Origin of the sequence: Limosilactobacillus agrestis (assembly GCF_014145585.1) — a bacterium.
GTDB classification, from domain to species: Bacteria; Bacillota; Bacilli; order Lactobacillales; family Lactobacillaceae; genus Limosilactobacillus; species Limosilactobacillus agrestis.
In genome coordinates, this window is record NZ_JACIVF010000018.1 from 1 (window position 1) to 56,413 (window position 56,413).

The 56,413-nt window shown below is 38.4% G+C and carries 66 protein-coding genes, 1 tRNA gene and 1 pseudogene (1 of these 68 cut by a window edge); 10 read left to right on the forward strand and 58 right to left on the reverse strand.

The window, feature by feature from the left end; all coding sequences use genetic code 11:
- Positions 1-106 precede the first annotated feature (106 nt).
- From wecB to H5R88_RS01075, 4 genes are all read right to left on the reverse strand, one after another.
- Positions 107-1,228 (reverse strand): non-hydrolyzing UDP-N-acetylglucosamine 2-epimerase, encoded by a 1,122-nt coding sequence (wecB, locus tag H5R88_RS01060; protein ID WP_182578402.1) that lies wholly within the window; start codon positions 1,226-1,228, stop codon positions 107-109.
- A gap of 82 nt (positions 1,229-1,310) precedes the next feature.
- Positions 1,311-1,383, reverse strand: a tRNA-Arg gene (locus tag H5R88_RS01065).
- A 59-nt stretch (positions 1,384-1,442) separates the two neighbouring features.
- A complete protein-coding gene (locus tag H5R88_RS01070) occupies positions 1,443-2,744 on the reverse strand; it encodes a DEAD/DEAH box helicase (RefSeq protein WP_182600060.1) in 1,302 nt (433 codons plus the stop codon).
- 11 nt (positions 2,745-2,755) lie between these two features.
- Complete coding sequence (locus H5R88_RS01075; RefSeq protein WP_182578404.1) at positions 2,756-3,775, reverse strand: Gfo/Idh/MocA family protein; 1,020 nt, start codon at positions 3,773-3,775, stop codon at positions 2,756-2,758.
- Between the two features lie 159 nt (positions 3,776-3,934).
- Here H5R88_RS01075 and H5R88_RS01080 point away from each other — a divergent pair, with 159 nt between their 5' ends.
- The gene (locus H5R88_RS01080; RefSeq protein WP_182578405.1) at positions 3,935-4,297 is read left to right on the forward strand and encodes a DUF4828 domain-containing protein; all 363 of its coding nucleotides are present in this window, start codon (positions 3,935-3,937) and stop codon (positions 4,295-4,297) included.
- Positions 4,298-4,334: 37 nt separating this feature from the next.
- Here the strand turns inward: H5R88_RS01080 and H5R88_RS01085 are convergent, their stop codons facing one another.
- The 6 genes from H5R88_RS01085 to H5R88_RS01110 all read right to left on the reverse strand — a co-directional run bounded on the left by H5R88_RS01085 (position 4,335) and on the right by H5R88_RS01110 (position 9,496).
- Positions 4,335-4,907, reverse strand: coding sequence for an LOG family protein (locus tag H5R88_RS01085; RefSeq protein ID WP_182578406.1), 573 nt, complete (start codon positions 4,905-4,907; stop codon positions 4,335-4,337).
- A gap of 7 nt (positions 4,908-4,914) precedes the next feature.
- Complete coding sequence (locus H5R88_RS01090) at positions 4,915-5,838, reverse strand: lactate/malate family dehydrogenase (protein WP_182578407.1); 924 nt, start codon at positions 5,836-5,838, stop codon at positions 4,915-4,917.
- Positions 5,839-6,060: 222 nt separating this feature from the next.
- Positions 6,061-7,590 carry a glutamate--cysteine ligase gene (locus tag H5R88_RS01095; RefSeq protein ID WP_182600061.1) on the reverse strand — a complete coding sequence of 510 codons (1,530 nt, stop codon included), beginning with the start codon at positions 7,588-7,590 and terminating at the stop codon, positions 6,061-6,063.
- Positions 7,591-7,720: 130 nt separating this feature from the next.
- On the reverse strand, positions 7,721-8,737 hold the full coding sequence (locus H5R88_RS01100) for a DUF3114 domain-containing protein (protein WP_372457355.1): 1,017 nt from the start codon (positions 8,735-8,737) through the stop codon (positions 7,721-7,723).
- Entirely contained in the window at positions 8,737-9,030 is a 294-nt protein-coding gene (locus H5R88_RS01105) for an MGMT family protein (protein ID WP_182578465.1), read from the reverse strand. Before H5R88_RS01105 ends, H5R88_RS01100 begins: the two co-directional genes overlap by 1 nt.
- A complete protein-coding gene (locus H5R88_RS01110; protein WP_231824809.1) occupies positions 9,026-9,496 on the reverse strand; it encodes a GNAT family N-acetyltransferase in 471 nt (156 codons plus the stop codon). The genes H5R88_RS01105 and H5R88_RS01110 overlap by 5 nt, the downstream gene beginning before the upstream one ends.
- Before the next feature lie 154 nt (positions 9,497-9,650).
- Here H5R88_RS01110 and H5R88_RS01115 point away from each other — a divergent pair, with 154 nt between their 5' ends.
- A complete protein-coding gene (locus H5R88_RS01115) occupies positions 9,651-10,358 on the forward strand; it encodes a Bax inhibitor-1/YccA family protein (protein WP_182578410.1) in 708 nt (235 codons plus the stop codon).
- A 143-nt stretch (positions 10,359-10,501) separates the two neighbouring features.
- On the opposite strand, the gene H5R88_RS01120 is transcribed toward H5R88_RS01115, so the two are convergent.
- The 3 genes from H5R88_RS01120 to H5R88_RS01130 form a co-directional block, all read right to left on the reverse strand.
- The gene (locus tag H5R88_RS01120) at positions 10,502-11,347 is read right to left on the reverse strand and encodes a peptidoglycan recognition protein family protein (RefSeq protein ID WP_231824810.1); all 846 of its coding nucleotides are present in this window, start codon (positions 11,345-11,347) and stop codon (positions 10,502-10,504) included.
- A 310-nt stretch (positions 11,348-11,657) separates the two neighbouring features.
- The gene (locus H5R88_RS01125) at positions 11,658-12,311 is read right to left on the reverse strand and encodes a nitroreductase (RefSeq protein ID WP_182578412.1); all 654 of its coding nucleotides are present in this window, start codon (positions 12,309-12,311) and stop codon (positions 11,658-11,660) included.
- Positions 12,312-12,442: 131 nt separating this feature from the next.
- Positions 12,443-13,324 (reverse strand): aldo/keto reductase, encoded by an 882-nt coding sequence (locus H5R88_RS01130; RefSeq protein ID WP_182600062.1) that lies wholly within the window; start codon positions 13,322-13,324, stop codon positions 12,443-12,445.
- Positions 13,325-13,554: 230 nt separating this feature from the next.
- Between H5R88_RS01130 and H5R88_RS01135 the strand changes: the two genes are divergently transcribed.
- Both H5R88_RS01135 and H5R88_RS01140 read left to right on the forward strand, forming a co-directional pair.
- Positions 13,555-15,315 (forward strand): CocE/NonD family hydrolase, encoded by a 1,761-nt coding sequence (locus H5R88_RS01135; protein WP_182600063.1) that lies wholly within the window; start codon positions 13,555-13,557, stop codon positions 15,313-15,315.
- A gap of 57 nt (positions 15,316-15,372) precedes the next feature.
- Positions 15,373-16,263, forward strand: a complete 891-nt coding sequence (locus tag H5R88_RS01140; protein ID WP_182600064.1) for a LysR family transcriptional regulator — start codon at positions 15,373-15,375, stop codon at positions 16,261-16,263.
- Positions 16,264-16,393: 130 nt separating this feature from the next.
- On the opposite strand, the gene H5R88_RS01145 is transcribed toward H5R88_RS01140, so the two are convergent.
- Positions 16,394-17,722 carry a dihydrolipoyl dehydrogenase family protein gene (locus H5R88_RS01145; RefSeq protein ID WP_182600065.1) on the reverse strand — a complete coding sequence of 443 codons (1,329 nt, stop codon included), beginning with the start codon at positions 17,720-17,722 and terminating at the stop codon, positions 16,394-16,396.
- Positions 17,723-17,997: 275 nt separating this feature from the next.
- Entirely contained in the window at positions 17,998-18,378 is a 381-nt protein-coding gene (locus H5R88_RS01150) for a winged helix-turn-helix transcriptional regulator (protein WP_182578418.1), read from the reverse strand.
- Positions 18,379-18,505: 127 nt separating this feature from the next.
- Between H5R88_RS01150 and H5R88_RS09625 the strand changes: the two genes are divergently transcribed.
- On the forward strand, positions 18,506-19,003 hold the full coding sequence (locus H5R88_RS09625; protein WP_259393956.1) for an MFS transporter: 498 nt from the start codon (positions 18,506-18,508) through the stop codon (positions 19,001-19,003).
- Entirely contained in the window at positions 18,967-19,698 is a 732-nt protein-coding gene (locus H5R88_RS09630) for an MFS transporter (RefSeq protein WP_308182678.1), read from the forward strand. The genes H5R88_RS09625 and H5R88_RS09630 overlap by 37 nt, the downstream gene beginning before the upstream one ends.
- 29 nt (positions 19,699-19,727) lie before the next feature.
- Here H5R88_RS09630 and H5R88_RS01160 read toward each other — a convergent pair whose 3' ends face one another.
- The 5 genes from H5R88_RS01160 to H5R88_RS01180 form a co-directional block, all read right to left on the reverse strand.
- Positions 19,728-20,033, reverse strand: coding sequence for a GNAT family N-acetyltransferase (locus H5R88_RS01160; RefSeq protein ID WP_182578419.1), 306 nt, complete (start codon positions 20,031-20,033; stop codon positions 19,728-19,730).
- A gap of 296 nt (positions 20,034-20,329) precedes the next feature.
- Complete coding sequence (locus tag H5R88_RS01165) at positions 20,330-21,052, reverse strand: SDR family oxidoreductase (RefSeq protein WP_182600066.1); 723 nt, start codon at positions 21,050-21,052, stop codon at positions 20,330-20,332.
- Between the two features lie 146 nt (positions 21,053-21,198).
- Positions 21,199-21,915: an SIR2 family NAD-dependent protein deacylase gene (locus H5R88_RS01170; protein WP_182600067.1), complete on the reverse strand. Its 717-nt coding sequence runs from the start codon at positions 21,913-21,915 to the stop codon at positions 21,199-21,201.
- Between the two features lie 10 nt (positions 21,916-21,925).
- Positions 21,926-22,237 carry an HIT family protein gene (locus H5R88_RS01175; protein WP_182600068.1) on the reverse strand — a complete coding sequence of 104 codons (312 nt, stop codon included), beginning with the start codon at positions 22,235-22,237 and terminating at the stop codon, positions 21,926-21,928.
- A gap of 17 nt (positions 22,238-22,254) precedes the next feature.
- Positions 22,255-22,899, reverse strand: a complete 645-nt coding sequence (locus tag H5R88_RS01180) for a TetR/AcrR family transcriptional regulator (protein WP_182600069.1) — start codon at positions 22,897-22,899, stop codon at positions 22,255-22,257.
- Between the two features lie 565 nt (positions 22,900-23,464).
- Here H5R88_RS01180 and H5R88_RS01185 point away from each other — a divergent pair.
- The gene (locus tag H5R88_RS01185) at positions 23,465-23,857 is read left to right on the forward strand and encodes a hypothetical protein (RefSeq protein ID WP_182600070.1); all 393 of its coding nucleotides are present in this window, start codon (positions 23,465-23,467) and stop codon (positions 23,855-23,857) included.
- 271 nt (positions 23,858-24,128) lie between these two features.
- Positions 24,129-24,989 (forward strand): LysR family transcriptional regulator, encoded by an 861-nt coding sequence (locus H5R88_RS01190; protein WP_182600071.1) that lies wholly within the window; start codon positions 24,129-24,131, stop codon positions 24,987-24,989.
- A gap of 27 nt (positions 24,990-25,016) precedes the next feature.
- Here H5R88_RS01190 and H5R88_RS01195 read toward each other — a convergent pair.
- The 8 genes and pseudogenes from H5R88_RS01195 to H5R88_RS01230 all read right to left on the reverse strand — a co-directional run bounded on the left by H5R88_RS01195 (position 25,017) and on the right by H5R88_RS01230 (position 29,766).
- A pseudogene (locus H5R88_RS01195) lies at positions 25,017-25,602 on the reverse strand (NAD(P)H-dependent oxidoreductase).
- Positions 25,599-26,138 carry a TetR/AcrR family transcriptional regulator gene (locus tag H5R88_RS01200; RefSeq protein ID WP_182600072.1) on the reverse strand — a complete coding sequence of 180 codons (540 nt, stop codon included), beginning with the start codon at positions 26,136-26,138 and terminating at the stop codon, positions 25,599-25,601. The pseudogene H5R88_RS01195 and the gene H5R88_RS01200 overlap by 4 nt, the downstream one beginning before the upstream one ends.
- A gap of 279 nt (positions 26,139-26,417) precedes the next feature.
- Entirely contained in the window at positions 26,418-27,155 is a 738-nt protein-coding gene (locus tag H5R88_RS01205) for an NADPH-dependent oxidoreductase (protein ID WP_372457356.1), read from the reverse strand.
- Positions 27,156-27,177: 22 nt separating this feature from the next.
- The gene (locus H5R88_RS01210) at positions 27,178-27,822 is read right to left on the reverse strand and encodes a flavin reductase family protein (RefSeq protein WP_182600074.1); all 645 of its coding nucleotides are present in this window, start codon (positions 27,820-27,822) and stop codon (positions 27,178-27,180) included.
- On the reverse strand, positions 27,822-28,148 hold the full coding sequence (gene trxA / locus H5R88_RS01215) for a thioredoxin (protein ID WP_182578424.1): 327 nt from the start codon (positions 28,146-28,148) through the stop codon (positions 27,822-27,824). The genes H5R88_RS01210 and trxA overlap by 1 nt, the downstream gene beginning before the upstream one ends.
- Positions 28,149-28,177: 29 nt before the next feature.
- Positions 28,178-28,315 carry a hypothetical protein gene (locus H5R88_RS01220; RefSeq protein ID WP_182578425.1) on the reverse strand — a complete coding sequence of 46 codons (138 nt, stop codon included), beginning with the start codon at positions 28,313-28,315 and terminating at the stop codon, positions 28,178-28,180.
- A gap of 123 nt (positions 28,316-28,438) precedes the next feature.
- Positions 28,439-29,092 (reverse strand): MBL fold metallo-hydrolase, encoded by a 654-nt coding sequence (locus H5R88_RS01225; protein WP_182600075.1) that lies wholly within the window; start codon positions 29,090-29,092, stop codon positions 28,439-28,441.
- Between the two features lie 14 nt (positions 29,093-29,106).
- The gene (locus H5R88_RS01230; protein WP_182600076.1) at positions 29,107-29,766 is read right to left on the reverse strand and encodes a DsbA family oxidoreductase; all 660 of its coding nucleotides are present in this window, start codon (positions 29,764-29,766) and stop codon (positions 29,107-29,109) included.
- Between the two features lie 137 nt (positions 29,767-29,903).
- On the opposite strand from H5R88_RS01230, the gene H5R88_RS01235 reads away from it, so the two are divergent.
- Together H5R88_RS01235 and H5R88_RS01240 are read left to right on the forward strand one after the other, a co-directional pair.
- On the forward strand, positions 29,904-30,251 hold the full coding sequence (locus tag H5R88_RS01235) for a winged helix-turn-helix transcriptional regulator (RefSeq protein WP_182600077.1): 348 nt from the start codon (positions 29,904-29,906) through the stop codon (positions 30,249-30,251).
- A 14-nt stretch (positions 30,252-30,265) separates the two neighbouring features.
- Complete coding sequence (locus H5R88_RS01240) at positions 30,266-30,415, forward strand: hypothetical protein (RefSeq protein ID WP_182600104.1); 150 nt, start codon at positions 30,266-30,268, stop codon at positions 30,413-30,415.
- A 532-nt stretch (positions 30,416-30,947) separates the two neighbouring features.
- On the opposite strand, the gene rlmD is transcribed toward H5R88_RS01240, so the two are convergent.
- From rlmD to rpmD, 30 genes are all read right to left on the reverse strand, one after another.
- A complete protein-coding gene (gene rlmD, locus H5R88_RS01245) occupies positions 30,948-32,312 on the reverse strand; it encodes a 23S rRNA (uracil(1939)-C(5))-methyltransferase RlmD (protein WP_182600078.1) in 1,365 nt (454 codons plus the stop codon).
- An 87-nt stretch (positions 32,313-32,399) separates the two neighbouring features.
- Entirely contained in the window at positions 32,400-32,795 is a 396-nt protein-coding gene (locus tag H5R88_RS01250; protein WP_182578430.1) for a type II toxin-antitoxin system death-on-curing family toxin, read from the reverse strand.
- The gene (locus tag H5R88_RS01255) at positions 32,792-33,037 is read right to left on the reverse strand and encodes an AbrB/MazE/SpoVT family DNA-binding domain-containing protein (RefSeq protein ID WP_182578431.1); all 246 of its coding nucleotides are present in this window, start codon (positions 33,035-33,037) and stop codon (positions 32,792-32,794) included. Before H5R88_RS01255 ends, H5R88_RS01250 begins: the two co-directional genes overlap by 4 nt.
- A 101-nt stretch (positions 33,038-33,138) precedes the next feature.
- Positions 33,139-34,152, reverse strand: coding sequence for a diacylglycerol kinase (locus H5R88_RS01260; protein ID WP_182600079.1), 1,014 nt, complete (start codon positions 34,150-34,152; stop codon positions 33,139-33,141).
- Positions 34,153-34,161: 9 nt separating this feature from the next.
- A complete protein-coding gene (gene gatB, locus H5R88_RS01265; protein WP_003664499.1) occupies positions 34,162-35,586 on the reverse strand; it encodes an Asp-tRNA(Asn)/Glu-tRNA(Gln) amidotransferase subunit GatB in 1,425 nt (474 codons plus the stop codon).
- Position 35,587: 1 nt separating this feature from the next.
- On the reverse strand, positions 35,588-37,060 hold the full coding sequence (gatA, locus tag H5R88_RS01270; RefSeq protein WP_182600080.1) for an Asp-tRNA(Asn)/Glu-tRNA(Gln) amidotransferase subunit GatA: 1,473 nt from the start codon (positions 37,058-37,060) through the stop codon (positions 35,588-35,590).
- Positions 37,060-37,377 (reverse strand): Asp-tRNA(Asn)/Glu-tRNA(Gln) amidotransferase subunit GatC, encoded by a 318-nt coding sequence (gatC, locus tag H5R88_RS01275; RefSeq protein ID WP_182600081.1) that lies wholly within the window; start codon positions 37,375-37,377, stop codon positions 37,060-37,062. Before gatC ends, gatA begins: the two co-directional genes overlap by 1 nt.
- A 151-nt stretch (positions 37,378-37,528) precedes the next feature.
- The gene (locus H5R88_RS01280; RefSeq protein ID WP_182578435.1) at positions 37,529-38,644 is read right to left on the reverse strand and encodes a CamS family sex pheromone protein; all 1,116 of its coding nucleotides are present in this window, start codon (positions 38,642-38,644) and stop codon (positions 37,529-37,531) included.
- Positions 38,645-38,647: 3 nt separating this feature from the next.
- Complete coding sequence (gene ligA / locus H5R88_RS01285; protein ID WP_182600082.1) at positions 38,648-40,687, reverse strand: NAD-dependent DNA ligase LigA; 2,040 nt, start codon at positions 40,685-40,687, stop codon at positions 38,648-38,650.
- Between the two features lie 18 nt (positions 40,688-40,705).
- Entirely contained in the window at positions 40,706-42,979 is a 2,274-nt protein-coding gene (gene pcrA, locus H5R88_RS01290; RefSeq protein WP_182578437.1) for a DNA helicase PcrA, read from the reverse strand.
- Between the two features lie 157 nt (positions 42,980-43,136).
- Complete coding sequence (locus H5R88_RS01295) at positions 43,137-44,270, reverse strand: ATP-grasp domain-containing protein (RefSeq protein WP_182600083.1); 1,134 nt, start codon at positions 44,268-44,270, stop codon at positions 43,137-43,139.
- A 16-nt stretch (positions 44,271-44,286) separates the two neighbouring features.
- The gene (locus H5R88_RS01300; RefSeq protein WP_182600084.1) at positions 44,287-44,862 is read right to left on the reverse strand and encodes a xanthine phosphoribosyltransferase; all 576 of its coding nucleotides are present in this window, start codon (positions 44,860-44,862) and stop codon (positions 44,287-44,289) included.
- A gap of 15 nt (positions 44,863-44,877) precedes the next feature.
- The gene (locus tag H5R88_RS01305) at positions 44,878-45,504 is read right to left on the reverse strand and encodes a glycoside hydrolase family 73 protein (RefSeq protein ID WP_231794937.1); all 627 of its coding nucleotides are present in this window, start codon (positions 45,502-45,504) and stop codon (positions 44,878-44,880) included.
- A 267-nt stretch (positions 45,505-45,771) separates the two neighbouring features.
- Complete coding sequence (locus H5R88_RS01310; protein WP_182578441.1) at positions 45,772-46,545, reverse strand: (S)-acetoin forming diacetyl reductase; 774 nt, start codon at positions 46,543-46,545, stop codon at positions 45,772-45,774.
- A gap of 131 nt (positions 46,546-46,676) precedes the next feature.
- Positions 46,677-47,078: a 30S ribosomal protein S9 gene (gene rpsI, locus H5R88_RS01315; protein ID WP_003668771.1), complete on the reverse strand. Its 402-nt coding sequence runs from the start codon at positions 47,076-47,078 to the stop codon at positions 46,677-46,679.
- Positions 47,079-47,085: 7 nt separating this feature from the next.
- The gene (gene rplM, locus H5R88_RS01320; protein ID WP_003664517.1) at positions 47,086-47,529 is read right to left on the reverse strand and encodes a 50S ribosomal protein L13; all 444 of its coding nucleotides are present in this window, start codon (positions 47,527-47,529) and stop codon (positions 47,086-47,088) included.
- Positions 47,530-47,634: 105 nt separating this feature from the next.
- Positions 47,635-48,405 (reverse strand): tRNA pseudouridine(38-40) synthase TruA, encoded by a 771-nt coding sequence (truA, locus tag H5R88_RS01325; RefSeq protein ID WP_182600085.1) that lies wholly within the window; start codon positions 48,403-48,405, stop codon positions 47,635-47,637.
- A 20-nt stretch (positions 48,406-48,425) separates the two neighbouring features.
- On the reverse strand, positions 48,426-49,229 hold the full coding sequence (locus tag H5R88_RS01330) for an energy-coupling factor transporter transmembrane component T family protein (RefSeq protein WP_182578443.1): 804 nt from the start codon (positions 49,227-49,229) through the stop codon (positions 48,426-48,428).
- The gene (locus H5R88_RS01335; RefSeq protein ID WP_182600086.1) at positions 49,222-50,088 is read right to left on the reverse strand and encodes an energy-coupling factor transporter ATPase; all 867 of its coding nucleotides are present in this window, start codon (positions 50,086-50,088) and stop codon (positions 49,222-49,224) included. Before H5R88_RS01335 ends, H5R88_RS01330 begins: the two co-directional genes overlap by 8 nt.
- The gene (locus H5R88_RS01340; protein ID WP_182578445.1) at positions 50,064-50,891 is read right to left on the reverse strand and encodes an energy-coupling factor transporter ATPase; all 828 of its coding nucleotides are present in this window, start codon (positions 50,889-50,891) and stop codon (positions 50,064-50,066) included. Before H5R88_RS01340 ends, H5R88_RS01335 begins: the two co-directional genes overlap by 25 nt.
- Positions 50,892-51,111: 220 nt before the next feature.
- Entirely contained in the window at positions 51,112-51,495 is a 384-nt protein-coding gene (rplQ, locus tag H5R88_RS01345) for a 50S ribosomal protein L17 (RefSeq protein WP_182578446.1), read from the reverse strand.
- Between the two features lie 34 nt (positions 51,496-51,529).
- On the reverse strand, positions 51,530-52,474 hold the full coding sequence (locus H5R88_RS01350) for a DNA-directed RNA polymerase subunit alpha (protein ID WP_182578447.1): 945 nt from the start codon (positions 52,472-52,474) through the stop codon (positions 51,530-51,532).
- Between the two features lie 85 nt (positions 52,475-52,559).
- Positions 52,560-52,949 (reverse strand): 30S ribosomal protein S11, encoded by a 390-nt coding sequence (gene rpsK / locus H5R88_RS01355; RefSeq protein ID WP_003664532.1) that lies wholly within the window; start codon positions 52,947-52,949, stop codon positions 52,560-52,562.
- Between the two features lie 35 nt (positions 52,950-52,984).
- Entirely contained in the window at positions 52,985-53,350 is a 366-nt protein-coding gene (gene rpsM, locus H5R88_RS01360) for a 30S ribosomal protein S13 (protein WP_003668778.1), read from the reverse strand.
- A gap of 31 nt (positions 53,351-53,381) precedes the next feature.
- Entirely contained in the window at positions 53,382-53,501 is a 120-nt protein-coding gene (rpmJ, locus tag H5R88_RS01365; RefSeq protein ID WP_003664535.1) for a 50S ribosomal protein L36, read from the reverse strand.
- A 36-nt stretch (positions 53,502-53,537) separates the two neighbouring features.
- A complete protein-coding gene (infA, locus tag H5R88_RS01370; RefSeq protein ID WP_003664537.1) occupies positions 53,538-53,756 on the reverse strand; it encodes a translation initiation factor IF-1 in 219 nt (72 codons plus the stop codon).
- Between the two features lie 133 nt (positions 53,757-53,889).
- Positions 53,890-54,543: an adenylate kinase gene (locus H5R88_RS01375; RefSeq protein WP_308182681.1), complete on the reverse strand. Its 654-nt coding sequence runs from the start codon at positions 54,541-54,543 to the stop codon at positions 53,890-53,892.
- Between the two features lie 5 nt (positions 54,544-54,548).
- Complete coding sequence (gene secY, locus H5R88_RS01380) at positions 54,549-55,865, reverse strand: preprotein translocase subunit SecY (RefSeq protein ID WP_182578449.1); 1,317 nt, start codon at positions 55,863-55,865, stop codon at positions 54,549-54,551.
- A gap of 1 nt (position 55,866) precedes the next feature.
- Positions 55,867-56,301 carry a 50S ribosomal protein L15 gene (rplO, locus tag H5R88_RS01385; protein WP_182578450.1) on the reverse strand — a complete coding sequence of 145 codons (435 nt, stop codon included), beginning with the start codon at positions 56,299-56,301 and terminating at the stop codon, positions 55,867-55,869.
- Positions 56,302-56,332: 31 nt separating this feature from the next.
- A protein-coding gene (gene rpmD / locus H5R88_RS01390) for a 50S ribosomal protein L30 (protein WP_003664541.1) crosses the window boundary here: on the reverse strand, positions 56,333-56,413 show its 3' end. It continues 102 nt past the right edge of the window; the window shows 81 of its 183 coding nt (coding positions 103-183); the start codon falls outside the window, past its right edge — the gene reads right to left on this strand; it ends in the stop codon at positions 56,333-56,335.

Genomic DNA, 56,413 nt, shown 5'->3' on the forward strand with positions numbered 1-56,413 from the left:
TATTCTTCAACAGCTTTAAGTTTAGTTTTAACGCTAATTTTGGTCATATAAAATACCCCCAGAGTTGATTTCCAACTCTGGGGGTACACGTCATTTGCCGGCCTGTTTATTGTTGTGATAAGTATTTTTCAACAATTTTAAGAATCTTTTCGCTCGCGTGCCCATCCCCAAACGGTACTTCCGCCTGTTCCATCTGCCGATACTTCTTTTCATCATTTAACAATTCAAAAACTGCTTGTTGAATCGTTGTCGGATCAGTCCCAACAATTTTTACGCCTCCCAGACTGACCGCTTCTTGACGTTCTGTTTCATCACGTAAAAGCAAGAGTGGCCGGTGCAGTGCTGGGGCTTCTTCCTGCAAACCGCCTGAATCAGTTAACAAAATTGAACTTCGGGCAGCAATGTTTAAGAAATCATGGTGATTTAATGGCGCAATAAGATGAATTCGGTCATGATCTCCTAAAATATCATTAGCCAGTGATTCTTCTTCTGGATGAGGATAGACAGGGAATATCAAATCAAGCTTGTTGTTAGTTTCCACAATATCACGCATTGTATGAAAGACACGCTTCATGGGGGCACCGAGGTTATCTGTGCGCCGCATTGTCATTAATAAAATCCGATGGTCTGCTGAGATAGACTGTAGTAAAGGATGCGTAAAATCTTCTTGTAAATTATGTTTCACGCTATCAATTGAAGTATTTCCAGTAACGTAGATTCGTTTTGCCGGATGGTGCTCTTGCAATAAATTATCGCGGGCACTGGTCGTCGGCGCAAAGTAAAGATCGGCTAAATTATCTGTAAGACGACGATGCATTTCATCAGGGAATGGCGAATACTGTTCATAAGTACGTAACCCCGCTTCGACATGGCCAAGTGAAATATGATGATAAAAACTAATCAAACTGGCAGCCAAACTTGTGGTCGCATCACCAGCAACAAGGATCATATCTGGTTGTCCAGCATTAATTACATTATTTAAGTTATGCAACAGTTGGCTCAATAGTTCAACTTCATTTATGCTTGTTACGTTCGATGAATCAACACTGAAATCAATTTGAAAATCCAGATATGCCAACGTGTCGTTTAATAATTGGGAATTTCCCGTTGCAACAAGGACTGGTTGCCAGTTTGCTGGATTTCGTTGCATTAATCTAATAATCGTCGCCAGCTTCAAAACCTCAGCCCGTGTACCAAACAAAAACATAATCTTATATGGTGGCTGCATTAATGATGCGCTCCCTTCAGTTTATTAATAAAAAAGACGCAATCACTAAACAAAGCAATCACGTCGACAGTGCATTATCAAATGGTCCCATCCGGATTTGAACCGGAATCGACCGCTTAGGAGGCGGATGTACTATCCAATTATACTATAGGACCAAACTAAAGAATATTATCGCATTTACAACGGGTTTCGTAAAGACGATAATTATTCTTTTTTAATTTTCGTTGTTTTTACGCCGATGCTTCAAACGAATTCCTTTATTTTTGCGATTCTTTTTCTTTCGCCGTTTCTTTGGCGTAGAGAATCCACTGAAGGTTTGATTCATCTTTTTATGAGTTTCCCCACTTAATTGTTCTTTTTGTAAGTGGCGACTAGCCTGCTTTTTAATTGAAACCACCCGTTGACCTTCTTTCGGTTTCTGGTTGGTTAATTTATTATCACCAATGTAGAGCTTAGTTATTTCATAATCACTATCAGCAAGCAGTTTCTTAAGGTCACGAATATCATGATCATCACCTAAACTAAGTGCTAGCCCTGGCTCTCCTTGTCGCCCAGTACGACCAACCCGATGAATATAGGTATTGAGCGCTGTTGGTAAATCAAAGTTAATAACAGCTGGCAGTTTAGGAATATCAATACCCCGGGCCGCTAAATCCGTTGTCAGCAATAACTTAATTTGCCGCTTTCTAAACATCCGCATCGCTTTTTCACGTTGTACTTGCTTCTGTCTACCACCCAAAGTACTTACCGGAACATGTTCGTGCCGCAACCGACTTGCAGCGTAGTTCAGGGTACGGGTACTATTAAAGAAGACCAGTGCCCGAAAATCTTTAATACTCGTCAGCCGGCGTAAAGTTGCTGTTTTCTGCGCATTAGTCCGTGCACTTAGGTAACCGTGTTCCACTGGTCCTTGAGAAGTATCCTCATCACGAACATCAATAGTTTCAATATCGCGACCAAACATCACATTCAATTCATCCAGAACAGGAGATTTAGTAGCAGAGAAGAATGCTAATTGAGTAGATAATGGGGTTGCACGCTCAATATCTTCTACGACAGCTAAAGTATCATCTTGAAGCATGTCATCAGCCTCATCAATAACCATTGTCATTAGATGGCCGAGCTTTAAGTGGTGGTTATCAAGCATATGAAGTACCCGTCCAGGTGTCCCTACCACGACATCAGGATGTTGGTGCAAATTCATAACTTGTCGCCGTAAATTTGCCCCTCCTGTCAGTGATTGGACGCTAACACCAATTAAAGTTGCCCATTCACGGATTACCTTCGTTGTTTGAATTGCCAACTCTTGTGAAGGTGCGAGAACCAATAATTGAGTTCCCTCGCCTGGCATAATCTTCGGCAAGAGTGACAACGTAAAAGCAAGGGTCTTACCAGAGCCAGTCGGTGCTATTCCAAGGACAGATTGGTCAGTTTTTAATACCGGCGCAACTGCTTCTTGGATTGCTGTGGGCTGCTTGTATTTTTCATCAAAGTGTTTTTGAAATTGTTCGATCAAATTAAATCATCCTATTCTTGATCGTTATCAGATGGGAAAACTAGTTGCGCAGATTGACGAAGGGAGTACATAACTGAGTTGACCGTCTTAGATAATTCTAACCAATGCTTGTACTTCTTCATTTCCTCTTCATCATCAGGATTGTTAAAGAGGTCTGCGAAATCATTCATTTCATCAGTCATTGAATTTTCTTCAACTGGTGCTTCAATTGGGTGTGCATTTTGGTCAGCATCATAATATGTTACTTTGGTAGTATCAAAAATACTATCAAATACTAATGTATCCTTTAGCCCGTAAACTTCTGAGTATAAGTGCGAGTTAGCGGTCTTACCAAAGTTTAATGTAACTGTAAATTTATCATAGTTTAAGATTGCAACACCTTTTGCATCCACACCAGTCTTTGCAAGTGTTGGGAAGTAAACTACTGAATCTGGCTCACCGTAAATAGTAACAGCGCCATAAACAGCATAAACACCGAGGTCCATTAAGGCTCCACCAGCATACTTAAGGGTAAAAATGTTAGGATATGGTTTCTCACCATCAAGAACCTTATCATAACGTGATGAGTATTTCATTACCGTTAAAGTAGCGCCTTGAACATAATGTTCTTTCATTTCGTCAACTTTCTTTAAAGCCGCTTGATAAATCTTGGTGTGGATATGACGAGCAGCTTCGACCAACCGTGCTTTAGGATGCGCAGCAAGTAAGGACTCAATTGCACTGTATTCGTTTGGGTTAACAAATGCCGGCTTTTCAACAATGATAAATTTATCATTTTCAATTGCCTTTCGTACTTGTTGATAGTGCAAACTGTTTGGTGATGCAACATACACCACCTCAAAGTCACCATCTTCAAAGAAACGGTCTAGGTCATCGTAAAATTCAGTTGCTCCATAAGGCTTTCCAAATTCTTCGGCTCGTTCTATGGTTCGTGAGTAAACCGCCGTCAACTTATACTTACCAGTTGTTTTTGCGGCATCTAACATTTGATCAGTAATAATATGGGTTCCAATAACACCAAGTTTTAGCATAAAATCAACTCTTCCTTTTCAATTATTCTTTGGCTACATCTAATTTTAACAATTATTGCGTGTTTTTAACAGAAATGAAATCTTCTGATAATAGAAATGTGTGTATAATTAGTTATATTATAAAATGACTTATCACTTAATTGAGGAGACTGATAAAATATGAGGAAAAAAGGAATGTTACTTTTCGGCGCGGGACTAATGGCTGGACTCACTAGTACTTTAGGGTTCAGTCGTGCAAAGAAAAGCAATAATACAATCTCGTTACCTATCTTTTATGCTGGCACATGGCAATATTATGATAAAGAACGAGATCGCTCTCATAAAATAACAATCTCTCCTGAATTAAAGCTCGGTATCGATAACCAAATTATTCCGGCAACGGTTCAACAAATCAAGCCTGATAAGTTAGTTTTCCTTGATCGGTTTGGTTATCATATTACTATTCGAGCAAATGAACAACGGCCCGTTTCACTTATTGACGAAGCTGATGACCAAGTTTATACCATTCAACCTATAAAGTAATGCTGGCACTATGTATCAGCATTTTTTATTTTTAAATTTATTTAGTATATTGACGATGTGCTGGTGCCTTGTAGTTTTGCATAAATGCTAATATCTGATCAAACTGGTCACTAAAGCAAATGCTATTTAAATAGGGATCTTCAATAAAGCCGGCCTTATTCATCCGCCTAAAGAGCTCATTCAACGGAGTATAGAAACCATTAAAATTATAAAATGCAACAGGCTTTTTATTGTCCCCAATCGTTGTCCACGAAGCAGCTTCACTAATTTCTTCGAGCGTCCCGAGGCCACCGGGAAACGCCAATAGGCCATCTGCAAGGTTCATCATCGTTTGCTTGCGGACATCCATATTAGGAACGACTCTTACATCCGGTAAATCTTTATATATTGCGCCACGCTCAGCTAGTTCAGTAGTAATTACCCCGTGAACAACACCCCCGTTTCGTAAAACTGTCCGGGCAAGTGTTCCCATCAAGCCAAACGCGCCAGCACCATAAACTAATTCAATATCGTGTTGGACCAACCATTCACCCAATCGTTGCGCTTCATGATTAAATGAAGGGTCATTGCCATCACGCGCACCACAATATACTGCAATTCGTTTAATCATATACCTACTACTCCCCTTTAATATTTTTTAGAGAATCCAATTGATGCTTAATTGTTGTTGCCGCACTCTTGATCTCTTCTTCTTCTAAAGGATAAAGCTTTAAGAGAAGAAGATTACCAATTCCTTGCCGACCAATTAACGCTGGAAAGCTGATATAAGTTGCATACTGTGGCTGATAAATTGCAACTGGCAACGCTAATTGCTCATCCGCAAAAATTGCCGTAATAATTCGTAAGGTCCAGGCAGTAACAGCACTAACATTATAACCTAATCCATCGAGGGTATACCAATTACTAAGATTTGCCTTAATTTTAAGCTGACTCTGGTCTAAGTGGTGACCATTGATGGCTGCCGTTAAGGGTTGACCATTAACCCGAACCGTTGACCAGGCAAATACTTGATGACCATCATGTTGTCCATAGACAAAGCCCGTTACATTTGCAGCAGCTACATTGGCGGCGTCTGCAATTGCGTGATAAAGACGAGCAGTTTCAACCACCGTACCAATTCCAATTACTTGCTTTTGCGGTAAACCAACCTGTTGCTGGAGAACAGCGGTAATTGCTTCATTGGGATTAGTAAGGTTAATAAGGATCCCACTAAAATCACTTTTAAAAATCTTATTGCCAACTTGTAAGGCCTGGTGATAATTAGTCCCCAACTCGGCCATTGGTTGTTGCTTCATCAAGGCACTCTTTCCAAAGGCCGTAATAAGAATATCTGCATCGACCAAGGCTGCGTAATCTTGAATAATTATTTTTGTATGAGTCGCCAAAACTGTTTGGGCATCGTTTAAGTCCGCTTGAATAGCAATTGCTAGTTGATCTTTTTCGTCAATTAAAACCAATTCATCAACTTTCCCATTCATTACTAGTTGGTTGGCTAACATTTCACCAACATGCCCTAAACCAATAATTCCAATCTTTCTCATTTTTAGTTCTTCTTTCTATTTCCCGGGAAATAACGAACCTAATAAACAACTTCACAGCAAGACAATTGTTCTATACGTTACCCCTACTCTAAAAAATATAGGAGGCTGGGAAAAAACTTTCGTTTTCTCTCAGCCTCAACTATTTTCACGAATAATAGCAGGATAACGTGGAACTAGCTTAGCTCACCGCCTTGTCGCGAAGGTTATTTTCCACTCTCTATTTTACTTTTCCTGAAAATTCCGAGCCTCTGGAAAATTACTAAAAATTACATCACGGGCGCCCTTTGAAAGGTCAAAAGTTGCTTGAGCATTATAACTTTCTTGGTGGTCCCCCACGTGTAATACTACTTGCGTTGGTTGTAAATCTACTTGAACTCCTAATTCAATTGCTGCCTTAACTAATTGTTGTACATCATCTGAGTAAACATCGCTAATTGCTTGCAAAGGATGATGGAAATTAATATTTTTTGTATAACGATCATTAGCAATCTTCAACCCAAATGATAATAAATCACCATTTTCAAGCTGGTCCGCTAACTGACCGCTAAGAGTTAACGAAGGATCATCCACCCGTCGTTGAACAAACTTTAAGGCAAGCTGGTATTCCCGTGGAGCATTAAACTCAACAATAAAGTTTTGCAACTCGGCAATTAATTGCATTGCCTCTTCGTGCATCCATGGTAATTGTTCCTTAGGTTTTTGTAAGGCTACTTCATTGTTCCGCTTTTTTGCTTCTGTTAACCGTTTCTCTAAGTTATCAGGTAACGGTGTAAGAATACTATTTAACAGCATTAATTCAAGGAAGTTAATTGTATCATCACTAATCCCTGTTCGTGATAACGGATCGAGGTCAAAATTACGAAATTCAAGATAATCAATTCCTTCATGTAAGGCTCCATCAATATCATGGATATCATGATTATGCCGTCGCAATCGTATTGGGCCGAAAAATTCCTTCATACTATAGTAGGTCCCATTATCAATGAAGTGTTTTAGTTCCGCAAAATGCTGATCATAAGAAGCGTAGGTAACCTGCTCATTGACTAAGTTGTCATCCCCGTAATCACTGCACCGCAAACTCCTTACTGGTAATTGCAAATCATCAGGAACGCTGTTGGGCATATCCTTTGAAATTGGACTGGCCCCATATAAATAGGTAAATAACCATTGATACAAATAGAACTTTTGTGCCAACTTGAAGTAGAGATGATTTTGAAAATCAATGCGATTTGGAAACTGATCTGCATAAAAACGGTGATAAAGCTCATTAATCAATTCACCATCCAAGCTGAAATTAACATGAACATCTCCTAAGATCTCTTGGACAATCCCATATTTTTTACCAAGATAATCATGAGTTTGTTGATCCCATGTTTTTGTAAAAGCAGTTTGTAGATATTCCAGGTCATGTTGATAAATCGGTCCTGGCGCCATACTCAAGGGCCATAAGCGTTCGTCACTTCTTAAATGTGAGATGACAATTTGCTCCAACATTTTTAATTGCCGGACTGCATTCTTAGCCCCAACAACCGGATCCGTTTCAAAGTCCATCATGTCATCCGTATACCCTGAATTCAAATAAATATTATATTGCCGTGAACGCAGATCTTCAGGATATGGATAACGACTTGCCCGCCCATTGGTCAAGATTCGGTGCTTCTTTACCTCTAAACCAAACTGTGAAGAAAAAAGTTTGGCATTTAATGACGGTTCTTTTAAAGCTGCTTTAAGTTGATCATAATCGGTTCCCATCCAAGAATCCCTCCAATCAATCATTTTATTCAAATTCAACCATAACACTTTTGAAACATAATAGACAATAATTACTTGATTATTTTATTGGATAATCACTTCAATATAGATTAAATCTTTTGTCCATTAATTATAATAATCTCCGCCACCAGGGAACATAAAATTGCTGATACTCTTTAGTCTTAGCAAAAAAATGATTAATTCCTTTATTTTTATAGTGATGTGCTTTTAATGAAGTAACATAATCAACATAAATTTTTATTCGTTGTATCTCAGGGACACCACGCCATGCTAAAACATCTTGCGCATTTTTTATTAAATCAACATAATTACCACCATCATCATAATCACGGGGCGCCTGCCAATATTTTTTAGCATCCCGGCGCAACTGACTATCGGCCGGTTGCCTAATATCAAGGCGTTGATGAGTGTGTTGATATTTACCAAGTACATAATATTCTCCATATGGAATGCCATAATTAAAAGATTCTGTATCAGCAATTTGTCGTAATTGATCGCTAGAATAATGACTAGGATCAGTATCAATCATCCCTTGGCCAGCAAAGCGATAAACATTCCATTGACTAACAAAATGGCCTTGATCAATATTAACAATAAATTCAATCATCCGTGCTGAATTGGCATGCCAACGATATGAATTCCGGAGCAGTTGAACTTTCATATTACGGGGATAAGTAAACGCGTCATGATAACGATTATGATAATTGGCCCCCGTTTTAAAGTCGAGCTTGAGATGATTGTCATGGGCATAAGCAAGTAATCGCTGAAAATCCGTTGCTCCTGGTAAAAGCATTGGACTTTGATAGCGACGAATAAAGGCAAGATTTTGCCAATCAAGATAGCTACGAAATAAATGAATTTTTTGCCCTAACAAATCAGCCCTTAACCCTTCATCCCCTGAATAGGCTGTTACGACTAAATCGCGAAAATAAGGATAAAAGAAACTGACAGGTGCTAACTGGGGTGAAAATTGATATGCGGTTGGCGGCAATTGAAGGAAGCCATATTTATCAATATATGCTTGCAAGTGGTGATTAATAATTAAATTGAGCTGTTCGTGGGCACTAAGACTACTTTGCTTTAACGCCCGTACGTAATCAATCGACCCAATTAGTTTTGTTTTCATTAATTTTTCTGCCATAAGCATCGTTTAATATCGACATGATCCTCATCTCTAAAAGGGATCCCTTCTGCTAATAACATTGGGCGTTGATCAAGCCAACCAGGGACCAATCGACCGGTACTTGTTACAACTCGATGACATGGATGTTTCTTATCTGCTTTTCCTAATACCTTACCAACGAGGCGGGCATTTTTCGGATGACCAATAATTCTGGCAATTTGCCCGTATGTTGCGACCCGACCAAGGGGAATTGTATCGACAATAGCAAATACTGCTTGGATAAATTGTTTATTAATTTCCGTAATTACCGCTCTCTTCTTTCTTTAAGGGTTCATGGATCATCATCACGTGCTCACGTTCTGCTTCAATAAAATGATCACCGACTGCTTTGAAATCATATTTTTGGTAAAACTGTTCAACATAAGCTTGCGCATGAATAACTATTTCAGTGTGCGGAAAATTATTGGCAATGCCTGTTAATAAGTGTTCAACAATCTTTCCTCCGAGCCCAATTCCTCGCGCCTGGGAAGCTACAACTACGCGTCCAAAAGTTATAGCATCGTTCTGCTTAAAATAGCGAGCATAAGCAATCACTTTTCCATTATCAATTGCAAAAACATGGTGAGCATGCTGATCGTTATCATCTGGATCAGGATACGAACTCTGTTGCTCACCATTAAAAACCTCAGCTCGTAACTTAAGAATGGCAAAAAGCTCCCCAACCGTTAATCTATTAAATTCTTTATCAAACCACTGCATCATTTATTCCTCCTGTATTTTTATTTATTATCTATTATACGAAAGTCCACAAATAAAATCTGGCAATTGAGAGTAATTTCCCTGCTAAATAATTTTATTATTAAATTTATGGAATATAATAAAGATAACAGTATGTTTATGAATGGAGTGTTTTATCATGGATGATTTTTCACCTAACCGTCAAAATACTATCGATATTACTGAGCAAAATAGATTTTTATCAAAGATGTATGGTTTAATGACGCTTGCCGTATTACTTTCCGCATTAACTTCTTGGCTCGTGATGAACGTTTTTGCTCATCAATTTACTGCTTTTATGATCAATAATCGCTGGGGTATGTGGTTAATCATCCTTTTGCCGATTATTCTAACATATGGGATTAGTTTTAATGCTACTCGTAGTCCTGGTCTTTGCCTGTTCCTATTAATTTTAACGGCGATTGTTTATGGGATTACCTTTGCATTTATTGCAGGCGCTTATACTGGTACCGATATTGCAACGGCCTTTGTATCATCAGCAGGTGTTTTTTTAACGATGGCGATAATTGGAACTTTTTCACACCGTGACTTTACTAAAATTGGTTCCTATGCTAGTGCAGCTTTAATCGGGTTGATCATTGCCATGCTAGTCAACTTTTTCGTACAAAGCCCACTAATCAATTATCTCCTTTCAGTAGTTGCCATAATTATTTTTACAGCATTAACCGCTTGGGATGCTCAACGAATGAAAAATATTTATCTCGAATGTAACGGGCAGGTATCTTCCAATGGTCTGGCCGTCCTTGGTGCATTACAACTTTATCTTGATTTTATTAACCTCTTTGTCAGTTTCTTAGACATCTTTGGATCAAATAACGAAAGATGAAAATATCACAAAGTATAAAAACTAAAACAAACATCCACTAATTACCATCAAAACGCTCCCTATTAGCAATTTCGTTATCCATAATACGGCCGGTAGTAATTTCACCAGCATTTCTGAATAAGTAGACAAAATAGGATTTTTATTTACATTTGATTGTAATAAGCCTGAACTAATTCAACAAAATCATTAATGTTATAACTTGTTCCAAATAGTTTACGGGCCGATGTTGACCAATAAGAAATCGGGTCTTGATGATCAGTTCCACCAAGATAACTTGAAATCATTGCATGTGTCCAGACAGTTCCACCGCCATCTTTTGTTCCTTTGATGACAGGCAAATTATTCTTTTTTAAGATATAGGCTGTATAGTAAGCGGCGTTGCCAAGTTGGTTTGCAAAAGAAGTGGCAGTATATTCGTGAGGCATTTCAAACTGAACAAAGTATGGATTAGCAGAGGAGCCAGCCCCTTCAGCCATATATTTTATATCAGCAATATTAATAATTTGTTGATTATCAATAAATGTATGAACAAACACCCTAGTTGAACTATAATTTTGCTTCATATAAGAGACTTCACTAGTAATCGTCGAATTTTCATTTCCAGTATCATGAATTACGACCCCTCGCGGCTTTCCTGATGAAGTACTATAACCCCGCCGTTCAAATATACGTGAAATTTGTTTAGTAATTTTAGCGTGTGGAAGACCAGACTGAGCAAGGTAATTATTGATTTCGTTGTTCATCTTTAATTCAATATTGGTAGCCCGAACAAAATAATTTTTCCCATTATAGTTAATTCGTGCATAAGTATCATCGTTATCATTAGCAGTCAGATAGTAACGATTGACCTTAACTAATGCTTGTTCAGGCAGGTGAGTGCGTTGCATTGTCGAAAGTGAATCATATACTTTTACTCCACTATTTAAAGTGGCCGTTTCACTAACAGCATATGAATTACTAACATCCTTTGTATAATGAGAAGAAAACAAATTTCCTCCGATAACTGCTATTACGATTAAAATAAATAAGAAATATATTAAATTTTGCTTTTTCTTTTTAGCTTTTCTTTTTGTCATAGTTATTATTGTAGCTGATAAACTTAAAATTTGTAAAAAACTAATTATTCATAAGTAATACTAAAAAAATCCCTTGCCAACAATATCGAAAGCTTGGGATTATTTTTATTTACTTTGAACACATCTTAATAGCGATAAATTATAATTCCTCACTTTTTCACTAAAAGAATCGCCTAGCCATTTAACAGTATCTTTAATTACAAGATAATTAAGTTCATTTTCTTTAGTTAAAATGTAAAATTTCATTTACAGGGCGGCGCTCAGAGTGATAACTGTTAATCGTCGTATCGGCTGGATAGCCAAGTGAGATTCCCACGATGAAACGTTCATCTTCTGGCACAGCTAAGATTTGGTGAAGAAGAGCTGGGAAACGGACACTATTATAAGTTGGGATCGTCCCCAGTCCTTCAGCAGTAGCGGCCAACATAATATTTTCTGCAAATAGGCCCGCATCGAAAATCGACCAATCTGGTGAGGCTTTAGGAATAGTAATATAAAGAATGACTGGTGAATCATATAAAGTATTGCTAGCATTTGTCATCTTTTCATGAGCCTCATCAAAATTAGCAAAATGATGAACAATTCCATGACGCCATTGACTCATATTAGCCTGAGCTTGGGGCGCCCACTTTTCACGACTCATTACCGGCAAATCTGAATTCCCTGTTTTTCCCGCAAGATCTTGTTGATGATAGGTATTCTTAATTTTTTGTAATGTATTACCCATTGCACAATATACTTGCCAAGGTTGGGAATTTACCCATGATGGAGCACGTTGCGCTAATTCAATAATTTTGGTAATCATCTTTTTTTCAACTGGTTTATCCGTGAATTGACGAATTGAATGACGTTGATTGATTGCATCTTGTACTTTCATTGGCCTAAAACCTCCTTTAGCTAGGTTTGGGTTAAATTCTAGCATAATTAATTTTACAACAAAGGCGTTAACATTTGTTCTCCACTTTCATAAATTTAAAATATAAATGTTAAGAACTGTAAATTTCAACCTTAATCTTCAGGTTTCCAAAAAACATAAGCATCTGGATCAGCACACTGGCCACCTAAGTCATGTAGCTGACTAATCGTGGTCATTTCTTCCGTAGTCAGTTGGAAATCAAAAATATCCATATTTTGTCGCAGCCGATCTTCATGAACGGATTTTGTTAGAGGGATAATCCCTTGTTGAAGAATCCAGCGCAATGCCACCTGAGCATTAGATTTACCATACTTAGCACCAATTGCTTGTAGGGTTGAATTTGTCAAAACAGTTGCGCCTTTCCCACCAAGCGGTCCCCAAGCCTCAACTGTTATCTGATGATTCTGGAGGTATTTTACCGTGTCTGCTTGGGGCCATCCAGGGTGAACTTCAATCTGGTCCACCGCCGGTACAACCGTTGCTGTTTTTAGTAAGGTTTCCATATGATGGGGAAGAAAATTACTAACACCGATCGAACGAACTTTGCCAGCGTGGTACAGTTCCTCTAAAGCCCGCCAAGTATCAGCATTGACTTGGTCGGCCTGATCCCCATAGTGGGCTGGTGTTGCCGGCCAATGAATTAGATAAAGATCCAAATAGTCAAGCCCGAGGTTATCCAAACTTTTTTGTACCATTTTCTTTGTTGAATCATAGCCCCGCTGGTCATTGGGTAACTTACTAGTAACAAATAAATCCTTACGATCAATTCCTGAATGATGAATTGCACGGCCCACTGCTTGTTCATTGCCATAATCCGTCGAAGCATCAATATGCCGATAACCTACCTTCAATGCGTTACTAACAGCTTGTTCCGTGACATCAGCTGGTGTTCGAAAAGTTCCATAGCCAACAACGGGGATCGTCAAACCATTATTTAACTTCACCGGTGAGTTAATACTATCAAGATTCATCATTAATTCCTCCTGTCCTTAATTCATTCTTATTTTAATCGGATACCAACCAAATTCCAAATTATTACCGTAATGGTTGTCCACTTCAATAACTATTAGAATGCTTTTCCAAAGTTCCTATTCAAAAAATGAATAAGAGAGAAAGTAAATGATCTGGTGTTCAAAAAGGATATTAGTCACCTAATAATCATTGCCTTATACTATAAATACCAATTAAGAAAAGAGGTATGATTATGACAGTTGATATTACCAAAGACATGCGCTTTAGTCCTGCATTTAAATACATAGATGATGGAAAAGAGCACGGTGTTTTAAGCCCCTTTGCCCCCCAAACTATGCATCTTAAAAAAGGGGAGATTATTGCTGAAGGATTTAAACCCTTAGAATGCGATATTAAAATGCTTAAGGATGTGGCAGTAACTCTCCGAGACGGTGTCACTATCTATGTGGATATCTTCCTTCCTGAACATGCTACTAAGGTTCCCACCCTTATTGCTTGGAGCCCATATGGTAAAAGTGCTGGAACTGCCCCTCGTTATAAAAATCTTTTTAACATGCTGGGAATGGGCAACCAGTGGAGCTCTGGCCTGACCAAATTTGAGGGACCCGATCCTTCTTATTGGTGTTCACACGGCTATGCAGTTTGTAATCCTGATATGCGTGGTATTGCACATAGCCATGGTAATACAACTATGCTTGGTTCCCAAGAGGCTCAAGATGGCTACGACTTAATTGAATGGATTGCTAGTCAGGACTGGTCAAATGGTAAAACAGCCTTAACTGGTACATCTTATCTAACCTGGTCCCAATGGTTTATTGCAGCGGAACAACCACCACACTTAACCTGTATTAATCCAACCGAAGGATTATCAGACGCTTACCGTGACCTGGCTTTTGTTGGAGGAATTCCAGACAAAAACTTTATTAATCGTCTTCAGGTAAATCACGTCAGTGCTACTGGTGCTAAACGAGAAGATATGACACTCGAAATGGATTCTTATCCTAATGCTGATGCTCCTATTTGGCAAGATAAAATCGCTAAGGCCCAAAATATCACTGTCCCTGCTTATGTGATTGCTAGCTATTCTAACACCCTTCATACAATGGGAACCTTCCGTGCTTGGCGAATGTTAGGTTCTAAAGAAAAATGGTTACGGATCCATGATCGCCAAGAATGGCCATTTTATTACGACGAAGCCAATCGTGAAAAACTACGGCTTTTCTTTGATTACTATCTCCTGAACAAAAAGGATAATGGCTGGGACGAGACACCTGCTGTCCAATACACCGTAATTGATTTAGAAGGTCACAATGAAACAGACATCCCTGCTAAAACTTTTCCTCCCCAAAATAGTCATCTAAAAAAATACTACTTTGATGCCCGAAGTAGGACCTTATCAGGAAAAGCTGCTCTCGAAGACCAACCAATTGCTATCCCTACCGATGGGCTTCCAGGACGTGTTTCCTTCCAAATGACTTTTGATAAAGAAACCACATTTGTTGGCTATCCAAAGGCAAAACTTTTCATGGAAGTAAAAGACTACGATGATATGGACGTCTTTGTATGGGTACAAAAGCTTGATGCACGAGGGAATGTCCTCAGCGAATTTGTAGTACCAAATCATGGTGCAGCTCTCCAAGACTTTACACAAGATGGAGCATCTACCTTACGTTACAAAGGTTCTTGGGGTCGCTTACGTGCTTCTCGCCGTCACTTAGATGAAAAATTAAGTACAGATGAGATTCCGGCCTACTCCTTTGACCGAACAGAAAAACTCAGCCCAAATGAAATTGTTCCTTTGGACATTGTTCTAAGTCCTCTCGGTTTACGTTACTATCCTGGCGAAACTCTTCGAATCGTTATTAGTACCAAAGATGAACTTGGCTCTATTATGCCAGGTACCCCAGGATGCACTCCTGATAATAAAGGAACTCATATTCTTCATACCGGTGGTAAATGGGCCTCTTATCTTCAATTACCACTTATACAATAAATGACTAAAAAATTGTACTATAATTATAGTACAATTTTTTTATACATAGGAGGGCTTATGAAAATATCGACATTAAAATACTTTGTTACTATCGCTGAAGAATTAAGTTTTACCAAAGCAAGTGCCAAACTATTTGTTTCCCAACCCAGTTTAAGCCGTCATATTCACGAACTAGAGCAAGAACTTGGAACTAAGCTCTTCATTCGGCATAGTCATTCACTCTCATTGAGCCCAGACGGAGAAGCCTTTTTGCAGGCCACAATTAAAACCCTAGAACAGTTCGAACAATTGTCAACTATGTTTCAACCCAAATCCCATCCCGAACCTCTTCTTGAAGTTGTTCGTATCGGTTTTCCTAAAAACTTCAATCGAACAAAGCTGACTCAAAAGCTTGAGGTCTGTAAAAGACATTTCCCCCACTTGCAAATAATTGTCTCAGAACTATCGCCACTTGAACTCAATGAAAAGTGGCAAAGCGGTCAATTAGACTTACTTATCAACTTGGAAACCTATATTCCCGAGTCTATTCGTGTCCAAGCTACTTTTTTAAAAAATCATCTAAAAATCATTATGTCAAAAAAGAACCCCCTCAGTCATAAACAAAAACTATCAATGGCCGACCTAAAAAACGAATCCTTCGTTCTATTAGAACGTAAAGAATCCCCATTGATTGTCGACTATGTTATCGGTCAGGCCCTTGCCAGTGGCTTTCATTTTAATGTAAAAACCTATGTTTCAAACCTAGCGGAAGGTCTTTCCCAAGTTTCTCTTAATAACCAACAGGTTTCTTTTATCTATTCTGCAATGGCCGATAGTAGCTTAGAAGAGCAATACCAAGTAAAATTTGTAAGTCTTGATGCTCCTAATAACCATCAAGACTTAGTCCTCGCTTCCCCACGAGTAAAAACTCCTACACTTGAAACACTTTCCCAAATTCTAACAGAGTAGCTAACAATTCACAGAACTCTTAACCTTTTAGTGGATTTCTATTTTTTAGAAAAAAGCGTATCTATTTGTAAAATTAAGTTGGAAAAATAAAAAAATCTCTTCAAAATCAGAGAAGAGATTTTTTAATTTATTATGGTAATAACAGTCCGGCAACCTTATCTCCTAAGGTTGGATAAATCGTCATCACTTTTTGCCGATATTCGGCCCCACTAATATCCAACCCAATAATTGGCAAGAAATTATTAACATCATCAGCTGCGTAGTCACCAACCTCACTAACACCCACTAATTGGTGGTCTTTAAAAACTAGTGTAAGGGTACTAATTTGATCATTTTGACCAGCGTAGAGACTGCCGTACTTTAGTGAAACCGTTTTAACTTGGTATTGCGAATCATCAATAACCTCATCGGCATTAACACCAGCCCGAGCAACCTCAGGGAATGTAAAAGCCGCTTGACCAATCGTTGGGTAAATAATCTTTTGTTCTGTTTTATTAGTTAAATAATCAAAAAGATATTGCCCTTCAAATTCAGCAACCGGGGTTAGCTTAGGTTGTTTGCGACTAATAACATCCCCAATTGCATAAATACCATTAACGGTTGTCATTAAGTGACCATCGACCTGAATTCCATGACGATCATACTTAATATCAGTATTTTCCAGCCCCAATTTTTCAATATTTGGATGGCGTCCAGTAGCGGCAAGGACATAATCTGCTTGAATTTCACCATGGTCCGTAGTAACAACTAACCCATTTTCCCCCTGGGCCACTGCTTGTGTTTCAGTATTAAAACTGAATCTTATTCCTCGTTGCTTCATAGCCTTAACCAATGCTTCATCTTCTTTCGTGGTAAATTCACGAAGGGCACGGTCAGAATGAACAACGATTGTTACTTCAGCACCCGCAGCAGCTACAAGTGTCGCTAATTCTAAGCCAACAAAACCTGCACCGATTACCGCAATGCGCTGAGGGAGTTTCTTTAACGAAAGTAAATCATAACTGGTATGCAGATATTCTTTGCCAGGAATATCTAACAGGTTCGGTGCTTGGCCAGTTGCTATAATAATATGATCTGCTTGATATCGATGGTTATTAACTTCTACAGTACGATTATCAATAAAATTAGCATAACCGTCTTCAACATCATGCGTCTTTTTAATAATTTCCCGCGTTTCGGCTGGCCAGGAATCAAAACGATTTAGCTTCGTCTGCATCAAGGCTTCCCAATTTAATTTTGCCGGTTGACTAATTCCCCGTCCAAGGAGTTGCTGAGATTGAAGAACAGTACGCGCAGCCCCTTCCAGGAAGATTTTCGGCTCACAACCATAATTAGGACACGTGCCCCCATATTCGAAACCCTCGATTACTAACACTTTACGATCAGTTTTTGCTAAGAGATTAGACATCTTGTAAGCGGCTGGTCCTGATCCAATCAAAATATCATCATACTTTTTCATGTTTTGTCCTCCAAAATTTCGTAATATTAAATTAATTTTAACTTAAATACCAGCTAGGCTCCAGAAAAGAGAAAATAACCTACAATTAACAAAAAGCTATTTTCCCCTCCCAAATTGCAGCTAAGGCATTATACTCAAGCACATGTATTTTCAATACCATAATAGTGACTGCAATAGCATCAGTAAAGGTAATTAAGCATTATTTATTCATGTTATACTCACTCCATGATCTATTTATTTCAATAATTAAATTACTTACTTTTACGACCTTTTCATTAGCTCATATCTTGAAAGCCCTTTAGATTCTGATCAATAATCTCATAATTATGACCGCTAGCATTCTGTAATTCCGCATGTTCAGACCCCCACTCAGACATTTCTAATAAAATTTTTCTGAGAGTCTTCCCATGTTCGGTCAAACAATATTCAACTCGCGGAGGAACCTCTGGATAAACTTTTCTTTTAATAATTTGATCTGTTTCAAGTTCTTTTAGCTGCTTAGTTAGAATTCGCTGACTGATTCCTGGAAGCCTTCTTTTTAGTTCACCAGTTCTCATTGGGGCTGTTCCTAAATTGCACAAAATTGATGTTTTCCATTTTCCAGAGATTGTCTTCAATGTTATATCAACTGCTAATTGATAAATTTCTTCTGCCATTACTGTCACAACTCCTATTTTATTCAATTATTACATTTTTGTACTCAACAGACTTCATTGTACCTGCTTACTTTTTTATAGCAAATTAAGTAAACTATCATTAATCAATTTAATGCGGAGGTCCACAATGAAAATATCTAAAATAAAATTAGCTTTATTTGCGATGGCAACAACATTTTTTGCTGTCGGAGTTACAGAATTTATTAGCGTTGGTGTTTTACCTGCTGTTGCTCATGAATTTAGCATTTCAACCAGTACAGCCGGTTTGATTACCACTTTATACGCCCTGGGGGTAGCAATTGGTGCACCTATTTTAACCCTTTTGACCAATAATTTAGCAAAGAAAAAGGTTATCCTTAGTGCTCTGTTAATTTTCTCTCTCAGCCATTTGTTAATCGCGGCCGCACCTAACTTTCTCACCGTACTTATCGGGCGTTTTATTGCTGGAGCAGCACACGGTCTACTGTTCGCCCTCAGTTCAATTATTGCGGCAGCACTGGTCGGACCATCCAAGCAGGCCAAGGCGATTGATTTATTTTTTCAGGTTTTACAATTGCTACTGCCCTGGGAGCGCCACTCGGAACTTCCATTAGTACCTTTATCAGTTGGAGAATTCCTTTTTTAATAATCGCCTTTCTCGGAATGATTGCCTTAGTAATGAATACTTTTGCGCTACCAAATAAAAAATCACAAAAAGAGAAAATTGATATCAGCGAACAATTGCGCATTTTTTCGGAACCACACATCTTACTGACGCTTTTAATTACTATTCTAGGATATGATGGCACTTTTGCTACCTTTACTTATCTGTCACCAATTTTAGAAAATATTACCCTCGTGAAAGGAAAATATATCAGTCTTATTTTAATCATTTATGGTATTGCTATTGCCATTGGAAATAGTGTCGGCGGCAAGCTTGGTGATTCTAGACCAGTCAAAATTTTATTTGCCATTTTTCTGATCCAGGGCATTTTTTTACTAACTTTCTACTTTTCTTCAGTATCATTAATACCGGCCATTTCTAATATTATCATTCTTGGCCTATTTGCTTTTATGAGCGTACCAGTATTGCAGGCATATATTTTGACCTTAGCTAAAGACTATCGACCACAATCAATGGATATCGCGTCCTCGCTTAACATCTCTGCATTTAGCTTTGGGATCGTGCTTGGTTCATTTGTCGGCGGACAAGTAATCAATTGGTGGAGCCTACGTGAAACTGCAATTGCTGCTGCCAGCTTACTCCTGATAACCGAACTTTTAATGGTTATCGAAGCCCATTTAGAGAATCAACGGCGGCTATCTTGTTCACTAGGATAATCCTTAATGCATCCAATTTTGGGTGCTTTTTATTTATCAGAAATTATTATTTTTTCATACTGAAGTAACTTAACTTTACGGTTCAAGATAATCTTTTTCTGTTGTTTACCATTATATTGCCAACCATGCGCTTCGTAAAATTTGATTGCTGGTTTGTTCTGTACTAACATCCACAACACAAAATGTGAATATCCTAAGTATTTTAAACCCTTTTCGGCGTTTTTCAATAAAAGTGTACCGATACCTTTTCCTGCTTGATTAGGCAAGACATAAATAGCCATTAGTTCACCCATACCATCCTCTACAGCACGAGTCTTCCCATAAACTAACAACACCTAAAATTTTGTCTTGACTGGTCATCACAAGATTATATCGACCGGTAGTTAATAAACTTTTTTTGCCAAAGCCGCTCATCAAGTTGAGTTAATTGGTCATTGGGCAGGATATCCCGGTAGGCAATTTGCCAAGATTGTTTAATCAACCTGCTTGTTGCTACTATCTGTTGCTCCTCTAAGGGCCTTATTATTAATTGCCCATGCTTTATCATTCTTACCCTTCTTCGCCTTTTATTATAAAATCACCATCTTTGAGCCTTCCATAACGCCCAGAGATGGTGATTGGGATATTTTAACTATAGAACTTGTTTGGTATCAGCAATTTGAATTTCACGCAAGTTTACCCCCTGCGGTAATTCATAGGCAAACTTAATTGACTTTGCGATATCATCAGCAGTAATTGTTCCCATACCTGCTGCCTTATTTCCAGCAACATAATCATTTTTAATTTGATCACTAGTGGTATGGCTGAGTAATTCTGTATTAACCGCGCCTGGTAAAATCCGCATAACTCGGACATTGTAAGGAGCCATTTGTTGACGAGCAGTCTCAGATAATCCCATCACAGCGTACTTAGAAGCACAATAAACCGCGTGATGTTCAAAAGGCTCAATCCCAGCCAAAGAATCAACATTCATGATTGTGCCACCTTGACGCTTTTTCATTTGGGGCATGACCGCACGCATTCCGTTCAAGACACCCATCACATTAACATCGAGCATCTTTTGCCATTCATCGGGGTTTTGCGTCTCAATATCACCTAAAAGCATCACGCCGGCAGAGTTAATCAAGAGGTCCGTTTCGCCATATTGTTGTTCAGCGTCATCGATTGCTTTTTGAAAGGCCTCTCGATCCGTCACATCTACTTTGCGACAAATAGTATTGCTCAAATTTAATGCTTCCAACCGTTCTACTCGTCTAGCAAGTAATAATAAAGGGTACCCATCTTGGTTAAACAATTTAGCAAGGGCCATCCCAAAGCCTGAACTAGCTCCAGTAATCACAACTAGTTTTTTCATAATAGTACCTCCGTTATTTTTAACATAATTTTAACATAGATAACCATAATAATTTGATATTTAAAACAAACCTCGACCCGCATTCATCATTCTAATGAATGGAGCTCATTTTTAGCAATCTTACTTATCCGAATTTCGATTAATATTTAATTTAAGTTTTCAATTAAGGTAGTTGTTGCTGCATCAGAGTCACTACGGATAATTAAATCTGCTCGGGCATCAAAATCATTACGGCGGTTATTAATGTTTACCACAGTGACACCAGGGAGAACATTGCCATAGTAGCCGTTAGACCCAATCACGATTACCAAGTCTGCCACAGCCATCCATGAATTTGCTTTGGCATAGGCATTTTCGTCAATTCCAATATGGTGATAAACGGGATCAGGGGATATTAGGCCGCCGCATTCAGGACATCTTGGGACGGATTGGTTTAAGATCTTAATATCATAAATCCGACCACAGGTTAGACAATGGTTAACATTTAACGATCGCCAAATATCAGCCACCTGCTGACTACCGGCAAGCTCATGAAGGTAATCAACATTAGTGGTGATGACACCAGCTAATTTACCTTGTTTTTCCAGCTCAGCTAACGCATAGTGACTCTTGGTTGGCCCATTGTGAAAAATTGGGTCAATAAAGAGCCGGTGAAAGTCGTTATAGAATTCTGTAGGGTTAGCTTCCAAGTAACTTTCAGACGATAATGACCCGCTATCACTACTAGCCAAATGGCGCAGGTCAGGAATACCAGCATTAGTCGAAATTCCGGCACCCGTAATTGCATAGGTGTGCTTAGCGTTAGCAACTAAATCCACTAATTTTTGAATATTATCTAAGGTATCTGAATGATTAAAGAACATCTTTTCCTCCTTAATAAACTGGTACTAAGTGGATGTGAGCATGAAAAACCGTTTGCCCAGCAGCTTTGCCAACATGACTAAATACCTGATAACCTTGGGGATGGTATTGTTTATCTAATTGCTTTTTTGCATCGTTCATCAGCTCAATTACTTTTACCTGCACATCTTCGGGAACATCAAACCAAGTAACATAATGTCCTTTCGGCATAATTAAGAGATGTCCTTTTGACATTGGTTGAAGATCATAAAAAGCTTTTGCCTGATCATTTTCTAATATAAGATCATTAGCTGGTTTATCACAAAAAATACACGATTTTTGCATTCTTAACACCACCTCAGCTAAAATTTAATTTTGCAATTCATTTTTTCAAGAACCGTTGCGGTGAATGATGGATCAAATTTACTCAAATACCTTGGCTTGATAATCTGCTGACTCTTCATCAACACATAGGAAGTAATCGCATCCTTGATTGTTAACTTGTGAGTAAGCAAGTAGTCGGGGGCATAGATTCGTGGAACCATCAATTGATCTTGTAAAATCCACAATTCTGGTTTCGACGAATTAAAAATTCCGGCTTCTTGCCCCGCCCGAAAAAACTCCAGAAGGTGTAAATTATGGTCAACGATTTTCCCTTGAAGCAACTGATATTCATGGGGAAATTCCGCTTTTAAATCAGTTAAGAAGATCGCGCTAAAGTGACTGTAAAAAACCAGTGCTGCTTCTAATTGTTTTTCAACATTAACAATCCAGTCATTTTCATCATGAATGAAGGAAGGCAAATCAAACTGGTCGATATAATTCACATATTCAATCACCACTGCACTAATCACTTTTTGGCGGGAATTAAAATAACGATAAACCGTGGCCCTACTTAAAGGAAGCATTTTAACGAAATCTTCCATTGTTAAGTCGCTAAAGCCCGTTTTGATGATCCGATTTAAGATTAAATAAGTCATTTGCTGTCGCCGTCGCTCTTTTGACATCTTCACCCCTCCTCATATTCAATATTATATCCACTTTTTGTAAGAATGATACTCTTTTAGGAGAAACAGTCTCAAAAAAATAAAATAAACTTATTGCAACGGAGATTACAAATCAAGGTAACTTCACATAGTATGCAGGTAGGCTGACTGCTACTTGGTTAGCCTTCCCTAAAAAAGAATTGAAACTAAAAATGTCATTAAGTTAAGTCTACTTACTGCATCAATTGACTTAACCTAATAACATTTTATTTTCTGGAATCATACATTGTATTTATCATTTTTAACAATCGTGGAACCTAATCGGTATTATCTAAAATAGACTGAATTATCATCTGACCAAGTTCATCAATGGCCGTTAAAGTTTCATATTTCATTCTTTTACCCTTAAATACTTGAGCCAAGTTAAAAGAAGCAGCTACGACTAAGTATTAGTAGCAGGTTATAAGTTATATTTATGGAACATAACATTTAAATATTAGTCATTGTTACTTTTCAGGGCTATGCTTATTAAGTGAAGGTCTTCTAAATAATTTTTAAGCTATAAAGAAAGAGTAAGGTAATAATTATGATTAAACAAATGAAAACAAGTTCAATGAAGCTTAACGGTTCAGAAAAAAATATTTTACAAAAATTAGCAACTCAGTTAGATGAAAATGAATACAAAGTTGTACGAAAATCACTATTATTAAACCACCTAAACACTGAATTATTTGACGATTACGAAACTTTCTTGGATCTATTACAGCAAACAGTAAATGTAATGGAACATGACGAGAGTGCAAAGCAGGAACAAAAAATTTATTCAAAATTATTAGCTGTCGATGATCAGGTAAATAACATTATGACGAAAAACATAATTTACCCCGAGAAAGTGAAAAAAGTTTACAACAAGTGGGAGCAAATTATCCATGAATTTCTCATCCCCTCGGTTATGGAGGAACTAGAAAATAATTTTTAAATCTATTTCGTCATTTTTTACAAAAGTGTTGCATATAAAAAATAAATCATGTAGAAAGCAGCTTGGCGAGTGCCACATTCTTTTTGGTTTAGATGTCAGAATGACTCTTGAGCCAATACTTGATGATTTTACTTAGTAATGCTGGTTATGATTCCGTCAATTATATTAATTTACTTTTGTAATCGTAAAAAGTTATATACGGCAATTCATAAGCACTAAATTTGTCTTAAGTACATAATTTTTGTCAATAATTAAATGAGGGTGGTTAATTTTGGATTTAGAACATCGTTATTTTTATGAGGTCTGTCAGACACGAAACATGACAAAGGCGGCCAAAAATCTTTATATTTCAGAGCCAACCCTTAGTACAGCAATTAAAAAGCTAGAGCAAAAATTAGGCTTACAATTATTTTTAAACGCAACCAATAAAATTCGATTAACGGAACAGGATTTCAATCATCAATTACAGGATTATAAAAAATTAAAACACCAAACACTTCATGTCGGCACCTCCCAATATTTTAATTCATATTATCTCCCATCAGTATTAAAGGACTTTTATCGGCTATATCCGGATGTTAACGTCAGTATTATAGAAAGAAATACTCAATTATTAAAGCGGGAAGTCAAAGTAGGAAATGTCGATATAGCTATTCATTGTGGAAAACAAGATGATTCCCTTCGACACTGGGCTGTACAATCTGATAAGATTTTATTGGCAATTCCGAAAAACTTTATTAGCGATTCCGAATATCAGCAAGCGAGAGCCTTTATGGTGGAACATAAGTTTAACGGTATTCCGAATTTCCTTAAAAAACTGCCCTTTATCACCTTGTCACCTACTAATGACTTAACAATGCTGATTGATCAACTTTGTGACCAGTTAAATTTTTATCCCCACTCTATCCTAGAAGCATATCAATTAGAAACGGCATTTCACATGGCTTTTAGTGGATTAGGTGCAACCTTTATCACGAAACAAATTAAAAATTTCTTTGACAGTACTGACAATTTATATTATCTCAATATTAGTTCACCAGTTACGAGTAGGGAATATTATGCATATATTCGGAATAATGCTTATCAATCTAACTATATGAAACAATTTATTAGACTCTTAAAAAGAAAATAAAGAATCATTTATCCTTTGATTTTAATTCTATTTAAACGTCTGCCGAGCTACCTTATCGAGATATTTGTTTCTCTTCGCAAGAGATGAATTAGTGACACTACCAAAATTTTGCCAGCTTATATTGCTAAAACCTAACTGCTTCAATGTTTTATTAATGAAAATTTTCTTAATCGCATTGCCCAAGAAAAAACGAATATACCAGGTCGGCGAAGTGGAGGTTGTTAATACATAACAATGTTTTACATTAGTTAGTGCGCCCTTAACCCCAGTTTTAGTAACTGTATGGGATTGGTCTACTCCCTCCTTCATTACTTTATCAATAAATCCTTTCAGCATCCCCGGAATATCATTCCACCAATAAGGCCGTAATAAAAATCACGGTCTGACATTTCTTCAAAAGTGATAAATATTTACTTACCAGCGGATCAGTCGTTCCACCATCATGATATAATGAAAGCTCTTTCGCTGAATAAGTAGGATTAAAATCATCATAATAAAGGTCAATCGTATGGTAATTAAGGTGGCTAGTTTGTAAATTCTTCTGTACATGTTCTAGGATTGCATGGTTAAAACTCTTGACGTATGGATGACAATATATGATTAAAACGCTCATTTTAACTCCCCCGTTAACTCCAATAATGTCGTTTTGACTAAATTAGGGTCATAATTGGTAACCTGGTTCTTAATCAAGAGGGCATAACCTTGAATAAAAGACCAAATTTGATTAAAAAAGTCTTCATCGCTTAATCGCCCTGGGTTAACTTGACTAGCTAAATCTCGCGCAAAACTCAAGAAAGGAAATTCAGTGTTTGTTTGGTGATAAATACTCATGACCGTGGGATTAAAGAATAGGAAATCCATTCGCCTAGGATTGGTTTGAAATAGCTCACAAAAATTTTGAGCCATTGCTAACAGTTGGGCAAAAGCATTTTGTTCATTCGAAATCAGCAACCAATCCACTATCTTTTGAGATAAGACAAGCGCAGTTCGATAGAATAATTCATTCTTATTCTTAAAGTGCTTATAAAAGGCCCCAGTAGTCATATTTAACTGTTGGGCGAGTTTTCTTAATGAAATATTTTGATAGCCCTCATTGTCAATCATCTTAATTGTATTATTGATAATCCTTTGTTCGGTAGTATTTGGCATTGAATCACTCCTTTAAGATAACAGTGTTATTTCGAACATTGCCATTATGATAACACTGTTATCTTAGTTAGTCAAAAAATCACCATCTTTGCGGATTAATACAGAGATGGTGTTCGCTAACAATTTCAGTAATTTTAATTAATGTTTCATTTGGAATATTCTCAGAAGTAAAACCACAGACAGTGTGTCGCGTTTTAACAACCTTTTTCTATTAGTTTCTCCCCTAATGTTGACCGCAAAAGGTTTTATTAATAATTTTCCTCGTATACTCCACCAGTGTTAGATTTCAAAGCCTTGGTGCCGTAAGAACGGTGCGATATCCGGCCGTTGTGAATTAGTTAGAAAATCGCTAGTTTTTGTTGTCCAATCACTGGTAATACTATTACTATTCCGATGAGCATAGTAATCACGCATTGTCTCATCATATCCGGCCAAATTCCTACTCAAATTAGTATTATATCGATTATTGAAGACATGATTCTTCAACGGCATTCTTGGTTTCGGATCATTTTTAGATTTTGGTATTCCTATAGTTAGGCCGAAGAGCGGCACGGTATACTTAGGTAGGTCAAGGAGGGTACTTACTTTAGTTAGGTCATTCCGAATTCCACCAATATAGCAAATTCCTAGACCAATCGCCTCAGCAGCTAAAGCCATATTCTCAGCACTAATTGTTGTATCAACTATACTGACCATTAGGGACTCCATGCTGGTAATTGGCTTTACAGCATTACCTTTTTGTTCCAACACTTTTGCTAGCCGATACATATCTGCGACAAAGACAAAAAAGGCACCTGACTTTTGAGCATGTGGAGCACGGGCAATTGTTGCTAATTGATTGCGTATTTTAGGATCAGTAACTTCAATAATTGAGGTTGCTTGTAAAAAATTCGAGGAGGATCCACTATAAGCTGCCATCAATAGTTGATCCTTAATATCTTTTTCCAAGGGTTCTTCCTTAAAATTACGCACCGAAACATGCTGCTCCATTAATTTAAAAAATTCATCCTTCATCATCATCGATCCTTTCATTATTATCCTATGATGGTTGCGACTCGTGATCTGGGCGGTCATACGAGTATATATCGTACAGGTGTCCATAATTAGGGCCAGAAAGTCGGATAAGAGGATCAAGTTGAGTGATATTAGTATAATAACGATCATCAACAATCTTAGGGTCGATGCTGTAATTAACAACTTCTAACAGTAACACAGATGCATCTTGCTTGCCGGTATGATCATTAACAACGACTTCTTTATAAAGCTTAGTTTCTAAACGCACCCTTGATGTCGCTAATGCTGGAGTCTTAATTACGTTGCTGGGAACTAAATTAAGTTCTTGCTCAGTTACCTCACTTTGTCCATATGGTATCGTAGCCGAAGTCGCATTAAGAGTAACGAGATCATCCTTGTTAGGAATATGGACAACTCCTTCTTTTTCACGAAGAAAGTTGCGCACTGTATCTTTGGGAACGCCTGTCTCTTTATTACCAATCCCTAAGGTAATAAGGGGACGACTGCTTGGCACAGACGAAAAGAAGCTAAATGGGGCTAAGTTAACACTACCATCTTCATTTAGGGTACTTACCCAAGCAATAGTACGGGGGATAATTAAACCAGAGAGTAATTTGTAGTTATCACTGGTTGATAATTGATCACTAGTAAAACTATGTAAATTGTTCATTAATCATTCCCCTTCCAGTTATAATTATTTAAAACATTCTTGATTTGTTCGGGTGAGTGATAGCCAACTAACTGCTTAACAACCACTCCGTCTTTTTTGATAACTAAGGTAGGAATGCTCATAATCCCTAAGTTCTTAGCTGTTTCCGGATTACTATCCACGTCCATCTTAGTGAACTTGACGTTAGACAGTTCATCAGCTACCTTTTCGACGGCTGGTGACTGCATTCGGCAAGGGCCACACCAGGTAGCCCAAAAGTCAGTCACTGTTATTCCCGTACTCGTATCTTTAGCAAAAGACTGATCCGTTGTTTCTTGTACACTCATATTAATAACCTCTTTTCATTTTAAGATGCTTACTTACTATTGTTTTCTCCTTCTTCACTACAGGATTGTCGATCCATCTTTTTAATTACCATATCAAAAATATCGCTAAATGCAGTTTGATAATCGATTACGTTTCCTGGACGATTGGTATGATAACGAACCTTCATTAAGATACAATCCAACAAGCAAGTAAATTAGCAACAAAGTAATCCATAATCTTCTGACGGAGCTCACTTTTAGTGAAGGTGCTCCCTCAATCAATGCCTAAGTATCAACTCAATAATGTTCCATTAGTTACCTCCGAGATGATAGTCCGTCAAGTGTTGGAGAATATAGTTGACCTGACTAATTTGCATCGGCCGCGTATGCCCAACAAAGCACCGAGTATTATCTGGGAGCATACTTAACCGCTTTAAACTTTTAATAAGCTCTGTTTGATTACCACCAGGAAACTGCCATATTCCAGGACCATCATTATATAAGACGTCCCCTACAAAGGCGATCCCGTTTTGAGCGTCATAATAAACCACCGAATCAAACGAATGTCCTGGCGCATACAGCAATTCAAAGTTGACGCCCACTTTCGCTAATGATAGATGATCATTATCCTTTAATAACCGGGGAGTTTGATCAATCTTAATCTGTCGATTATTTTGATGAGCTAGATTCAACTCATTGTCAACGAGATACTCTGGTCCTCGCTCATGAATATAAAATGGTATTTTAAGAGCCTTCGTTAATTGATCAACGGCTCCAGTATGATCAAAGTGTCCATGCGTTAATATAATGGCATCAATCTGCCAGTGCCGTTGCCGAACAATCTGCAAAAGTAGTTCCGGCTGCGCACCAGGATCTATCAGGCAGCCATGGCCTGTTTTCTCGTTCATGTAGAAATAAGCATTCGTTTGGAAAACATCCCTAACCGGTTGAATGTATAATTTCATATTAATCACCAAGTTTACTTAGTCGCCTTATTCTCTTTAGCTAAAGCTTCTGTAAGTAATTGCTTAAAAATTTTCTTTGATTGCGCCCCCATGACACCCTTACCGTCAATTACGATGAACGGAACGGCGTTAATCCCACGCGTCATCACAAAGTTCTCGTCGGCACGTACTTCGTCATAGTATTCGTTACTTCCCAGAACTTTCTTAACGCTAGCTAGCTCCAAGCCGGCCTTTTTAGCGATATCTAATAGGACATCATGATCCGCCAGTTTTTGGTTATCGCTAAAGTATGCTTTAAATAGTAAATCCATTACTTTCTTAGTAAGCAAAGGATCATTTAATGACTTAGCATATTGAGTCAGTCGATGAGCATCCATACTATTAGTATTCAACGTGGAGGCATACTTAAATGTTAGCCCCTCTGCTTCACCCATCTGAGAAATTTTATCAATTCGATAGGCAGCTTCTTCTTCTGTTAACCCGTATTTTTTGGCAAACCGGACTACTGTTGTTTCTGTAACGTCCTTGGGCGCATCAGGATATAACTCGAAGCTATGATAGTCATATTCTACTCGATCCGCAATTCCCATTTCAGCTATTAAGTTATCAAGTCGTCCTTCGGCAATGTAGCAGAAGGGGCAAGCGTAGTCAGTCCAAATAGAAATCTTAATCATAATTATCAAATTCCTCCTCATACTATCAAAAAGATAGTGTTTTTTTGATGTTCTTAGTATATAATTGGTATATCCTAAATACAAGTATGCACTTTTAGGATACTTGGTATCAAAAATAATAGTAATGGATGGTGAAAATGGAAAAGCAAGAATTAGTAGCGTTTAAAGAAATTGACATGGAGCCATTTAATGATGCAATGGCACTTATTAGTGGCAAATGGAAGATGAACATCTTATTCTGTCTCTCCGAATGTGGCACAATGCGTTATGGTGAAATTAAAAATGTATTAGGGAATATTACTCACCGGGTCCTATCGAATAAGCTCAAAGAACTAGAAGATAATGGACTAATTAATCGTCACGAATACCCTCAAATCCCACCAAAAGTTGAATATTCATTAACCAAAAAAGGCAGTTCCCTTCTACCAATTTTAAAAATGGTTTGTGATTGGGGAAAGGAAAACTGCCCAGATTATAATAATTAATGGAGGAAGCCAAAATGCCAAACAAAAATAATGACTTAAGTTCAATCAAAATTCTTAATATGCCCGCTGATGGAATGTGTGGACCTGATGGCTGCAATATTGAAGAACACCGTAAGCTGATGGAAGCTAAGAAAAATTCAAATCAGGTTGAGAAAAATAAGTAGCTTTTCAAAATAATAATTCTATAAGTAGCAACTTGGAGAGGTGGTGACATAAGTCAGATTCCTTTCCCAAAAGACAAATAGTGCAGTATAGTACAACAATAGGCCTCCAAACTTCGGCTTTACCGAACTTTGGAGGCCTATTGTTGCTTGCGGGGCTCCCAGAGGCTACCTTCGCGTTGAAAAACGAAGTCACGAGTGACTTTTGTCTCGCTCCCCCCCCACGCTCTTATTGATAAAATTACTTCAATTTTAGCAATGGGCTTGGGGCTTAGTTTCAACAATACTAACAAGGATGACAATAAATGATTAATGTATCCATTATTTTCCTCCTACCATTTGACTGAGGGTTACTTTAACGACTTGGGGAGATCATAAGTGGTGACATCATTTTTGATTAACAGCGAATATCCCTGGATGAAAGACCATAACTGTTCAAAAAATTGCCGATCATTCAGAATTCCTAGATTTACTTGCTGGGCCAACCGTTGAATCATCTGTAAAAAACTAAAGTCGTCGTGACGCGGCTTATCGGCTATTTATCTGTACGTTCCAACACCGTTACTGACTCAACATGCGTTGTCTGTGGGAACTGGTCCACTGGCTGGATCGGCTTCGTTACATGGTAGCCTTGCTCGGCAAACCGCTGAATATCACGAACCAAGGTAGCAGGGTTGCAACTAACATAGATGACTTTCTTTGGTCCCATCTTACCAGTCGCTTCAATTAAGGATTCGGCAAGACCCTTGCGTGGTGGATCAACGATCACGACATCTGGTTTCAAACCTTCTGCTTGCCATTTAGCGAACTGTTCTTCCGCCTTACCAACAACAAACTTAGCATTCTTAATACCATTTCGTTTAGCATTATGTTTGGCATCTTCAATCGCCGCTGGAACAATTTCGACCCCGTAAACTTGCTTAGCGTGCTTAGCTACTGCAAGAGAAATCGTACCAATCCCACAATAGGCATCGATGACGGTTTGATTACCGTCCAAACCAGCATTGTCGATGGCCGTTTGGTAAAGGCGTTCAGTCTGTTGCGGATTAACCTGGTAGAAGGATAGTGGTGAGATTGCAAAATCAATCCCGAGAAGCTGATCATGAATTTCATCAGCACCCCATAATGTTTTATTCTTATCGCCGAGCAAGCGGTTCGTTCGCTTATCATTGATATTTTGTACAATACTTTTTACTTCTGGCACTCCGGCAACGATTTGCTTTTCCATTGGCAGCCGCTTCGTATTCGTGACTAAGACTACCATCATTTCATGGCTGTAATATCCCCGCCGAACCATTACTGTGCGAATCACACCTTTACCAGTTTGTTCATCATATGGCGTAATGTGGTATTGCCGTAATAAGTCACGGACAACTACAATGGTCTTATCAATTTCTGGATCCTGGATATAGAAATCTTCAATCGGGACTAAATTGTGACTCCCCCGCTTATAAAAACCGGTTTCTAATTGGCCGCAAACCATTTTTACTGGTACTTGAGCCTTATTGCGGTAATGATAAGGCTTTTCCATCCCCATCGTTGGCAAAACTTCAATCTCATCGAGGTGTGCTTTGGCCAACAGTTCTTGAATTTGATGTTGCTTGAATTTCAACTGAGCATCATATTTCAAATGGCCAAGGGGCGCAATACCAGTTTGAATATACTTTTTATCCTTAACATCAACGCGGTCTGGACTCTTCGTCTGCCAGTCCATTACCCGTCCCCAGGCAAAGTGGCTCGTTACCTTAGTAATCTTTACCGTAATCTCTTCACCAGGAAGGGCATTAGGAACAAAGACGGGAAAATCATCAATCTTAACGACTCCATTGCCTTCGTAAGATAAATCCACTACCTTCGCTGGATATTCTTCATTTTTATGTACTGGAATGTTTAGTTTCAAAGTTATTCCTCCATTAATTTCAACGTTACAAACTTCTCCTATTATAACAAAACAAACGGCCAACTTCCTCTTTGCGAAGCTGACTGTTTATGCTTTTACACAATGCTTTTCTAAAAAGTACGCAATTGCTATCATTTCTTCTTCAGAATCATCAGCTAAGGTTATCTGAACGATAAATGCCTCACCTTCATCTGCGCTTAAGTGTAATTCCCAACTGTTTTTCTTTAAAAATAATAATAAGCATAAATAAGCTGTTCTCTTATTGCCGTCAATAAAAATATGCTTTTTGGTTATCTTCTGTACTATATAGGCAGCTTTTAGCCAAATCGATGGGTATAGTTCATTATTAAAAACTTTCATTTGGGGTTGCTCAACTATTACAGATAAACCTTCAGGATATTGAATTCCCATATATTTTTGGCCTGTTCGTATTAATACCTGATGATTCACCATTACAATTTCTTCTTTTGTTAAGTAGATCATTTGTCTTTTAACCGTTCCATCAATTCTTTATTTTCGTCAAATAATTGGTTAATTATTGTCAAGGTCTTATCGTCTACATGTTCTTTTTTCTTAAATGTTATTACTTTACCATCAGGCGATATTGTTTTCTCGTATTCATCACCAGGATTAGCATGCATTTTTTCTCGATCATTTTTAGTTAACCGCAAGCCAAAAGAATTACCAGATTTAAAGAATTTTGAACTATTATTTAATTCTTGCATGTTATCACCTCGTAATTACATTGTATCATATTGTAATTACGAAATTTACATTATAACAAAACAAACGGCCAACTTCCTCTTTGCGAAGTTGACCGTTTATTCTATTTCTTTTCACGATCTTTATAATCGTCAATGCCTTCCATAAAGTCTTTTTCGACCCGCTTAAAGTCAGCTGAAGTTGTAATCGCATCTTCTGGAATTTCATCCAAGTTAGCAATTACTTCCAGGTGCTGCTTTAAGTCATGAAACTTCATCGGCGCATCGCCACCGTATTCACCGTCCAGATTAACCATCAAACGATCATTCTCGTTTAATGGAATAACTTCAATATCGGTTGCCTTGGCATAAATAATCCGTGGGTCATCAAGGTGCTTACCTTGAAGGGCCTTTGCCATTAGGCTGAGCATATCAATTACACTACTCTTCTTAACAATAATCATTGTAAACTTCCCATCATCAAGTGAGGCATCCGGCACGATCTGTTCAAAACCACCAACTGAATTGGTTAATGCAATCATAAACATAGATGCACTACCCCGATACTCCTGATCATCATACTTAATAAGCATTTCAACCGGCTTGATTCGTGGCATTAATTCTGCACCCTTCGCAAAATAAGCCGCATAACCAAAGAGAGACTTCATTTGTGAAGGGACCTCATAGGTTAATTCAGTCATCGTACCACCAGCTGCAATATTCATGAAGTAATTTTCACCAGCGCGCCCAATATCAATTTTGAATTTCTTATTTTTCTTCAAAATTAACTTAGCCGCGGCAATCGGATCATCGCGTGGAATCCTCAATGCCCGCGCATAGTCATTAGTCGTTCCTGCTGGAATAATAGCTAATGTTGGTCGGTGTTCTAAGCCGGCAATTCCATTAACCACTTCATTCAGGGTACCGTCTCCACCAGCAGCAACAATTAGATCAAAGCCATCTTTAGCAGCACGAGTGGCTTCATTCTTAGCCGAGTTAGGAGCAGGAGTAGTCGCAAAGGCACTCGTCTCATAACCAGCCTTTTCATAAATCGACAGGATATCAACTAGGTCGCTGCGGAAGGTCTCACGACCGGAAGTAGGATTGTAAATTATCCGAGCACGTTTTCGCACGGTCATCCCTCCCTACTATTTCGCCTTCAAGGACTTCATCAATAATTGAGTTACAACTTGCGGGTTAGCTTTACCACGAGTTTGCTTCATAATTTGACCCATCAAGTAACCAACAGCCCGGTCCTTACCATTCTTAAAGTCTTCAATCGATTGTTCATTGTTATCAAGAACTTCATCAACAATTGGCTGAAGTTGAGCAGGATCAGATAACTGAACAAGGCCATGTTCCTTCGCGTAAGCATTTGGTTCTTCACCATCTAAGATTCCCTTAAAGACCTTCTTCGCCATCTTAGAAGAAATTGTACCATCTTCAATTAACTTCACCATTCCAGCAAGGTTAGCCGGAGTAAGCTTAGTATCTTGTAAGTCAACTTGTTTATCATTCAAGTAGGAATTTACATCATTCATTAAATAGTTGGCAACCCGCTTAGGATCGCCACCGTCCTTAACCGCTTCTTCAAAGAAATCAGACATTTCCTTAGTTTGGGTAAGAACCATGGCATCGTAATCTGTTAAGCCAAGATCTTTAACATAGTGTTCACGACGCTCACCAGGCATTTCTGGCATTTCACTTTCAATTTCGCTAATCCATTCATCGCTAACATTTACTGGTGGTAGATCTGGTTCTGGGAAGTAACGATAATCATCAGAACCTTCCTTTGTCCGCATCAGGATAGTCTCGCCAGTTGCTTCATCATAACGACGAGTTTCTTGTCCAATGTGGCCACCAGCCATTAATACTTTTTGGTGCCGCTTTTCTTCAAATGCCAGGGCCTTTCGAACATAGTTAAAGGAGTTGATGTTCTTCATTTCTGTCTTGGTCCCAAATTTATCAGAACCAATTGGTCGAATTGAGATATTGGTATCAACCCGCATTGACCCTTCTTCCATTTTCACGTCAGAGATTCCAGTAAATTGGATCCGTTGACGTAATGCTTCCAAGTAAGCCACTGCTTCTTCTGGGGAGGCAATATCTGGTTTAGAAACAATTTCGATTAGTGGGGTTCCTTGCCGGTTCAAGTCGACATATGAATACTTACTAGTGTGCGTGTTCTTACCAGCATCTTCTTCAATATGCATTTCTTTGATCCCGATTTTTTTCTTTTTACCGTTTACTTCAATTTCAATCCAACCATCATGAGCGATTGGCGTATCTGATTGTGTAATCTGGTAGGCTTTCGGATTATCAGGATAGAAGTAATTCTTCCGATCAAAGTGCATGTGGTGGGCAATTTGAGCATGGAGAGCAAGGCCAGCCATGATTCCGTCACGAACGACACCTTTGTTTAAACTTGGCAATACGCCAGGATAACCCCAGTCAATGACATTCGTATTCGCATTAGGCTGGTCACCGTATTCAACGGGGGATGGACTGTAGATCTTTGAGTTAGTCTTTAATTCAACGTGGACTTCTAGACCGATTGTTGTTTGAAAGTTCATCTTAGTTTTGACCTCCTAACTTTGGTGCCTTCTTGTGGAAATCAGTTGTCTGTTCAAAGACATATCCAGTGTTATAAACTGTTTGTTCGTCAAATGCTTTTCCAATGATTTGCAGACCAACTGGCATTCCATTCTTAGCGGAGAAACCAGCAGGGATGGACATTGCTGGTAGCCCGGCCATATTTACAGGAACAGTCAATACATCGTTCATGTACATGGTTTGGGGATCATCAATCTCTGCACCAATCTTAAATGCTGTCGAAGCACCCGTAGCCCCAATGATGACGTCATGATCCTTAAATACGTCTTCAAAGTCTTGAGCAATGAGACGACGAACCTTAGCAGCCTTATTAAAGTAAGCATCATAGAAACCAGCAGAGAGAGAGAATGTCCCTAACATAATCCGCCGCTTAACTTCTTCACCGAAACCTTCAGAACGAGAACGAACATAAACATCTTCCAAATTCTTAACATCATCGGCCCGGAAACCATAACGAATACCATCGTAACGTTGAAGGTTAGAAGAGGCTTCCGATGAGGCAAGGATGTAGTATGCAGGAACACCATACTTAGTGTGGGGTAAACTTACTTCATCAATAATTGCCCCAAGAGATTCTAAGTGATCCAAAGCTGCCTTAATTACTGCCTGAACATCTTCGTCTAAGCCATCAAAGTATTCTTTTGGTACCGCAATCCGTAAGCCTTTAACATTCGTATTTTCATTTAATTGAGCTGCCCAGTCTGGAACTTCTTTAAGCGAGGATGTCATATCCCGTTCATCATTTCCACTGATCAAGGCTGTTAATAAGGCGTTATCCTTAACATTTTGAGTTAACCAACCAACTTGGTCAAAACTTGAACCAAAAGCAATAATTCCCCAACGTGATACTCGACCGTATGTTGGCTTCATCCCAACAACCCCATTAAATGAGGCTGGCATTCGAATAGACCCACCAGTATCAGTTCCCAGCGCACCTAAAACATCGCCGGCCGCAACTGCAGCTGCAGAACCACCTGAAGAACCACCAGGGACACGAGTAAGGTCCCATGGGTTATGAGTAGTAAAGAATGCTGAATTTTCAGTAGATGAACCCATAGCAAACTCATCAAGATTGGTCTTACCAACGTTGATGTAATCAGCTGCATTTAACTTTTCGACAACCGTTGCGTCATATACTGGGTTAAAGTTTTCAAGCATCTTAGAAGCAGCTGTAGTTGTTAGGCCCTTAGTTAGGATATTATCCTTAACAGCAAGTGGAACCCCTGCAGTTAATTGATCGGCACTAATACCCTTTGCGTCAATTTCAGCTGCCCTCTTCACTGCCTGTTCCTCATTTAAGTTGATGAAGGCCTTAACCTGGTCCTCATTCCCTTTAATGTGGTCAAAAGTTTCCTTTGTTAATTCAGTTGCGCTGATTTTCTTATTTACCAAGTCATCGTGCAATTGACTCAAGCTTGTTTGGTAAAAATCCATTATTCGCCGTCCTCACTTTCGTCAAGAATTGCTGGAACCTTGATGTAGCCACCATCAGTTTCAGGAGCATTGTTAAGCAAGGCTTCTTGTTCTTCCATAGAACTCTTAACTGCCTTATCTTCACGCATTACATTTACCCGATCGGTTGCTGATGTCATTGGTTCAACGCCATCGGTATCAACCGCTTCGAGGTCTTCAAACATATCAATAATGTTTCCTAGTTGAGTGGTAAACTTACCAAGTTCATCCTTAGGGAACTCAAGCTTAGCAAGTTCAGCAACGTGTTCTACTTGTTGCTCAGTGATTTTACTGGCCATTCTCTCTACCTCTTTTCCAGTAATTTAAAATCTACATATACATTTAACAATTTTAGCACAGAATAGGTTCCTATTTCATCCATGGAGAAATAAAAAAGGAGTTATCAGTTCGCTTTTTCTAGCAACGAATTGATATTCTCCTTTTTCACTCTTAATAGGAATCAAAAATATGCGACTGGAAGTTATCAGAACCAGCATTCCGATAAACAACCGCTTGAATCTCTGAATCAGATTGAATCTTAATATCAATCGGGATTCCATTAGGCAAGTACTTCTTTGCTGCCCGGGTAATGTACTGGGTAAAACTAGTAATTTCAGTTTGACTATAAAACTGAGTCGTAACGGTAATATGCATCCCCGACAAAGTTCCATTTTCATATTGAGCTTGGGCAGTAACCCCACTCAGGTTAGGGAAGAAACTTTGAATCTGACTCTTAAAGTTTGAGAAACTATCGTCATCAGTTTGATCGGAACTATTAGTTGTCGAGGCACTTGCTTTGGGAAGGACTACATTCTTGTAATCTAACTTTCGCCAGTCACTAATCGTATTACCATTGTTCTTACTGTAAGCAAAGAAAGTACCACCAACTAAACTATCATCTGGAGCTTGCTTATATAAAGCGATTACGATTGGAACATTTCCAACACCAGGCTTCTTGCGAATTCGTTGAAGAACCTTTTGTGCAGCAATCTCACCTTGACGACGAACCTCACTATCACTAATCTTCTTGGTTAAAGTTGGTCCCCCGGTTTTAGTTTGGTAGTTATATTCAGAATTAATCCCAATACCAATTGTAATCCCACGTAATTTCATAGAATTACCACTTTCTTGCATATAGTCCTGTTCTTCAATTTGTTGAATATAAACTGGGTTAGGATTGCTCTTTTTCCCTTGAGCGGGGTTTAGCCCTTCAGGATTACTCTTTGTTTTCCGACCAAGCCAGTTTTCAACCGTCCCACTACTAAGGTATTGTCCTTCTTGGAAAATATAGCTTTTTGTCGAAAAGACCTTTTTGGAAACCTGGGTTAAACCAGATTCAAAGCTCTTAAGGTTATATTGATTATCGTTTTGGGAGATATTTACACCCCGAGCCTTACTTGTACGGTAACGCCCATTCTTAATCACACCTTGATATGTACCACTACTTGAACCAGTTGTTGAATAGTTTTTCGATGATGACTTTCCGCCAAAGCCACATGATGCAAGTAAGACAGTGCACATCAAAACGGCAGCACTAACAGCTATTTTTTTTGCCTTTCGCTTCACGATTTACTGTTCCTCCTTCATTGCTTGGCTAAATTGCTGTTCATTCCATACATCAATACCCAAATCTTGAGCCTTTGTTAGCTTACTACCAGCATCAGCACCAGCAATGACAATATCTGTTTTCTTTGAGACGCTTCCGGTTACCTTAGCCCCGTGATTTTCAAGCCATGATTTTGCTTCTCCACGAGTCATTTCAGTTAGCTTACCAGTCAGTACTACTCGCCGACCATTCCATTCGCTATCAGTAGCATTTGACCGTGAGCCAAGATAAGCAAAGTTTACCCCAACTTCTCGCAATTCGTCAATTAATTTAACAACCTGTTGATTAGCAAAATAAGTTACAATACTTTCGCCAATGGTTGGGCCGATTCCATTAATTGCAGAAATTTCATCAGCATTAGCCTTCATTAAGCTATCAAGGTCACCAAAATATTCCATGATAATTCGAGCAGCCTTCGCACCTACATGACGAATTCCAAGGCCAAATAATAAGCGCTCGACAGAATTATTACGACTATTATCGATCGATGTCAATAGGTTAGCGGTCGATTTCTCGCCAAATTTATCTAAAGTTAATAATTGGTCATGATTAAGCCGATATAAACCGGCAACATCATGAATCAATTCTTTATCCCATAGCTGTTCAATAATTTTAGGACCAAGCCCATCAATATTCATTGCATTCCGGGAAGCAAAATGTGCTAAGCCTTCTTTAATTTGTGCTGGACACATTGGATTAATACAGCGTAATGCTACTTCACCATCAAGATGAACTAATTCTGAACCACAAACCGGACATTGCATTGGAATTTTATACTCAACAGAATCCTCCGGCCGCTTAGTTAGATCTACCTTTGAAATTTCAGGAATAATGTCACCTGCTTTATGCAGATAAACAGTATCACCAATCCGAATATCTTTTTCACGAAGGTAATCCGGATTATGCAAAGAAGCGCGACTAACCGTTGTGCCCGCCAATTGAACTGGGTCCATAACCGCTGTTGGCGTTACATTGCCGGTCCGCCCGACAGTCCAGACAATATCACGGACAATCGTTGCTTGCTCTTCGGGAGGGAACTTATAGGCAATTTCCCAGCGTGGCACCTTAACTGTATTTCCGAGGGCAACTTCCGTATCAAGGTCATTCACCTTTTCAACAATTCCATCAATCCCGTAACTTAACTTATCTCGTTGGGCCGTATACTCTACAATATATTGCTCAATCTCTTCACGACTATGAACGACTCGATTATTAGGATTGACATTAAAGCCTAATTTCCGCATTCGCTCAAGTGCTTCTGCTTGTGTCCTAACGCCAAGTTTTTGATATTCAGGAACATAGTACATAAATGTATCTAACTCCCGCTGAGCTGTTACTTTAGGATCTAGTTGACGTAAGCTGCCAGCTGCCGCATTCCGGGGATTAGCAAAAATAGGTAATCCTTCTGCTTCACGTTTAGCGTTTAACTTAGCGAAGGCCTCTTTAGGCATATAACATTCGCCACGAAACTCGATTGACAATGGCTCTGGTAATTCTTTGGGAACCGATTTAATGGTACGGACATTAGCAGTAACATCTTCGCCAATCGTCCCATTTCCACGAGTAGAACCTTGAACCAATCTTCCATTCTCATAAACAAGGGAAAGAGAAAGCCCATCAATTTTTAGTTCGAGATTATATTCGGGCTCAACTTCGACATCCCGATTTTCCTGTTGTCGTTGATTAAAGTCCATTAATTCTTCAAGCGAAAAGACATCCCCCATCGATAACATTGGAATATCATGTTGCACCTTTGTTAATTGGCTTTCTGCTGCTCCTCCTACTCGTTGGGTTGGTGAATCAGCAGAGATTAATTGAGGAAATTGTTCTTCTAGTTGTACCAACCGCTGATAAGCTCGATCATATACGTAATCCTCTACGGTTGGATTATCTTGTTCATAATATTCTTGTCCCCACTTAGTTAGTTTTGCTCGCAATGGCTTAATCTCATCTTGCGCTTGCTGAAGGGTTAATTCTTTTACTGGCGTCTGTTTTTCGCTCATCTCATCCGCCTCATTTCATTATTTTTGTACTTTCGTAATTGGGGCAAAACTTGCCAATAACCGCTTTACACCTTGACTTGGAAAGGCAATATCTAATTCCATATCATTGCCACTACCGTTAACTTTGACCACGGTTCCCTGGCCCCACTTTTTATGTTCAACTTTATCGCCAGTTTTCCAGCCAACTTTATCGGCCCCAGTTCCGGTGTTAGTAATTGGTTTAACCCGCTTGCCAGCACTGCGATATGTCCGCTTTTGTTGGTCACGGTAGGTAGTAGCGGTCGCAACAGCACGATCAAATGGCAGTTTACTATCTTTAATACTATTACCTGATGGGCTATTTTCAAACTGTAGCAACTCAGAATCAATTTCTTCTACAAATCGTGATGGTTGGTTACGTTGGATACGACCATAAAGTAAGCGTGAAAAGGCATTAGTAAGATAAAGCTTCTTCTTTGCCCGCGTAATTCCAACATAAGCTAAGCGACGTTCTTCTTCCAATTCATCATCTTCCATTAAAGCTCGCGATAATGGGAAAATACCTTCTTCCATTCCCACAAGGAAAACAACTGGAAATTCAAGCCCTTTAGCTGCATGTAACGTCATTAAGGTTACAGCAGGTGCTTGTTCATCAACATCATCTTGATCGGAAACAAGTGCTAAATCAGCTAAAAAGTTAATAATTTTTTGCAAATTAGAAACATCATCATCTTTATGTTGTTCATCATATTCTTGTGTAACAGACTTAAATTCATCAAGATTTTCCCGACGAGCCTGGGATTCAAGACTTCGATCATCACTAAGCATCTTATTATAACCACTTAACTCTAAAATCTGTTCAGTTAAATCAGTTAGTGTGAGATATTCGGCTTGTTTAGTCAAATTAGTCATTAATTGCCCAAATTCATCAATTTTATTTCGTGTTCGGGCAGTAATTTCACTAGCAGTATCAACATTTTGCGCTGCCTTTAATAATGTCCAGCCATTTTCATTAGCAAAATTGCGAAGATGTTCCACACTAGTTAAACCAATTCCTCGTTTGGGCGTATTAACAACGCGTTCAAAGCTCATTGAATCAGCCGGGTTAACAATTAAGGTTAAGTATGCTAAAATATCACGAATTTCACGCCGGTCATAGAATTTATGTCCACCGACCATCGTATAAGGAATACTACTCTTCAAGAAAGTTTCTTCAACCATCCGTGATTGCGCATTCGTTCGATAAAGAATTGCAAAGTCATTAAAGTGGTACCCATGCTTCTCTTGCTCTTCTTTAATTTTTGAAACAATAAACTGCGCTTCATCGTGTTCATTTTGTGCACGGTAATATGAGATTTTATCTCCCTGACCATTTTCCGTCCACAGATTCTTCTTTTTCCGATAAAGGTTATTAGCAATAACTTCATTTGCGGCATTTAAAATGGTTTGCGTTGACCGATAGTTTTGCTCCAGCATGACTGTCTTGGCTTGGGGATAATCATGTTCAAAATTCAAGATATTGTTCATATTAGCTCCACGCCAACCATAAATACTTTGATCCGCATCCCCTACTACACACAGATTTTGGTGTTTTTGCGCTAACAAATTAACTAACCGATATTGAGCATCGTTCGTATCCTGGTACTCGTCAACATGAATGTAATGAAACTTATCCTGATAAAATTCAAGCGTCTCTTGGTCACTTTCCAATAACTCAATTGTCTTCATGATCAAGTCATCAAAATCTAACGCTTGATTAGCTTCTAACTCTTGCTGGTAAAGCTTATATGCACGCGCAACCATATTTTCAAACATACTATTAGCTTCTTTGCTATAAGCATCAGGCGTTAACAAAGCATTTTTAGCATTAGAGATTGCACTTAAAATACTACGAGGATCAAATTTTTTAGTATCAATATTTAGCTCTGCACAAATTCGCTTCATTAACGTTCGTTGTTCACTTGTATCAGCAATCGTAAAGGCGCGATTGTAGCCAATTTTTTCAATATCACGACGGAGGATTCGAACACATAGTGCGTGAAAAGTCGATACCCAAATCTCATTAGCACTTTCGCCAAGTAATTTACCAACCCGCTCTTTCATTTCGCGCGCAGCCTTGTTAGTAAACGTAATTGCTAAAATATTCCATGGTAATACACCATTTTCTTCAATTAAATAAGCAACCCGGTGTGTGAGGACCCGTGTTTTCCCTGATCCGGCACCGGCCATTACTAATAATGGTCCTTCTGTAGTTAATACCGCTTCAGATTGCTTATCGTTCATTCCTTCTAATAATGCTTGCCCGTTATTCACGCTATTCCATCCTCTCTAAATTTTCATCGGCTAATATTATACCAAAATTAGGATCTTATTTGGTGCTAAAATCGAACATATGTTAGGAAAAATAAAGAGACTGCGATTTCATCCCCAGTCCCTCATAATTTTATACTCTTAATTTATAATTTTATGATCAAGCTTGATCATCCCAAACTTCAGTGTCATCAACCTGGTTCTTTAAAGCCGCTAAGTTATCGCCACCGGTTACCCAGACAAAGCCTAAGATTGCTTGATCATCGTCCCCAATATCATTAAAAAATCTAAATTGCCAGTTATTTTTAAGCAACCATTGCCGCTGAATGGCCTCTGATTGATATTTGCGAATTACCATTAATAAACCAATTTGTAACGGCGTAATAACATGTAGAGGCATTCCAACAGAGCTTCTTAATTGTTCTTCATATTGATTAATATTTGCTGTGACATCATAAACATTAGCAATTGATGTTAACCCTGGTTCAATATTTTTTACATAAAGAGTACCAGTAGAAGTAACGTAAAAATTAACAGAGAATACTCCCCGATATTCAAGAGAGGACGCCACACTTTTTACAATCCGTTGCATCTCTTTTAACATATCATCATGAATATTTGCTGGGGTTGCCACAGAAACTAATTGTCGCTTGTCATTGTAATGAAGCTGAGCAAGTGGAAATATCTCTGTATCTTTTCCATCAGTTGCCGCTGTCATCGTATATTCATTCGTATGTTCAATCCATGATTCCAGTAAATATGTACCAGTATCAATAAAATCAGCTGCTCGCGTAATGTCAGATTGGCGCTCAATCAGCATTGAATTTTCCCCAATTCCGCGTTGGATGGGTTTTAACAATGCGGGATAGCCAATGGAATCAATTGATTGGTAAACATCATCTAAACTAACTACCGTCACATAGGGGGCAATATTAATATTCACTTGATCTAAGAAGGCCCGTTCCATTAACCGATCTTGGACAATTTCAAGTGCATTAATCCCCTGTGGAATTACCGCATATTGACTCAAAAAGTGTAGGACGCGAGAATCGATATTAGGGGTTTGATAAATAATTGCATCACATGCTTCTCCAAACTGGGTTAGCTTTGCTCGGTCGTTCATCGCTCCTACGATTGTAAAGTCAGCCATTTTAGTTACTGATGGCTGTAGATGATCCACATACACCCCAACATTAAAGCCCGCTTTCTTAGCTGTCGCAATTAATGCAGCGCCATTTCGATTAATTCCAATAATTCCTAAAGTACTACCTGGGTAAATAGCATCTCTGCCCATTCTATCACTTCCCTTATTAGTCTTTTACGAATTCAACTTTATTATCACTCAATGATTGAATTCGTGCCAATGATTCGACACGAATTCCACGTTCTTTTAGTTCACTCGCTCCAGGTTGAAAGCTCTTTTCAATCACTATGCCTGCACCAACTACCTGAACCCCTGCTTGATCAGCAATTTCTAATAAACCTTCTACTGCTTGACCATTAGCTAAGAAATCATCAATCATTAAAATTTTATCATTAGCATCTACATACTTTTTAGAAATTGAAATGCGATTAGTTGTTTTCTTAGTATAAGAATATACATCAGCCGTATACATATTTTGATTAAGAGTAAGGCTCTTATGCTTACGGGCAAAAATAACTGGAAGGTTCATTTCTAATCCTGTCATTACAGCAGGAGCAATCCCCGATGATTCGACTGTCCAAATTTTCGTAATACCCTCACTAGCAAAAAGTTTGGCAAATTCTTGACCGATGTGCAACATTAATTGAGGATCAACCTGATGATTTAAGAAGGCATCCACTTTTAAAACATTACCCGGTAAAACAGTCCCATATTCCTTAATCTTTTCTTCTAACTCTTTCATTTTCATCCCCCTATATCACTTATCATAATTATATAATTTATACGCCTTAATCACAGAAATTAATTTTTGTGCATAGTCAGGATCGGTCGCATAACCTGCCTCTTGCAAACCACGTGCTGCTTCCTGATAATTGGCCGCATGGATAACTCGATCATAATTTTGCTGATTGGTATCAGTCCCATTTAACATCAATCGCGTATGATCCTTAATTGAATCACTCCAATTATCATAAACACGGAAGCGCCCTTTAGTAACGATCCACTTACCATTGATGTACTCTTTAGTTGTCATTACCCGAGAATTTGCTCCGGTTCCCTTAATTCCAAACAAATTATGATATTGCGATGCTAATTGACTCGTCCCCCATTGAGATTCAAGAATCGCTTGGGCAATCGTAATTGATGCATAGACATGATAAGTATTTTGCATTGCCTGAGCTTCAGGAGCCACTTGCTGAATAAATAATTGCTTTGCGCGTCGATCCTTTTCACGTGCCTCTTGTTCAATACGTTGCTGATTCCAGATTCGATAAAAATGGTGTCCAACATAAACACCCAAAAAGATAACAATAATAGCAAGGATACTAATAATCCAATTTCTACCCGTATGGCGGTTTTTCCTTCTCCGCTTCCGTTTTGCCACAAGCCTAGCCTCCTCTTTTCTACTAGTTATTAATTGTAGCAAAATCCATCTCGTTTGGGTTAATTTATCGTAATATTTTTATAAGAAGTTAAAAAACGTAGAGGCTGGGAGAAAACTTTTGTTTTCTCTCAGCCTCTACCGCTTTCACAAACAATAGTAAAATAACATGAAACTAACTTCGCATTGCCACAAGGTACTAGTTTAGTCCATCAACTTGTCAAGAAGGTTATTTCTCACTCTCCGCACTTTTACTATTTGTTCTAGATTCTAGTGGAATTGCATCCCACCATCAACAATAATTGTTTGTCCAGTAACATAATTTGAATCAGGACCAGCTAAGAAGCTTACTACATTAGCAACATCTTCTGGTTCCGAAAGGCGCTTCATTGCAATGTTCTTAGCAAAAGTTTCCATTCCCCATTCATCACTCTTACCGGCATTTTGACCAACTTGATGTGCAATATCGTACATCATCGGCGTCTTAACAATTCCTGGAGCAAAAGCATTTACCGTAATATCTTCAGTTGCCAAATCTTGGGCTACTACCTGAGTAATACCTCGAATAGCAAATTTTGTTCCAGAATAAAGTGCAAGATTAGGATTACCAACGACACCAGCTTGAGATGTAGCATTAATAATTTTACCACCGTGGCCAAGTTCCTTAAATGCTTTATGGGCAGCTTGAATTCCCCATAAAACTCCCGCAACATTTACGCCATATACTTTTTCGAATTGTTCAGGTGTAATTGAATCAATTGGGGTAGTAGGACCTAATCCAGCATTATTAACAATTACGTTAAACTCACCAAAATGTTCAACTGTTTTCTCGACAGCTGCAAACACATCTTCTCTATTTGCTACATCTGCGACAAGCGGTAATGCTTCTCCACCGTTACTATTAATTTCATCAGCAACTTGTTGTAGTTTTGATTCATTTAATGCTACAAGAGCAACTGCAAACCCATCTTTAACTAATCTTTCTACAATTGCCTTACCAATTCCTTGGCTTGCTCCAGTTACTAACGCCACCTTTTTAGTCATTAGTAATTCCTCCTTTGTATTAGTCACCATCTAGTATAGCGTATATTTAGTATACGCGTATATTAAATTTCGTTTAAATAAAAAAAGACACCAGTAAAATACTGATGTCTCTGGAAGCGATAATCGAAATATTAACGCTTACTGAATTGAGCAGCCTTACGAGCTTTCTTAAGACCTGGCTTACGACGTTCCTTCATACGAGGGTCACGAGTTAAGAGACCAGCCTTCTTCAAAGCGTCACGGAAGTCTGGATCAACAGCGAGAAGTGCACGGGCGATACCGTGACGTACTGCACCTGCTTGACCAGAGAATCCACCACCATTAACGTTAGCTAAAACGTCATATTGACCTTCTGTTTTAGTAACAGCAAATGGTTGATTAACGATAGCACGTAAGTTGGCAAATGGAATGTAGTCTTCAATTGCCTTGCCGTTCATCGTAATCTTACCTGAACCTGGTACTAAGCGAACACGTGCGGTTGCATCCTTACGCCGACCAGTACCACTGTATTGTACTTGTTGAGCCAATTCCATTCCCTCCTTAGATTAAGTTAGTAATATCTAAAACTTCTGGGTTTTGTGCAGCATGTTTGTGGTCTTCACCAGCATAAACATGTAACTTCAAACCTTGCTTATGACCAAGAGAGTTGTGTGGAAGCATACCCTTGATAGCAGTTTCCAATAACTTCTCTGGTTCCTTTGCTAAGAAGTCACCAGCAGTCCGTTGCTTCAAACCACCAGGGTAATTTGAATGACGGTAGTACATCTTTTGAGATGCTTTCTTACCAGTTAACTTAACTTGCGCAGCGTTGATAACGATAACGTAATCACCAGTATCAACGTGTGGAGTAAATGTTGGCTTGTTCTTACCGCGCAAAATTGATGCTACTGCAGATGCTAAACGACCCATTGGGACATCCTTAGCATCGACAACGTACCACTTGCGTTCAACTTCACCAGGTTTTGCGATGTATGTCGTTCTCACGATTAAGTCCTCCAATTTTGTTTTTCTTTTACATATAATAGTGTACCGAGTTATTAGATGGAAAAGAAATACCAATGGCTAGTATACCTTCTTCTAGCATTTTCGTCAATCCTTTTCATCATTTGTTCCATAATCTACATTAACTAAATACAATCCACTAGCGGGAGCTGTCATCCGTGCTAATGTCCGATCCTTTGCCTTAAGGACACGTGGAACGTCATCTATTGGTCGTTGGTTGCTACCAATTTCCAAAAGAAAAGCTACCATTATTCGAACCTGGTTATAAAGAAAACCATTTCCAGTAAAATCAAAGACAACTTCATTCCTTAATTCATCACGTTTAATTGTAATATTCTCAATTGTCCGGATATTACTCTTTGCCTGGCTTCCTGAGGCAACAAAACTTGTAAAGTCATGGGTTCCTACCAGATCATTAGCCGCTTTTTTCATCTTTTCTAAGTTAAGTGGATATTTAAAATGAGAAGTATAGTTACGTTTAAAGGGATTAACAAATTCGCCCTGATCAACCCGATAACGATAAGTTTTGCGGTGAGCACTATAACGCGCATGGAAATCATCATCCACTAATTCAGCCTTTTTAATTAAAATATCTAGCGGCAAAATACTGTTGAGTGCCTTTCGCATAGATTCATTGCTTAAATGATAGGGAATATCGAAGTGCGCAACCTGATTAAGAGCGTGAACGCCTGCATCTGTTCTTCCCGAGCCGATGACGGGAATTGCTGGAGTTGGATGCTTGGCGATTTTATTTACTGCAGCCTTTAATGTTTGTTCTACTGTTCGCTTATTTGGTTGAATTTGAAAACCATAAAAATTGGTTCCATCATAAGCAAAGGTTATTTTATAACGATACATTGTTTACTTCCTTAATTAATTTAGAAAAATATTCGAATACAAACCAAACCAATTGTTACAATCAACAGTCCTAAACCGGCCCAGGCATCATTATTATGCCAAACTAATTGGCGATAATGAGTTCGTGGCGCATCAGGATCATACCCTCGCGCTTCCATTGCAGTTGCTAACTCTTCTGCTCGTTTGAACGAGTTAACAAACAGTGGAATAAGAATTGGCACTAGGTGTTTAATCCGGGTTAAAAGACTTCCTGCATTAAAATTAATTCCACGGGCCCGCTGAGCTTTCATAATTTTATTAGTTTCATCCATAATGGTTGGAACAAAACGCAAGGCAATTGAAAGCATCAAGGTAATTTGATTGACCGGAACCTTAATTACTTGTAGCGGTTTCATTAGCCATGCTAAGGCATCTGCAATTTGAAAAGTTTGGGTAGTAGCAGTTAAAACAGTTGAGGCAGTGATAATAACAACAAAACGATAAAAAATAATTAAGGAATTAATGAGACCATCACGTGTTATTGCCATAATCCCCCAATGCCAATACATCTTTCCACCACTACTAAATAAAATCTGAAACATAACTGTTATCAAAATAATTAAAAATAGTGGCTTAATCCCCTGCCAATACTGTTTTAATTCAACGTTACTCAACTTAATTGCCACAAAGAGTGCTAATAGAAGCCATATAGCAGTCAAAAAATTATTCACGAAGAAAATTAAGATAACGTAAATAATACACATGATTAGTTTTATTCGTGGATCAAGACGATGAAGAATCGATCTTACAGGTACATAACTACCAAATACGATTTTACTATTCATTTTCTTTTCTCCTCATCGCTTCTGTTATTTCATCTGCCAACCCATCTAGCGTAAGCGGTTCTGTATTTTTTAACGTTACTCCATTTTTACTAAGGAATTGCGCAATTTCAACGGAAACAGGAAGCGTCAAAGATAATTTATTTAATCGTTGAGCATTACTAAATAATTGTTGGGGAGTTGTATCAGCAACAATTTGTCCATTGCTCATTGCAATTACGTGATTAGCACACGAGGCTACTTGTTCCATTTGGTGAGTAACCATTATAATCGTTGTTCCCGTTTTATTAAGATCTTTAATAATTTTAAGTAAATCATTAGTAGCCTGAGTGTCAAGTCCCGCCGTTGGTTCATCAAGAATTAAAATTCGGGGATTCATTGCTAAAACTCCAGCAATTGCTACCCGTCTCATTTGTCCTCCAGAAAGTGCAAACGGTGAGTGTGACTTTAATTCTAAGGGCAAGTCAACCATCTTTAAGGCTTTATTGACTGCTTCTTCAATTTTTCTTGCAGGCCATCCTAAATTACGAGGCCCAAAAGCAACATCTTGAGCAACTGTTTCAGCGAATAATTGTTGTTCAGGAAACTGGAATACAAAACCGACCTGATGATGAATTTTACTTAAATATTCAGGCTTTGTTGTCGCATTAATTTTCAACCCTGCTACATTAAGTTCCCCGCTACTAGGTTTTATTAATCCATCAATCAATGAAACCAATGTCGACTTTCCACTTCCAGTTTGTCCAATAACAGTAACAAATTCTTGTTCTTTAATTGTTAATGAAACATTATTCAAAGCTTCATTAGCAGAATTAGGATATGTATAGTGAAGTTTTTTTACTGTAATTGCTGCTTTAGCCAAATTTTTAGCTCCTCTAAATTCAAATATCTATTTGGAATATCAATCCCTCGTTTACTCAATAGTTCCTGCAACTGTTGACTTGCAGGAACTCCTACTCCAATTTCAAGTAATAGTGCTTTATCTTTAAGAATTTCTGATGGAGAACCTTGTTGTGCAACTTGTGAGTCATTTAATACAATTATTTGATCCGCCAGTTCCATTTCTTTAAGATCATGTGTAATTGAAATAATTGAAAGATTATATTCGTTTTTTAGTTTTTGCAATAAAGACAAAATTTCTCGCCGGGCTAAAGGATCGAGCATACTAGTCGCCTCATCAAGTATTATTATCTTAGGCATTAATGCAAGGATTCCCGCAAGTGCTACACGTTGTTTTTGTCCTCCTGAAAGAGAAATAGGAGCAGTATTTTTATAATCAGTCATTCCCACCATCTTTAAAGCTTTATCAATCTTTTTTTCCATTTTATCTTGGGCTACTTGTCGATTTTCAAGTCCAAAGGCAACGTCATCGGCAACAGTCGCACCCACAAATTGATTTTCAGGATTTTGAAAAACAAATCCTATTTGCTGATGAATCTTCCCTAAAGAGCTTTCGTTAACTTGAATACCATCAACCTCAATCGATCCAGCAGTAGGAGTAAGTAAACCATCAATTAACCGGGCCAATGTACTCTTTCCACTTCCGTTATGACCGATAATTGCCGTCCATGAAAACGGTTCAAAATCAAGATTAATATTTTTTAAAACGGGATATTTACTGTCTGGATATGTAAAGACAAGATCTCGGATTTTTATTCCAGTCACAGCATTTCCTCTTTTCAATATTAGTTAATAAGTATATTTTAGCAAAGTCCACAGAATTATCTATTAAAATTAAATTTAAAATAAAAAAATCACTTACCATTGAAGTGCACGAGGGTTTCCCGCATTCAAGCTAGACTAGGGTTTCCCCACCATCGTAACGCTCTATACTATCAATGATAGTGATTCTTTATTACGTATTTAGTTTTGGTGAACAAATAAATTAGTCCACTAATTCAAGAATAACCATTGGTGCACCGTCACCACGACGAGGCATAGTCTTCAAGATGCGTGTGTAACCACCGTTACGATCTGCATACTTTGGAGCAAGTTCTTCAAAAAGGTTTTGAAGAGCAGATTGTACACGAATATCATCGCCATCTTCCTTAACATCAGCAACAACATTACGTACAAAAGCGGCAGCCTTACGACGGGAAGCTAAATCACCATGCTTAGCAAGCGTAATCATCTTATCAACGGTCTTACGAACTTCCTTAGCACGCGCTTCCGTAGTGGTAATACGACCATTAACGATTAAATCTGTAGTTAAATCACGTAATAAAGCTTTACGTTGTGAACTTGTACGTCCTAATTTACGGTAACTCATAAAGTGGTTCCCTCCTTTGCAATTGGTATACTAATTAGTCGTCTTGGCGAAAAGAAACACCAAGATCATTTAATTTAAGTTTAATTTCTTCTAACGACTTTTGTCCTAAGTTCCGAACTTTCATCATATCAGACACTGTTCTGTCAGTTAATTCCTTAACAGTATTGATTCCAGCTCGCTTCAAACAATTGTAAGAACGTACAGAAAGATCAAGCTCTTCAATAGTCATTTCAAGCATTTTCTCTTTGTGTGTTTCTTCTTTTTCAACCATCACTTGAGCATTTTGAGCTGTTTCTGTTAAATCAACAAACATAGCTAAGTGTTCAGTCAAAATCTTCGCACCTAGACTAACTGCTTCAGTTGGTGTCAATGAACCATCAGTCCAAACGTCCAACGTTAACTTATCGTAATCGTTACGCTGACCAACACGTGCATTTTCAACAGTGTAATTTACACGTTCAATTGGGGTATAGATGGAATCAATCGGTAAAACACCAATTGCTAAATCATCCATCCGGGCCTTATTATCGTTAGCAGAAAGGTAACCGCGACCCTTATCAGCAGTTAACTTGATGTGTAATTCTGCGCCATCAGCAACAGTTGCAATATGCAGATCAGGATTTAAAATTGTAACTTCATTATCACCCTGAATATCACTTGCAGTTACTTCAGCAGGTCCTTTAACATCTAATTCAAGACTCTTTTGATCCTCAGAATCAAGTTTCAAGGAAACTTTCTTTAGATTTAGGATAATCTGCGTAACATCCTCAGTTACACCTTTAACAGTGCTAAATTCATGTAAAACACCATCAATTTGCATACTCGTAATCGCAGCACCTGGTAAAGATGCAATTAATACACGTCTTAACGAGTTACCGAGAGTGGTTCCATAACCGCGCTCAAGTGGTTCTACGACAAATTTACCGTAGTTATCTGTTTCTTCAACTTTGTGAATATTTGGCTTTTCAAATTCGATCATTCTATCCTTGTACCCCTTTCAAAACGTGGTTCGTATTTGAGACAAAAAGGCAATTGATGGAAATAATTGTCTCCAGCAATGTCAATTAAACACGACGACGCTTTGGAGGACGAGAACCATTGTGAGGAACAGGTGTTACATCACGAATAGCAGTAACTTCCAATCCAGTTGCTTGAAGTGCACGGATAGCAGCTTCACGACCTGAACCTGGACCCTTAACTTCAACTTCAACAGTCTTCATACCATGTTCCATAGCTTGCTTAGCAGCAGCTTCTGAAGCCATTTGAGCAGCAAATGGAGTAGATTTCCGACTTCCCTTAAAGCCTAAAACACCAGCTGAAGACCATGCTACAGCGTTACCTTGAACATCAGTAATCATGATCAAAGTGTTATTAAATGTTGAGTGAATGTGTGCGACACCAGTTTCAACATTCTTTTTTGCACGACGCTTACGCGTACCTTTTTTGGTTGCCATATCTAGTACTAACCTCCTTTTTTTATAAAGTTAAATTACTTCTTCTTATTAGCGATAGCGACAGCCTTACCCTTACGAGTACGGGCATTGTTCTTAGTGTGTTGACCACGAACAGGTAGGCCACGACGGTGACGCATACCACGGTATGAGCCGATTTCTTGAAGACGCTTGATATTCATCGAAACTTCACGACGCAAATCACCTTCAACTTGAATTTGATCTACTTGTGCACGAATCTTTTCTTCTTGGTCCGGAGTTAAATCACGAACACGGATATCTTCTGATACACCAGCATTTTCAAGAATCTTCTTAGCAGTAGAATCACCAATACCAAAAATATATGTTAAGCCGATTACAATTCGCTTGTCACGAGGTAAATCGACACCTGCAATACGAGCCATGAGCTACACCTCCATTTCTTTATAAAATAAATTACTTACCTTGACGTTGCTTATGCTTTGGGTTAGCAGAGCAAATAACCATAACACGACCATTACGCTTAACGATCTTGCAGTGCTCACACATCTTTTTAACAGATGGTCTTACTTTCATTCTAAAATCCTCCTATTGAGAGTAATTGATCAATAACTACTTGAACCGGAAAGTAATTCGACCCTTTGTAAGGTCATATGGAGACATTTCTACTTTAACACGATCTCCCGGTAAAATTTTAATATAGTGCATCCGAATTTTACCAGAAACATGTGCCAAAATTTCTGCACCATTTTCCAATTCAACTTTAAACATTGCATTAGGTAAAGTTTCAGTTACTTTACCTTCTACTTCAATTACATCGGCTTTTGCCACGAAATAGTACCTCCTTGCCTATTCTAGATATTACGTAAAAATGGTGGAAAGTATAAAACTTCCCACTACTCAGATAGATAAACCTTGCATAGTTTAGCATATGTTTACAAACTTCGCAAGAGATAACTACGATCTAGTTTAGGTTTGTTAATACTTTCTTGATATCTCCATAAACACTGTCGATATCTTGTTCACCATTAATTTCGTGCAAAATGCCTTTCTTTTGGTAATAGTCTACCAGTGGTGTGTTCAACTTGATATTAACATCTAGACGATTCTTAACCGTTTCAGGCTTATCATCATCACGCTGATAAAATTCATGATGACCACAAACGTCACATGTGCCTTCAACCTTAGGAGCATTGTAAAGCTTATGATACGTTGCTCCACAGTTACGACAAATAAAACGTCCACTTAAACGTTCTACCAATACATCCGGTTCAACGTGAATATTGATCACAGCATCAAGATGCCGATTACTCTCTGCTAACATCTCATCCAAAGCTGCTGCTTGGTTAAGATTACGAGGGAATCCATCCAGCATAAAGCCATCTTTAGTATCATCTTGAGCCAACCGTTCCTTAACGATACCATTAGTAACTTCGTCTGGAACAAGTTCACCTTTGTCAATATATTTCTTAGCTTCAATTCCCATAGGGGTTTCATTCTTCATAGCAGCCCGAAAAATATCTCCAGTTGAGATATGAGGAATGGGAAAATCTTCAACGATCTTTTGAGCTTGAGTACCTTTACCAGCACCCGGAAGACCCATTAATACAAGATTCATACTCATTAGTCATTTCCTCCTTTAGGTTCTCGAATAAATCCAATATATTCGCGCTTCATTGTTAGTCCGTTTAACTGCCGAACAACATCTAAAGCAATCTGTACGATAATTAATAAGCTTGTCCCACCTAAACCAATTGACTGACTTAAGTTCCAAACATTACTTGCAATTAACGGAATTAAGGAAATTAATCCTAAGAATAATGAACCTACTGTACTCAATCGCATTAACAATGAAGAAATATAGTCTTGTGTACCCTTTCCAGGACGCACCCCAGAAATATAACTTCCTTGCTTCTGTAAATTCTCAGCAAGTTTTTCTGGATTAACCTGAACAAAGGCATAGAAAAAGGTAAATACAACAATCAAAAATACATACAGTGCGATCCCAGGACCAGATTGCATGTTAAAAATGGTCGTCATAACTTGATACCAACTATCCCCACCATGATTTTGCTGGAAAGCCATTAAAATAGTTTGCGGAGTTGAGATAAAAGAACCAGCAAAAATAACAGGAATAACACCTGATACGTTAATCTTTAAGGGAAGATAACTACTGGATGGTGAAGTAGTAGTCCGTCTTGTGTATTGAATTGGGAGACGTCTTTCCGCCTGTTGTACCCATGTAACAAATGCTACAATAATCAAAATTGCAACGATAACGAGGGCAACAAATCCAATTCCCATCCACAAAGCAGACCCAGATTCACCGGCAATTTGGTCATCCCATAACTGACGAATTCCGCCTGGCATTTGCGCAACAATACCAGCAAAAATTAACATAGAAACACCATTGCCCAAACCACGTTCAGTAATCATGTCTCCCATCCAAGTAGCAAACATTGTACCTGCAGTCAAAATTAAACCGATTGTTAAATACGTTTGAACACCAGGATGATTAACCAAACGAATAGTACTCAATGCATTAAACCCGGCGGTAATACCGATTGACTGAATAAATCCAAGTACAATCGTTAACCATCGGGTTGCTTGATTAAGTTTTCGCCGTCCTACTTCTCCTTGTTTACTCCATTCAACAAAACGTGGGACAATATCCATTTGTAATAGTTGAACAACAATTTGCGCAGTAATATATGGAGAAACTCCCATTGCAAATAAAGAGTAATTCTCCAATCCACCACCACTAAAGGTATTGAGGATTGATGCTAAACCGGTTGAGGAGATTTCCTGCAAAGCAGCAGCGTTAACTCCAGGAACGGTAATCGCTGCCCCAATCCGATAGACAATCAATACAAACAATGTAAAGAAAATCTTTTTACGGATATCTTTTACTTTGAATGCATTTTTGACGGCTGTGAACAAACTACATCACCTCAGTTTTACCACCGGCAGCTTCAATTGCAGAAACTGCAGAAGCAGAAAACTTATTAGCCTTAACAGTTAATTTCTTTTCAAGCTTACCGCTACCAAGAATCTTGATGCCGCTCTTCAAGTTCTTAACTAATCCACTTTCCATCAACAATTGTGGAGTAACTTCTGTACCATCATCAAATTTGTTTAATGATGTCAAGTTGACAATTGCGTATTCTTTCCGGTTAATGTTGGTAAATCCACGCTTTGGAATTTGACGGTAAAGTGGCATTTGGCCCCCTTCAAATCCTAAACGGGTCTTTCCATGAGCCTTTTGTCCTTTAGTACCACGTCCAGATGTGAAACCGTGTCCTGATGAAAGTCCACGACCTTTACGAAGACGCTTAGAACGAGAACCATCAGCTGGCTTCAATTCGTTTAACTTCATTAGTAGGCACCTCCTTATTATTTAATTTTAATTACTTAACTTCTTCAACAGAAACCAAGTGAGCGATCTTAAAAATTTGACCGCGTGTTGCCGCGTTATCTGGTAAGATAAC

What these genes read in the sequence shown, in the direction of transcription:
- H5R88_RS01135 (WP_182600063.1), top strand. Translation starts at nt 13,555, where the DNA reads ATGACAGTTGATATTACCAAAGACATGCGCTTTAGTCCTGCATTTAAA.
- trxA (WP_182578424.1), bottom strand. Translation starts at nt 28,148, where the DNA reads ATGAGTGTACAAGAAACAACGGATCAGTCTTTTGCTAAAGATACGAGT.
- rpsM (WP_003668778.1), bottom strand. Translation starts at nt 53,350, where the DNA reads ATGGCTCGTATTGCAGGTGTCGATTTACCTCGTGACAAGCGAATTGTA.
- H5R88_RS01175 (WP_182600068.1), bottom strand. Translation starts at nt 22,237, where the DNA reads ATGCAAAAATCGTGTATTTTTTGTGATAAACCAGCTAATGATCTTATA.
- H5R88_RS01075 (WP_182578404.1), bottom strand. Translation starts at nt 3,775, where the DNA reads ATGCTAAAACTTGGTGTTATTGGAACCCATATTATTACTGATCAAATG.
- H5R88_RS01130 (WP_182600062.1), bottom strand. Translation starts at nt 13,324, where the DNA reads ATGATGAATCTTGATAGTATTAACTCACCGGTGAAGTTAAATAATGGT.
- H5R88_RS01220 (WP_182578425.1), bottom strand. Translation starts at nt 28,315, where the DNA reads ATGAAGGTTCGTTATCATACCAATCGTCCAGGAAACGTAATCGATTAT.
- H5R88_RS01185 (WP_182600070.1), top strand. Translation starts at nt 23,465, where the DNA reads ATGATTAAACAAATGAAAACAAGTTCAATGAAGCTTAACGGTTCAGAA.
- H5R88_RS01125 (WP_182578412.1), bottom strand. Translation starts at nt 12,311, where the DNA reads ATGAAAGTACAAGATGCAATCAATCAACGTCATTCAATTCGTCAATTC.
- H5R88_RS01140 (WP_182600064.1), top strand. Translation starts at nt 15,373, where the DNA reads ATGAAAATATCGACATTAAAATACTTTGTTACTATCGCTGAAGAATTA.
- H5R88_RS01240 (WP_182600104.1), top strand. Translation starts at nt 30,266, where the DNA reads ATGCCAAACAAAAATAATGACTTAAGTTCAATCAAAATTCTTAATATG.
- H5R88_RS01350 (WP_182578447.1), bottom strand. Translation starts at nt 52,474, where the DNA reads ATGATCGAATTTGAAAAGCCAAATATTCACAAAGTTGAAGAAACAGAT.
- H5R88_RS01200 (WP_182600072.1), bottom strand. Translation starts at nt 26,138, where the DNA reads ATGCCAAATACTACCGAACAAAGGATTATCAATAATACAATTAAGATG.
- H5R88_RS01255 (WP_182578431.1), bottom strand. Translation starts at nt 33,037, where the DNA reads ATGCAAGAATTAAATAATAGTTCAAAATTCTTTAAATCTGGTAATTCT.
- H5R88_RS09625 (WP_259393956.1), top strand. Translation starts at nt 18,506, where the DNA reads ATGAAAATATCTAAAATAAAATTAGCTTTATTTGCGATGGCAACAACA.
- H5R88_RS01375 (WP_308182681.1), bottom strand. Translation starts at nt 54,543, where the DNA reads ATGAATCTTGTATTAATGGGTCTTCCGGGTGCTGGTAAAGGTACTCAA.
- H5R88_RS01115 (WP_182578410.1), top strand. Translation starts at nt 9,651, where the DNA reads ATGGATGATTTTTCACCTAACCGTCAAAATACTATCGATATTACTGAG.
- H5R88_RS01110 (WP_231824809.1), bottom strand. Translation starts at nt 9,496, where the DNA reads ATGATGCAGTGGTTTGATAAAGAATTTAATAGATTAACGGTTGGGGAG.
- gatC (WP_182600081.1), bottom strand. Translation starts at nt 37,377, where the DNA reads ATGGCCAGTAAAATCACTGAGCAACAAGTAGAACACGTTGCTGAACTT.
- H5R88_RS01250 (WP_182578430.1), bottom strand. Translation starts at nt 32,795, where the DNA reads ATGATCTACTTAACAAAAGAAGAAATTGTAATGGTGAATCATCAGGTA.
- rpmJ (WP_003664535.1), bottom strand. Translation starts at nt 53,501, where the DNA reads ATGAAAGTAAGACCATCTGTTAAAAAGATGTGTGAGCACTGCAAGATC.
- gatA (WP_182600080.1), bottom strand. Translation starts at nt 37,060, where the DNA reads ATGGATTTTTACCAAACAAGCTTGAGTCAATTGCACGATGACTTGGTA.
- H5R88_RS01150 (WP_182578418.1), bottom strand. Translation starts at nt 18,378, where the DNA reads ATGGCAGAAGAAATTTATCAATTAGCAGTTGATATAACATTGAAGACA.
- H5R88_RS01225 (WP_182600075.1), bottom strand. Translation starts at nt 29,092, where the DNA reads ATGAAATTATACATTCAACCGGTTAGGGATGTTTTCCAAACGAATGCT.
- H5R88_RS01205 (WP_372457356.1), bottom strand. Translation starts at nt 27,155, where the DNA reads ATGATGAAGGATGAATTTTTTAAATTAATGGAGCAGCATGTTTCGGTG.
- rplO (WP_182578450.1), bottom strand. Translation starts at nt 56,301, where the DNA reads ATGAAGTTAAACGAATTGAAGCCAGCTGATGGTTCTCGTTCTAAGCGT.
- rpsK (WP_003664532.1), bottom strand. Translation starts at nt 52,949, where the DNA reads ATGGCAACCAAAAAAGGTACGCGTAAGCGTCGTGCAAAAAAGAATGTT.
- H5R88_RS01100 (WP_372457355.1), bottom strand. Translation starts at nt 8,737, where the DNA reads ATGAAAACAAAACTAATTGGGTCGATTGATTACGTACGGGCGTTAAAG.
- H5R88_RS01085 (WP_182578406.1), bottom strand. Translation starts at nt 4,907, where the DNA reads ATGATTAAACGAATTGCAGTATATTGTGGTGCGCGTGATGGCAATGAC.
- H5R88_RS01295 (WP_182600083.1), bottom strand. Translation starts at nt 44,270, where the DNA reads ATGGGCAGAGATGCTATTTACCCAGGTAGTACTTTAGGAATTATTGGA.
- H5R88_RS01310 (WP_182578441.1), bottom strand. Translation starts at nt 46,545, where the DNA reads ATGACTAAAAAGGTGGCGTTAGTAACTGGAGCAAGCCAAGGAATTGGT.
- H5R88_RS01330 (WP_182578443.1), bottom strand. Translation starts at nt 49,229, where the DNA reads ATGAATAGTAAAATCGTATTTGGTAGTTATGTACCTGTAAGATCGATT.
- H5R88_RS01165 (WP_182600066.1), bottom strand. Translation starts at nt 21,052, where the DNA reads ATGAAAAAACTAGTTGTGATTACTGGAGCTAGTTCAGGCTTTGGGATG.
- H5R88_RS01235 (WP_182600077.1), top strand. Translation starts at nt 29,904, where the DNA reads ATGGAAAAGCAAGAATTAGTAGCGTTTAAAGAAATTGACATGGAGCCA.
- wecB (WP_182578402.1), bottom strand. Translation starts at nt 1,228, where the DNA reads ATGCAGCCACCATATAAGATTATGTTTTTGTTTGGTACACGGGCTGAG.
- ligA (WP_182600082.1), bottom strand. Translation starts at nt 40,687, where the DNA reads ATGAGCGAAAAACAGACGCCAGTAAAAGAATTAACCCTTCAGCAAGCG.
- H5R88_RS01145 (WP_182600065.1), bottom strand. Translation starts at nt 17,722, where the DNA reads ATGAAAAAGTATGATGATATTTTGATTGGATCAGGACCAGCCGCTTAC.
- H5R88_RS01090 (WP_182578407.1), bottom strand. Translation starts at nt 5,838, where the DNA reads ATGAGAAAGATTGGAATTATTGGTTTAGGGCATGTTGGTGAAATGTTA.
- H5R88_RS01230 (WP_182600076.1), bottom strand. Translation starts at nt 29,766, where the DNA reads ATGATTAAGATTTCTATTTGGACTGACTACGCTTGCCCCTTCTGCTAC.
- H5R88_RS01260 (WP_182600079.1), bottom strand. Translation starts at nt 34,152, where the DNA reads ATGACCGTGCGAAAACGTGCTCGGATAATTTACAATCCTACTTCCGGT.
- rplQ (WP_182578446.1), bottom strand. Translation starts at nt 51,495, where the DNA reads ATGAGTTACCGTAAATTAGGACGTACAAGTTCACAACGTAAAGCTTTA.
- H5R88_RS01095 (WP_182600061.1), bottom strand. Translation starts at nt 7,590, where the DNA reads ATGGGAACCGATTATGATCAACTTAAAGCAGCTTTAAAAGAACCGTCA.
- truA (WP_182600085.1), bottom strand. Translation starts at nt 48,405, where the DNA reads ATGTATCGTTATAAAATAACCTTTGCTTATGATGGAACCAATTTTTAT.
- H5R88_RS01080 (WP_182578405.1), top strand. Translation starts at nt 3,935, where the DNA reads ATGAGGAAAAAAGGAATGTTACTTTTCGGCGCGGGACTAATGGCTGGA.
- H5R88_RS01300 (WP_182600084.1), bottom strand. Translation starts at nt 44,862, where the DNA reads ATGAAAGAGTTAGAAGAAAAGATTAAGGAATATGGGACTGTTTTACCG.
- H5R88_RS01180 (WP_182600069.1), bottom strand. Translation starts at nt 22,899, where the DNA reads ATGTCAAAAGAGCGACGGCGACAGCAAATGACTTATTTAATCTTAAAT.
- gatB (WP_003664499.1), bottom strand. Translation starts at nt 35,586, where the DNA reads ATGAACTTTCAAACAACAATCGGTCTAGAAGTCCACGTTGAATTAAAG.
- rpsI (WP_003668771.1), bottom strand. Translation starts at nt 47,078, where the DNA reads ATGGAATTGGCTCAACAAGTACAATACAGTGGTACTGGTCGGCGTAAG.
- H5R88_RS01170 (WP_182600067.1), bottom strand. Translation starts at nt 21,915, where the DNA reads ATGTTCTTTAATCATTCAGATACCTTAGATAATATTCAAAAATTAGTG.
- H5R88_RS01210 (WP_182600074.1), bottom strand. Translation starts at nt 27,822, where the DNA reads ATGAACAATTTACATAGTTTTACTAGTGATCAATTATCAACCAGTGAT.